The organism is Dyella sp. C11, assembly GCF_003121485.1.
In the GTDB taxonomy this organism is placed as follows: Bacteria; Pseudomonadota; Gammaproteobacteria; order Xanthomonadales; family Rhodanobacteraceae; genus Dyella.
Genome location: NZ_QAVX01000014.1, coordinates 1 through 55,985 on the forward strand (window position 1 = coordinate 1; position 55,985 = coordinate 55,985).

Annotated in this window: 57 protein-coding genes and 2 tRNA genes (1 of these 59 running past the window's edge); 36 read left to right on the plus strand and 23 right to left on the minus strand. The window is 63.7% G+C overall.

Annotation, left to right across the window (positions count from 1 at the left end; translation table 11 throughout):
- Positions 1-335 precede the first annotated feature (335 nt).
- Positions 336-1,550: a crosslink repair DNA glycosylase YcaQ family protein gene (locus DK366_RS13575; protein ID WP_343125627.1), complete on the plus strand. Its 1,215-nt coding sequence runs from the start codon at positions 336-338 to the stop codon at positions 1,548-1,550.
- 3 nt (positions 1,551-1,553) lie between these two features.
- Here DK366_RS13575 and DK366_RS13580 read toward each other — a convergent pair whose 3' ends face one another.
- Entirely contained in the window at positions 1,554-2,045 is a 492-nt protein-coding gene (locus tag DK366_RS13580) for a hypothetical protein (RefSeq protein WP_109126100.1), read from the minus strand.
- A gap of 338 nt (positions 2,046-2,383) precedes the next feature.
- Here DK366_RS13580 and DK366_RS13590 point away from each other — a divergent pair, with 338 nt between their 5' ends.
- The 6 genes from DK366_RS13590 (at position 2,384) to DK366_RS13615 (ending at position 6,505) form a co-directional block, all read left to right on the plus strand.
- On the plus strand, positions 2,384-2,593 hold the full coding sequence (locus DK366_RS13590) for a cold-shock protein (RefSeq protein WP_019465667.1): 210 nt from the start codon (positions 2,384-2,386) through the stop codon (positions 2,591-2,593).
- 287 nt (positions 2,594-2,880) lie between these two features.
- The gene (locus DK366_RS13595) at positions 2,881-3,090 is read left to right on the plus strand and encodes a cold-shock protein (RefSeq protein ID WP_019465668.1); all 210 of its coding nucleotides are present in this window, start codon (positions 2,881-2,883) and stop codon (positions 3,088-3,090) included.
- 128 nt (positions 3,091-3,218) lie between these two features.
- Complete coding sequence (locus DK366_RS13600; RefSeq protein WP_109126102.1) at positions 3,219-4,103, plus strand: alpha/beta fold hydrolase; 885 nt, start codon at positions 3,219-3,221, stop codon at positions 4,101-4,103.
- A gap of 66 nt (positions 4,104-4,169) precedes the next feature.
- Positions 4,170-5,228: an NADH:flavin oxidoreductase/NADH oxidase gene (locus DK366_RS13605; RefSeq protein ID WP_109126206.1), complete on the plus strand. Its 1,059-nt coding sequence runs from the start codon at positions 4,170-4,172 to the stop codon at positions 5,226-5,228.
- A 23-nt stretch (positions 5,229-5,251) separates the two neighbouring features.
- Complete coding sequence (locus DK366_RS13610; RefSeq protein WP_109126103.1) at positions 5,252-6,124, plus strand: pirin family protein; 873 nt, start codon at positions 5,252-5,254, stop codon at positions 6,122-6,124.
- A 78-nt stretch (positions 6,125-6,202) separates the two neighbouring features.
- A complete protein-coding gene (locus DK366_RS13615) occupies positions 6,203-6,505 on the plus strand; it encodes a DUF962 domain-containing protein (RefSeq protein ID WP_109126104.1) in 303 nt (100 codons plus the stop codon).
- Positions 6,506-6,612: 107 nt separating this feature from the next.
- On the opposite strand, the gene DK366_RS13620 is transcribed toward DK366_RS13615, so the two are convergent.
- Entirely contained in the window at positions 6,613-7,002 is a 390-nt protein-coding gene (locus DK366_RS13620; protein WP_109126105.1) for a cytochrome c, read from the minus strand.
- 113 nt (positions 7,003-7,115) lie between these two features.
- Between DK366_RS13620 and DK366_RS13625 the strand changes: the two genes are divergently transcribed.
- Positions 7,116-7,961 carry a tRNA threonylcarbamoyladenosine dehydratase gene (locus DK366_RS13625; protein ID WP_232821043.1) on the plus strand — a complete coding sequence of 282 codons (846 nt, stop codon included), beginning with the start codon at positions 7,116-7,118 and terminating at the stop codon, positions 7,959-7,961.
- An 81-nt stretch (positions 7,962-8,042) separates the two neighbouring features.
- Here the strand turns inward: DK366_RS13625 and phbB are convergent, their stop codons facing one another.
- The gene (phbB, locus tag DK366_RS13630) at positions 8,043-8,783 is read right to left on the minus strand and encodes an acetoacetyl-CoA reductase (protein WP_109126106.1); all 741 of its coding nucleotides are present in this window, start codon (positions 8,781-8,783) and stop codon (positions 8,043-8,045) included.
- A 153-nt stretch (positions 8,784-8,936) separates the two neighbouring features.
- The gene (gene gluQRS, locus DK366_RS13635; protein WP_109126107.1) at positions 8,937-9,797 is read right to left on the minus strand and encodes a tRNA glutamyl-Q(34) synthetase GluQRS; all 861 of its coding nucleotides are present in this window, start codon (positions 9,795-9,797) and stop codon (positions 8,937-8,939) included.
- A gap of 190 nt (positions 9,798-9,987) precedes the next feature.
- On the opposite strand from gluQRS, the gene htpX reads away from it, so the two are divergent.
- The 7 genes from htpX (at position 9,988) to DK366_RS13670 (ending at position 16,098) form a co-directional block, all read left to right on the plus strand.
- Entirely contained in the window at positions 9,988-10,887 is a 900-nt protein-coding gene (gene htpX, locus DK366_RS13640) for a protease HtpX (RefSeq protein ID WP_109126108.1), read from the plus strand.
- Positions 10,888-10,989: 102 nt separating this feature from the next.
- Positions 10,990-12,861 carry a molecular chaperone HtpG gene (gene htpG / locus DK366_RS13645; protein ID WP_109126109.1) on the plus strand — a complete coding sequence of 624 codons (1,872 nt, stop codon included), beginning with the start codon at positions 10,990-10,992 and terminating at the stop codon, positions 12,859-12,861.
- A 203-nt stretch (positions 12,862-13,064) separates the two neighbouring features.
- Complete coding sequence (locus DK366_RS13650; protein ID WP_198651559.1) at positions 13,065-13,967, plus strand: AEC family transporter; 903 nt, start codon at positions 13,065-13,067, stop codon at positions 13,965-13,967.
- A gap of 10 nt (positions 13,968-13,977) precedes the next feature.
- Positions 13,978-14,334: a DUF4440 domain-containing protein gene (locus DK366_RS13655; RefSeq protein WP_109126110.1), complete on the plus strand. Its 357-nt coding sequence runs from the start codon at positions 13,978-13,980 to the stop codon at positions 14,332-14,334.
- Between the two features lie 172 nt (positions 14,335-14,506).
- Positions 14,507-14,902, plus strand: coding sequence for an RNA-binding S4 domain-containing protein (locus tag DK366_RS13660; RefSeq protein ID WP_109126111.1), 396 nt, complete (start codon positions 14,507-14,509; stop codon positions 14,900-14,902).
- A 102-nt stretch (positions 14,903-15,004) separates the two neighbouring features.
- A complete protein-coding gene (locus DK366_RS13665; RefSeq protein ID WP_109126209.1) occupies positions 15,005-15,586 on the plus strand; it encodes a response regulator in 582 nt (193 codons plus the stop codon).
- 287 nt (positions 15,587-15,873) lie between these two features.
- Positions 15,874-16,098, plus strand: coding sequence for a hypothetical protein (locus tag DK366_RS13670; RefSeq protein WP_232821054.1), 225 nt, complete (start codon positions 15,874-15,876; stop codon positions 16,096-16,098).
- 97 nt (positions 16,099-16,195) lie between these two features.
- Here the strand turns inward: DK366_RS13670 and mutS are convergent, their stop codons facing one another.
- Positions 16,196-18,775, minus strand: a complete 2,580-nt coding sequence (gene mutS, locus DK366_RS13675; RefSeq protein WP_232821044.1) for a DNA mismatch repair protein MutS — start codon at positions 18,773-18,775, stop codon at positions 16,196-16,198.
- A gap of 218 nt (positions 18,776-18,993) precedes the next feature.
- On the opposite strand from mutS, the gene DK366_RS13680 reads away from it, so the two are divergent.
- The 8 genes from DK366_RS13680 (at position 18,994) to DK366_RS13720 (ending at position 27,412) form a co-directional block, all read left to right on the plus strand.
- Positions 18,994-20,385: an amidohydrolase family protein gene (locus tag DK366_RS13680; RefSeq protein WP_109126113.1), complete on the plus strand. Its 1,392-nt coding sequence runs from the start codon at positions 18,994-18,996 to the stop codon at positions 20,383-20,385.
- A complete protein-coding gene (locus DK366_RS13685; RefSeq protein ID WP_232821045.1) occupies positions 20,369-21,514 on the plus strand; it encodes a membrane dipeptidase in 1,146 nt (381 codons plus the stop codon). The genes DK366_RS13680 and DK366_RS13685 overlap by 17 nt, the downstream gene beginning before the upstream one ends.
- 286 nt (positions 21,515-21,800) lie before the next feature.
- Positions 21,801-22,307, plus strand: coding sequence for a CinA family protein (locus tag DK366_RS13695; RefSeq protein ID WP_109126114.1), 507 nt, complete (start codon positions 21,801-21,803; stop codon positions 22,305-22,307).
- A 130-nt stretch (positions 22,308-22,437) separates the two neighbouring features.
- A complete protein-coding gene (recA, locus tag DK366_RS13700; protein ID WP_109126115.1) occupies positions 22,438-23,469 on the plus strand; it encodes a recombinase RecA in 1,032 nt (343 codons plus the stop codon).
- 102 nt (positions 23,470-23,571) lie between these two features.
- Positions 23,572-24,060, plus strand: a complete 489-nt coding sequence (locus DK366_RS13705; RefSeq protein ID WP_109126116.1) for a regulatory protein RecX — start codon at positions 23,572-23,574, stop codon at positions 24,058-24,060.
- 80 nt (positions 24,061-24,140) lie between these two features.
- Positions 24,141-26,777 carry an alanine--tRNA ligase gene (gene alaS, locus DK366_RS13710; protein ID WP_109126117.1) on the plus strand — a complete coding sequence of 879 codons (2,637 nt, stop codon included), beginning with the start codon at positions 24,141-24,143 and terminating at the stop codon, positions 26,775-26,777.
- 261 nt (positions 26,778-27,038) lie between these two features.
- On the plus strand, positions 27,039-27,245 hold the full coding sequence (gene csrA / locus DK366_RS13715; protein WP_046971859.1) for a carbon storage regulator CsrA: 207 nt from the start codon (positions 27,039-27,041) through the stop codon (positions 27,243-27,245).
- A 74-nt stretch (positions 27,246-27,319) separates the two neighbouring features.
- A tRNA-Ser gene (locus DK366_RS13720) sits at positions 27,320-27,412 on the plus strand.
- Positions 27,413-27,932: 520 nt separating this feature from the next.
- On the opposite strand, the gene DK366_RS21690 is transcribed toward DK366_RS13720, so the two are convergent.
- Positions 27,933-28,058 carry a hypothetical protein gene (locus tag DK366_RS21690; RefSeq protein ID WP_255412601.1) on the minus strand — a complete coding sequence of 42 codons (126 nt, stop codon included), beginning with the start codon at positions 28,056-28,058 and terminating at the stop codon, positions 27,933-27,935.
- A gap of 40 nt (positions 28,059-28,098) precedes the next feature.
- Here DK366_RS21690 and DK366_RS13725 point away from each other — a divergent pair, with 40 nt between their 5' ends.
- Together DK366_RS13725 and DK366_RS13730 are read left to right on the plus strand one after the other, a co-directional pair.
- Positions 28,099-29,232 carry a YXWGXW repeat-containing protein gene (locus DK366_RS13725; protein WP_198651560.1) on the plus strand — a complete coding sequence of 378 codons (1,134 nt, stop codon included), beginning with the start codon at positions 28,099-28,101 and terminating at the stop codon, positions 29,230-29,232.
- Between the two features lie 155 nt (positions 29,233-29,387).
- A complete protein-coding gene (locus DK366_RS13730; protein ID WP_109126118.1) occupies positions 29,388-29,975 on the plus strand; it encodes a DUF4136 domain-containing protein in 588 nt (195 codons plus the stop codon).
- Between the two features lie 42 nt (positions 29,976-30,017).
- Here DK366_RS13730 and lpxH read toward each other — a convergent pair whose 3' ends face one another.
- The 7 genes from lpxH to DK366_RS13765 form a co-directional block, all read right to left on the minus strand.
- Positions 30,018-30,746, minus strand: a complete 729-nt coding sequence (gene lpxH / locus DK366_RS13735; RefSeq protein ID WP_109126119.1) for a UDP-2,3-diacylglucosamine diphosphatase — start codon at positions 30,744-30,746, stop codon at positions 30,018-30,020.
- A gap of 6 nt (positions 30,747-30,752) precedes the next feature.
- Positions 30,753-31,442: a peptidylprolyl isomerase gene (locus DK366_RS13740; RefSeq protein ID WP_109126120.1), complete on the minus strand. Its 690-nt coding sequence runs from the start codon at positions 31,440-31,442 to the stop codon at positions 30,753-30,755.
- Between the two features lie 88 nt (positions 31,443-31,530).
- Positions 31,531-33,048, minus strand: a complete 1,518-nt coding sequence (locus DK366_RS13745) for a Ppx/GppA phosphatase family protein (RefSeq protein ID WP_109126121.1) — start codon at positions 33,046-33,048, stop codon at positions 31,531-31,533.
- A 77-nt stretch (positions 33,049-33,125) separates the two neighbouring features.
- On the minus strand, positions 33,126-35,228 hold the full coding sequence (gene ppk1, locus DK366_RS13750; RefSeq protein ID WP_109126122.1) for a polyphosphate kinase 1: 2,103 nt from the start codon (positions 35,226-35,228) through the stop codon (positions 33,126-33,128).
- A gap of 105 nt (positions 35,229-35,333) precedes the next feature.
- Complete coding sequence (gene phoR, locus DK366_RS13755) at positions 35,334-36,602, minus strand: phosphate regulon sensor histidine kinase PhoR (protein ID WP_109126214.1); 1,269 nt, start codon at positions 36,600-36,602, stop codon at positions 35,334-35,336.
- A 74-nt stretch (positions 36,603-36,676) separates the two neighbouring features.
- On the minus strand, positions 36,677-37,366 hold the full coding sequence (phoB, locus tag DK366_RS13760) for a phosphate regulon transcriptional regulator PhoB (protein ID WP_019465465.1): 690 nt from the start codon (positions 37,364-37,366) through the stop codon (positions 36,677-36,679).
- A gap of 119 nt (positions 37,367-37,485) precedes the next feature.
- Positions 37,486-39,165 (minus strand): M48 family metalloprotease, encoded by a 1,680-nt coding sequence (locus DK366_RS13765; protein ID WP_109126123.1) that lies wholly within the window; start codon positions 39,163-39,165, stop codon positions 37,486-37,488.
- Positions 39,166-39,420: 255 nt separating this feature from the next.
- On the opposite strand from DK366_RS13765, the gene grxC reads away from it, so the two are divergent.
- The 3 genes from grxC (at position 39,421) to DK366_RS13780 (ending at position 41,299) form a co-directional block, all read left to right on the plus strand.
- A complete protein-coding gene (gene grxC / locus DK366_RS13770; RefSeq protein ID WP_109126124.1) occupies positions 39,421-39,684 on the plus strand; it encodes a glutaredoxin 3 in 264 nt (87 codons plus the stop codon).
- Positions 39,681-40,085, plus strand: coding sequence for a carboxymuconolactone decarboxylase family protein (locus DK366_RS13775; RefSeq protein ID WP_109126125.1), 405 nt, complete (start codon positions 39,681-39,683; stop codon positions 40,083-40,085). Before grxC ends, DK366_RS13775 begins: the two co-directional genes overlap by 4 nt.
- A 200-nt stretch (positions 40,086-40,285) precedes the next feature.
- Complete coding sequence (locus DK366_RS13780; RefSeq protein ID WP_109126126.1) at positions 40,286-41,299, plus strand: isocitrate dehydrogenase; 1,014 nt, start codon at positions 40,286-40,288, stop codon at positions 41,297-41,299.
- 58 nt (positions 41,300-41,357) lie between these two features.
- Here the strand turns inward: DK366_RS13780 and DK366_RS13785 are convergent, their stop codons facing one another.
- From DK366_RS13785 to DK366_RS13820, 8 genes are all read right to left on the minus strand, one after another.
- Positions 41,358-41,822 carry a carboxymuconolactone decarboxylase family protein gene (locus tag DK366_RS13785; protein ID WP_109126127.1) on the minus strand — a complete coding sequence of 155 codons (465 nt, stop codon included), beginning with the start codon at positions 41,820-41,822 and terminating at the stop codon, positions 41,358-41,360.
- Between the two features lie 34 nt (positions 41,823-41,856).
- A complete protein-coding gene (gene sigJ / locus DK366_RS13790; protein WP_109126128.1) occupies positions 41,857-42,756 on the minus strand; it encodes an RNA polymerase sigma factor SigJ in 900 nt (299 codons plus the stop codon).
- A gap of 58 nt (positions 42,757-42,814) precedes the next feature.
- Positions 42,815-43,759 (minus strand): aspartyl/asparaginyl beta-hydroxylase domain-containing protein, encoded by a 945-nt coding sequence (locus tag DK366_RS13795; RefSeq protein WP_109126129.1) that lies wholly within the window; start codon positions 43,757-43,759, stop codon positions 42,815-42,817.
- Between the two features lie 93 nt (positions 43,760-43,852).
- Positions 43,853-44,638 carry a bifunctional hydroxymethylpyrimidine kinase/phosphomethylpyrimidine kinase gene (gene thiD / locus DK366_RS13800; protein WP_109126130.1) on the minus strand — a complete coding sequence of 262 codons (786 nt, stop codon included), beginning with the start codon at positions 44,636-44,638 and terminating at the stop codon, positions 43,853-43,855.
- A gap of 138 nt (positions 44,639-44,776) precedes the next feature.
- Entirely contained in the window at positions 44,777-45,070 is a 294-nt protein-coding gene (locus DK366_RS13805; protein WP_109126131.1) for a GIY-YIG nuclease family protein, read from the minus strand.
- A 48-nt stretch (positions 45,071-45,118) separates the two neighbouring features.
- Positions 45,119-46,498, minus strand: coding sequence for a PhoH family protein (locus DK366_RS13810; protein WP_109126132.1), 1,380 nt, complete (start codon positions 46,496-46,498; stop codon positions 45,119-45,121).
- A 151-nt stretch (positions 46,499-46,649) separates the two neighbouring features.
- Complete coding sequence (locus DK366_RS13815) at positions 46,650-47,111, minus strand: peroxiredoxin (protein ID WP_109126133.1); 462 nt, start codon at positions 47,109-47,111, stop codon at positions 46,650-46,652.
- A gap of 278 nt (positions 47,112-47,389) precedes the next feature.
- Entirely contained in the window at positions 47,390-47,908 is a 519-nt protein-coding gene (locus DK366_RS13820) for a glycine cleavage system protein R (protein ID WP_232821055.1), read from the minus strand.
- A 383-nt stretch (positions 47,909-48,291) separates the two neighbouring features.
- Between DK366_RS13820 and dapA the strand changes: the two genes are divergently transcribed.
- A complete protein-coding gene (gene dapA, locus DK366_RS13825) occupies positions 48,292-49,185 on the plus strand; it encodes a 4-hydroxy-tetrahydrodipicolinate synthase (RefSeq protein ID WP_109126135.1) in 894 nt (297 codons plus the stop codon).
- A gap of 39 nt (positions 49,186-49,224) precedes the next feature.
- Entirely contained in the window at positions 49,225-49,818 is a 594-nt protein-coding gene (locus DK366_RS13830; protein WP_109126136.1) for a hypothetical protein, read from the plus strand.
- Positions 49,819-49,918: 100 nt separating this feature from the next.
- Here DK366_RS13830 and fdxA read toward each other — a convergent pair whose 3' ends face one another.
- Positions 49,919-50,242, minus strand: a complete 324-nt coding sequence (fdxA, locus tag DK366_RS13835) for a ferredoxin FdxA (RefSeq protein ID WP_109126137.1) — start codon at positions 50,240-50,242, stop codon at positions 49,919-49,921.
- 50 nt (positions 50,243-50,292) lie between these two features.
- Positions 50,293-50,368, minus strand: a tRNA-Glu gene (locus DK366_RS13840).
- A gap of 179 nt (positions 50,369-50,547) precedes the next feature.
- On the opposite strand from DK366_RS13840, the gene pcnB reads away from it, so the two are divergent.
- From pcnB to pgi, 6 genes are all read left to right on the plus strand, one after another.
- Entirely contained in the window at positions 50,548-51,906 is a 1,359-nt protein-coding gene (gene pcnB / locus DK366_RS13845) for a polynucleotide adenylyltransferase PcnB (RefSeq protein ID WP_109126215.1), read from the plus strand.
- Entirely contained in the window at positions 51,903-52,385 is a 483-nt protein-coding gene (gene folK / locus DK366_RS13850) for a 2-amino-4-hydroxy-6-hydroxymethyldihydropteridine diphosphokinase (RefSeq protein ID WP_109126138.1), read from the plus strand. Before pcnB ends, folK begins: the two co-directional genes overlap by 4 nt.
- 56 nt (positions 52,386-52,441) lie before the next feature.
- Complete coding sequence (gene panB, locus DK366_RS13855; RefSeq protein ID WP_109126139.1) at positions 52,442-53,272, plus strand: 3-methyl-2-oxobutanoate hydroxymethyltransferase; 831 nt, start codon at positions 52,442-52,444, stop codon at positions 53,270-53,272.
- A gap of 19 nt (positions 53,273-53,291) precedes the next feature.
- Positions 53,292-54,137, plus strand: coding sequence for a pantoate--beta-alanine ligase (panC, locus tag DK366_RS13860; RefSeq protein ID WP_109126140.1), 846 nt, complete (start codon positions 53,292-53,294; stop codon positions 54,135-54,137).
- A gap of 101 nt (positions 54,138-54,238) precedes the next feature.
- Positions 54,239-54,625, plus strand: a complete 387-nt coding sequence (gene panD / locus DK366_RS13865) for an aspartate 1-decarboxylase (RefSeq protein WP_109126141.1) — start codon at positions 54,239-54,241, stop codon at positions 54,623-54,625.
- Between the two features lie 111 nt (positions 54,626-54,736).
- Positions 54,737-55,985, plus strand: the 5' portion of a protein-coding gene (gene pgi / locus DK366_RS13870) for a glucose-6-phosphate isomerase (RefSeq protein WP_109126142.1). The gene runs 395 nt beyond the window's last position; 1,249 of the gene's 1,644 nt are visible here — the first part of the coding sequence; the start codon lies at positions 54,737-54,739; its stop codon lies beyond the right edge, outside the window.

A 55,985-nucleotide genomic window follows, 5' to 3' on the forward strand; every position in this document is an offset into this window, starting at 1 on the left:
GGGTTGGGACGTGGGCGGCGGCGGAGGGGGCGGCGTTGGCATGGGTTGATCCTGCGCGAACACCGAAGCCGCCAGCATCATGGAGCTGGCAGTGACAAAAGCGAGTAGGGGAGTGCGGGATTTCATCGTCGTTACTCCATGCCAGAATGCGTGGCTCGTGGACGGATGTGCGCGATGGTGCAGTGAGAGATACAACGTCGCTGCTTTCCTTCGCGCTGTTTCGCAAGTTAACAAAAGACGGCTAAATGCCGCCTCAATAAAGGCATCGTGATCACGTGAAGTCATCGTTACCGTTGTCGGTTTCTTCATCTGGCTCCGACACTGCGTTGAGCTTGGTGCAGGCACAGCGCATCCATCTTGCAGCCCAGGGCTTGCTCAACAAGCCAGCGGCACGCGCGAAGGCAGCGGATGTCGTGGGCGCGATTGAACGCATGCGGCTGCTGCAAATCGACAGCATTCACGTGGTCGCGCGAAGTCCGTACCTGGTGTTGCATTCGCGCCTGGGCAACTACGATCCGCAATGGCTTGACGATGCGCTGGAAAAGGGCCGCATTGCCGAAAGCTGGGCGCACGAGGCGTGTTTCGTTCCGGCAGCGGATTTCGTGCTGCATCACGCCTGGCGCATGCAGCGATCCATGCATTGGGCGTACAAGCATGCCGATCGCATGCATCGCGAACATCGCGAAGGCATGGACATGCTGCTGTCGCGCATCCGCGACAACGGCGCCGCACGTGCCGCGGATTTCGAAAGCGAAACGCGAAGTGCGGGAGGCTGGTGGTCATGGAAACCGGAGAAGCGCTGGCTGGAAGCCTGGTTCGCGCTGGGCGAACTGATGGTGACGCGGCGCGAGCGTTTTCAGCGCGTCTACGATCTGGCCGAGCGAGTGCTCCAGAAACTCGATCCGCCGATGGATCGAGCACTGCTCGCGCTGGACCACGAATCGCTGCGTCGCCGCTTCATCCTGGATAGCGTGCGCGCTTTGGGCATAACGCAGGCCAGGTGGATCGCGGACTATTACCGGCTCAAGCCCTCGGTGACGGACAAGGAGCTTGCGCCGCTGGTGGCCACGGGCGAATTGATTTCGGTACAGGTCGCCGACTGGAGCGTGCCGGCATACGTGCATCGCGATCACGCAGCGTTGCTGGCACAGGCAACGGCAGGCAAGTTGCGCGCAACGCATACGACGTTGCTGTCGCCATTCGATCCGGTGGTGTGGGATCGCGCGCGTGCGCAGGCGCTGTTCGATTTCGAATACACCATCGAGTGCTATGTGCCCGCGCCGAAACGTCGTTACGGCTATTACGTGCTACCCATTCTTCATCGCGGGCGACTGGTGGGGCGGCTGGATGCCAAGGCACATCGACGCGAGGGCGTGTTCGAGATCAAGGCACTGTTTCTCGAACCCGGGCTGGAAGCCACGCCAAGCATGCTGGAAGACATTGCCAAGGCCATTCGCGCGTCAGCGCAATGGCATGGCAGGCCCACGGTGAAGCTGGCACGCAGCCGGCCGGCGCAGATTGCCGCCGGGCTGCGTGCGCTGCTGCGCTGAAACTCAGTGCGAACCGCTGCCGGCCGGGCTGACCGGCGCGCAGGACTTGCCTTGCAGCGTTTCACGCAGCTGCTTGGCGAGCGCCGTGCAGCGCGCGCCCAATTGAGGGCGAACATTGGGGTCCACCGAGTCCTGCAGCAGGCTGGTGCGCATGTCCTGGTAGCGTGACTGGATTTGATCGGGCGTGTACACCCCGGCAGCGGCGTGGCAGGACACATAGCTGGCCAGATAGTCATCGCAGGCCGGAATGCCGGTGCTGTTGGGCAGGGGTTTGCCACCGGACGTGGTCACCGTGCCGGTGCGGGCCTTGGTGGCGCCTGTCGCAGCAGTTCCTGAGCCGCCAGCGGTGGTGCGCGTTCCTTGCGCCGTGGCGGCGGTGCTGTGGGTGGTCGTGGTGGGTCGGGTGGTTTCCGGCTTGCTGGAGCAGCCGGCAAGCACAGTGGCGCCAACGATCAGGGAAAGGAGAACCAGGCGGGACTGACGACGACATTTCATGGGGATTCTCCGTGGGGCGGACGAGGTAGTCGGCCGAGTGAAAGGCATGGCCTCAAGAGTCGGGATGAAATGCGAAGATGGCGTGAAAATCAAACCCTGTTTGGTAAGGACTGACGGTTATTCATTCAGGTTTAAGCGCGATTTGTCATTCGCCTTGCGGTCGGAGAGCGGTTATCATCTCGGGACTGTGTTTGCTGGGGTCACCAGAGTTTTGTGACCCGATGCCGCTGATCTCGATCTAGCCTCATCGCCTCACCCCTAGGGTTTCCTTGCACACCAGTAAGCCGCCTGCGCATGTGGCGCGGGCTGAGTCTGTTCAATCCTATAAGGTGATTTACATGTCTGATCGTCAGATCGGTACCGTCAAGTGGTTCAACGATGCCAAGGGTTTCGGCTTCATCAGCCGTGACAACGGCCCGGACGTCTTCGTGCATTTCCGCGCGATCCAGGGCAACGGCTTCAAGAGCCTGGTCGAAGGCCAGAAGGTTTCCTTCAAGGTCGTGCAGGGCCAGAAGGGCCTGCAGGCTGACGAAGTGATCCCGCAGTAATTAGCGGTTTCAAACGCTGAAGAAAAAAGCCAGGCAGCAATGCCTGGCTTTTTTGTTTTATTCGCAAATGTCGTTGAAACGTGAAAATCAATTCACCGATTTAAAGCCATTCACTTGCATTAAGAAAATCCGTTATGCTGGATTCACTGTGGTTGCTCGGTCACGTGCGTGCCCGGTGCGCGATCCGCGAGGGTCCACATCGCTTCACCCCGATCCTGCATGCCCAGTAAGCCGTCGGCCAAAGGGGAGGCTGACTTGTCTCAGCATCGAGTTGATCGGAGTGAGTCATGTCGGATCGTGAAGTTGGCACTGTCAAATGGTTCAACGACGCCAAAGGCTTTGGCTTTATCAGTCGTGAGAGCGGCCCGGATGTTTTCGTGCATTTCCGCGCCATCAGCGGATCGGGATTCCGCAGCCTGAAGGAAGGCCAGAAAGTGAGCTTCAAGGTGGTGCAGGGGCAGAAGGGCCTGCAAGCCGACGAAGTGGCGCCTGCCTGAGTTCATTGGGGAAGAGATTCACTGCATGAAGAAAGGGCCGGCACACGCCGGCCTTTTCTTTGCGCGACTTTCTAGCCGCGCGCTAATTCGTTAGCCTCACCGACTTTCCTTCTCATGGCGCGACGAGAATGCCTGCTTCCGCTTCCATTCCCGCCACGCTGCCGCCGTGCGACGCATGGCCCGTGCTCGCCGCTGACGGCGCACGTGCAGAGGTGTTGCTGCAGCGGCCCGTGGGACAACCCCTGCAATTGATCTACTGGCTGCCGGCGCTAGGCGTAGCAGCCAGGCACTATCTGCCGTTGGCGCAGGCTATGGCCGCTCAGGGCGTGGCGGTGGCGATCCATGAGTGGCGGGGCATCGGTTCCAGCGACAGGCGTGCGAGTCGCCACGAAGACTGGGGTTATCGCGAATTGCTGGAAGGCGATCTGCCCGCCGGTATCGCCGTGGCGCGTGCACATGTACCCCGTGTCCCCATGTACTTTGGCGGCCACAGTTTGGGTGGCCAAATCGCGGCGTTGTACGCAAGCCTGCATCCGCGCGACGCAGCGGGTCTTTTGCTGGTGGCAAGCGGCGCGCCGTTCTGGAAGCAGTTTCCGCAGCGTGGCCTGTTGTGGCTGGCGTATGCCGCGGCACCCTGGCTGGCGCGGATGGTGGGCTATCTGCCCGGGCGAAAGATTGGCTTTGGTGGCAATGAAGCGCGGCAGTTGATCGATGACTGGGCGTGCACAGGTCGCACGGGTCGCTATGCCGCGGTGGGCATGGATGTCGATTTCGAAGCCACGCTGCATCAGCTGACGTTGCCTGCAATTGGTTTTCGCATGGAAAGCGACTGGCTTGTTCCGCCCGGTTCACTGTCATGGTTGCTGCAAAAAATGCCGCAAGCACCGCACGTGCAACAGGTGGTCACTGCCGCAGAACTGGGCATCGAAAAGGCCGATCATTTCAGCTGGATGAAAGCGCCTGACGCCGTTGCCATGCACATCGCGCAGTGGCTGAAGACGCAAGCTACCTGATCAGGTACTTGAACGTGGCGACTGGTGACGGCATGTGTGGCAGACACTTTTTCCGAAGGTGATTCCTTGAAACTCTTCACCCCCTTCGCGCAGCGCAGTGTGTCGCTCCGCAATCGCCTTGTTGTCGCGCCCATGTGCGAGTACTCCGCCACCGACGGCCTGCCCAACGACTGGCACTTAGTGCATCTGGGCAGTCGCGCCGTGGGCGGCGCCGGGCTTGTGATTACCGAAGCGACAGCGGTTTCGCCGGAAGGCCGCATTTCCCTCGGTGACGTTGGCCTGTGGAACGAGGCGCAGCAGATAGCGTGGCAACCCATCACGCATTTCATGAAGGCGCATGGTGCTGTCGTTGGCGTGCAGCTGGCGCATGCCGGTCGCAAGGCTAGCGTCATGGTGCCCTGGGAAGGCGGCGGTCCGTTGGCCGCTGACGCGGGCGCCTGGCAGACGGTGGCGCCCTCGGCGATTCCGTTCGACACGCATTGGCATGTACCCCAAGCGCTGGACAAGCAGGGCATTGCGAAGGTCGTGGCCGATTTCCGCGCCGCAGCCGAACGCGCGTTGGCAGCGGGTTTCCAGCTGATCGAACTGCATGGCGCACATGGTTATCTGCTGCACCAGTTCCTGTCGCCACTCAGCAACCATCGCACCGACGAATACGGTGGCAGCTTCGAAAACCGCACGCGCATCGTGCGCGAAGTGATCACCGCCGTGCGCGAGGTGTGGCCGGAACACTTGCCACTGTGGTTGCGTGTTTCCGCCACCGACTGGAGCGAAGGTGGCTGGGACGTGGAGCAGAGCGTGCAACTCGCCGGGATGGTGAAGTCGATGGGCGTCGACCTGGTGGATGTCTCCAGCGGCGGTCTGGTGCCGCATGTGAAAATTCCGCTTTCGCCGGGTTACCAAGTGCCGTTTGCGGCTCGACTGCGCCATGACGCTGGCGTTGCCACGGGCGCGGTGGGCCTCATCACCGAATCCACACACGCCGCGCGCATCATCGAAGAAGGTTCGGCCGACGTGGTGCTGATTGCCCGCGAAAGCCTGCGCGATCCGTATTTTCCGCGCCGCGCCGCGCAGGAACTGGGAATCACGATCACCGCGCCCGAGCAGTACCAGCGCGCCTGGTAAGGCAACGGCTCAAAGGAGAAACGATGGAACAGCAACCGATGGTGATCGATGGTCGCGTGCACGACCTCGGCGATGGCTTCAACGTACGCCGCCTGCTGCCTGTGCTGCAGGCACGGCACGTGGGGCCGTTCGTGTTCTTCGACTACATGGGGCCGGTGACGTTCCTCGATGACAAGGGCATGGACGTGCGCCCGCATCCGCACATCGGCCTTGCCACGGTCACCTGGCTGTTCGAGGGCGTGATTCGCCATCGCGACAGCCTGGGCAGCATCGCGGATATCCGTCCGGGCGAAGTGAACTGGATGACGTCCGGCAAGGGCATCGTGCATTCCGAGCGCACGCCGCCGGAAGCACGGGGCGGCGGTTTTCGCACGCATGGCATCCAGGTGTGGGTGGCGCTGCCCGAGAAGGACGCCGAGGTGGAACCGGAGTTTCATCATCACGGTGCCGACGAGCTGCCGAAGATCTCGTTGCCGGGCGTCGAGCTCGTGCTGATTGCGGGCACCGGTTACGGCAAGGAATCGCCGGTGAAAGTGTTCGCGCCGATGTTCTTCATCGAGGCCACGCTGGAAGAGGGCGCCGAGTTGCCGTGGCCGGAGCAGCATGTGGAGCGTGGCGTCTGCGTGGTCGACGGTGAAGTGGAATGGGATGGCGCCACCATCGTGCCGATGCACGCCGCTGTGCAGACAGGCGAGACGTCGCCGCCGCTGCGTGCAAAAACCAGGAGTCGCGTGATGTTGTTCGGCGGTGCGCCGCTGGATGGCGAACGCCACCTGTGGTGGAACTTCGTGGCCAGCACGCGTGAGCGTATCGAGCAGGCCAAGGCGGATTGGGCCGCGCAGCGCATGGGCAAGGTGGTCGGCGACGAGAAGGAGTTCATCCCGCTGCCTGTTTGAAACGCCCCATGTTGCATGCGCGCATGCATCGGCGAACGGTGCGGATTACCCTCAGCTTTAACGCTCAGGGTGATCCGCATGTCCCAGTACACCAGCTTTCATGACTTCTACCCGTTCTATTTGAACGAGCACAGCGATGTGAAATGTCGCCGTATGCACTTTGCGGGCAGCACGCTGGTGCTGGCGGTCGTCGTGCTGGCCATCGTGACGGGCAACGCCTGGTGGTTGCTGCTGGTGCCCGTCGCTGGTTATGGCTTTGCCTGGATCGGGCATTTCGTGTTCGAGAAGAACCGTCCGGCCACCTTCACCCATCCGCTCTACAGCCTGATGGGTGATTGGGTGATGTACTGGGACATTCTGCGGGGCAAGGTGAAGCTGTAACCGGCGTTGCAGGCCTTTCCTTGTAGGAGCGCACTTGTGCGCGACCGAGGTGCGGCAATGTTCTGCGGTCGCGCACAAGTGCGCTCCTACAGGGATCATCCGATCGCTCAGCGATACTGCTGGTGACAGGACTGGCAGGTCTCGCCGATGGGCTTCATGACCGCCGCCAGGGCCGCACAATCCGCTGGCGCCGCTGCCAGCGCTGCCTGGGTCTTCTCCCGCAGCCTGGTTTCCTCGTCCTTGAACGGTTGATCCACGCCCGGGAAGGCCTCACTTAGGTCGCTCTGCGTCTCCAGCAGGCGGGTCAGGTGCTGCTGCGATTGCGTGGCATCGCATTTTTGCGCCTTCACGGCTGCGCTCAATGCACCGGCATGGTGTGCCATGGTGGTCATCACGGTATGCGAGTACGGCTCGCGGTCGTGCAGGGCGTTCATGGCGAACACGGTGCCGATGATGCCGATGACCAGGCCAAGCACGATCAGAAGGGCAGAACGCATGCGTTGAAACTCCCTGTGGGCGCGGAAGAACCGCAAGCATAGCGGGGCGCCTGCAGCGAAGGGCAGTTCTCGATAAAATGCAGAATGTTCAAGGTGTTGTCATGGTTCCAGTGATGCATAGCGAAAAAGCCGCCACTGTGGTGGAAGAAGAAGTCGCGCAAGCCGGCGTCGCGTTTCCGCGCGAACGGTTTGCCGGTGTGGAGCGCTTGTATGGCGTGGGTAGTCTCGATCGTCTGATGCAGGCGCATGTGTGCGTCATCGGCATCGGCGGCGTGGGCTCATGGGCAGCGGAAGCGCTCGCACGCAGCGGCGTGGGGCACCTCACGCTGATCGATGCCGACGAGATCTGCGTGTCCAACACCAACCGCCAGCTGCACGCGCTGGATGGGCACTTCGGCAAGTCCAAGGTCAAGGTGATCGAAGAGCGCCTGCGCGCGATCAACCCGGCCATCAAGGTAGATGCCATCGAACGCTTTCTCACCACCTCGACGCTGGACGAGTTGCTCGACCGTGGCTATGACGTGGTGCTCGATGCGTGCGATGCGTTCCGCGTGAAGCTGGAAGCCATCGCGTGGTGTCGTCGCCGCAAGCTGCCGATGGTGACGGTGGGCTCGGCCGGCGGTCGTACCGACCCCACGCAGATTCGCATACGCGATCTTTCGCGTACCGAGCACGATGCGATGTTCAGCCTGATCCGCAAGAAGCTCAGGCAGGATTTCAACTTCCCGAAGAACCCGGATCGCTATTTCGGTGTGTCGGCGGTGTATTCGCTGCAGAACGTGCAGTACCCGCAGCCGGACGGCAGCGTGTGCGGCACGCGTCCGCCGGTGGCCAACGGTACGGAAGCACTCAACCTTGCATGCGGCGGTGGCCTGGGTGCCGCCACGCACGTCACGGGCGCGTTTGCCTTTGCGGCGGTGGGCCGGGTGATGGAACGCCTGCTTGAAAGCAAGAAGTGAGTGATGGCAAGTGAGAAGTGAGGGAAGGGCGATGGCTCGCCTTCCCTCAACTCACGTTTCTTTCCCATCACAAGGGTCTTGTTACCAGCCCATGTAGTGGCCGCCGTTGATCGACAGGTTCGCACCCGTGATCCAGCCGGCTTCTTCACCCGTGAGGAACGCCACGGCGTGGGCGATTTCTTCCGGCTTGCCCAGGCGACCCACCGGAATCTGCGCCACGATTTTCTCGCGCACGTCTTCGGGCACGGCCATCACCATGTCGGTGCCCACATAGCCCGGCGACACCGTGTTCACCGTGATGCCGAACTTGGCGTTTTCCTGTGCCAGCGAAATGGTGAAACCGTGCATGCCGGCCTTGGCGGCGGCGTAGTTGGCCTGGCCGTACTGGCCCTTCTGGCCGTTGATGGAGCTGATCTGCACGATGCGGCCCCACTTGTGGTGACGCATGCCTTCGATCACCGGGCGGGTGACGTTGAAGCAGGCGTTGAGGTTCGTGTTCACCACTTCCATCCACTGCGGATAGGTCATCTTGTGGAAGGTGGTGTCGCGCGTGATGCCGGCATTGTTGACCAGGATTTCCACCGGCCCCATCGCGCCTTCGATGATGCGCACCATCGCTTCGCAGGAATCGGGATCTTTCACGTCGCCTGGCACCAGCATCACTTCGATGCCTTCCTTCGCCATGGCTTCCTTCATGGCTTCGGCCTTCGACTGGTCGCGGTAGTTGGTGGCGACCCGATGCCCCTGGCGCGCGAGGTAGCGAATGATCGCGGTACCGATACCGCCTGTGCCGCCAGTGACCAATGCCGTGCGTTGCGTCATGCCTGTTCTCCAGAAAGTGCCAGTGTCCAATCTACCCGGATCGTGGAGCCGGGACTGCGCCATGTCTACCACGTCGAACATGGCAAAACGTCTACGGAGAGTACGCCGACTTGACGACCTGTTGGTGGCCGTCACATGAAGGGGTGTAGCCGTTTAAGCCGCCGCCCGTTCGCTGCAGTGCGGCAGACGCTCCGGTCTGAAGTAGGACAACGCATGGGCAAGCAGGTTCGCCGGATCACGCGCCAAAGGTGAGGCGGGAAGGTCGAGGAACTCCAGCGCCCGCCGCAATGAGGGCAGCGGATCGGTGGGATCTACCGGATGGGCCCGCTCGGACTTGGACAGCTTGCGGCCCTCGCCATCCAGCGCAAGGGGCAGGTGCAGGTAACCCGGTGTGGGCAGTCCGAGGCAGCGCTGCAGGAAGATCTGCCGTGCCGTGGAGTCCAGCAGGTCGTTGCCGCGCACCACCTGCGTAATGCCCTGAAAGGCGTCGTCGACCACGCAAGCCAGCTGGTAGGCGTAATAGCCTTCCACGCGGCGTATGACGAAGTCCCCGGCCGCCAGACGCAGGTTCTGCGTCTGCGGGCCCTGCAGCACGTCGTCGAAGGTGAGTTCGATGTCCGGCACGCGCAGGCGCCAGGCCGGCGCACGTCCCTCGGCGGGAGGCGCCAGGCATTGGCCATCCAGATGCAGGCCGCCGGCCAGGTCGTTGCGGCTGCACCAGCAGGGAAACACCAGGTCCGCGGCCTTGAGCTGCTCGAACGCCACGTCGTAGGCCGCGATACGCCGGGATTGGAATAGCGGTGGCGCATCGACGACCAGGCCGAAGGCGGGCAGTGCCGCCAGGATGCTTTCCGCGGAGCCGGGCATTTCCCGCGGCGGATCGATGTCCTCCACGCGCAACAGCCACTCGCCCCCGGCGTGTCGGGCGCACAGCCAGCTGCCGACCGCGGCCACGAGGGAACCGAAATGCAGATGGCCGGTCGGAGATGGGGCGAAACGTCCGCGGTAATTCATCGGGCCATTTTAAGGGCGGTGTGCGCCTTGTCAGGAAGGGCCATCGAGGTGTTCCCTGACGCGCGGATGAAACGTCGGTCGGCCAAACACCGATTCCCGACTCATGGCCCTTGAAACCGCAAGAATTCGCCACGATCCTTTCACAGCGGCCAAAGCCGCATCCCCTTTCATGACTGCCCGAGAGACAGCCATGCGTCGCATCGCATTGTTCCTGCTTACCAATATCGCCGTCCTGTTCCTGCTGAGCATCGTGTGCCATTTGCTGCACATCGATCAGTGGTCCGCCGCCCGTGGTTACGGCGGCATGGGCAACCTGCTGGCCTACGCTGCCGTGATCGGCATGGGTGGCGCCTTCATTTCGCTGGCCATGTCCAAGTGGACGGCCAAGATGTCCACCGGCGCCCGCGTCATCGATCAGCCGCAGAACGAAGCCGAGCGCTGGCTGGTGGAAACCGTGCGTCGCCATGCACAGAACGCCGGCATCGGCATGCCCGAGGTGGCCATCTACGACGCGCCCGAAATGAACGCGTTCGCCACCGGCATGACCAGGAACAGCTCGCTGGTGGCGGTAAGCACCGGTCTGCTGCAGCAGATGGATCGCGAGCAGGTCTCCGCCGTGCTGGGCCACGAGATCGGCCACGTCGCCAATGGCGACATGGTGACGCTCACCCTGATCCAGGGCGTGCTCAACACGCTGGTGATCGTGGCGGCCCGCGTCGTGGGCCGACTGGTCGACAGCTGGCTGTCCGGCGGCCGCGACCGCGAGGGCGGTGGCGGCATCGGCTACTTCATCTCGGTGATGGTGCTGCAGCTGGTGTTCGGCCTGTTCGCCTCGATGATCGTGATGGCCTTCTCGCGCTGGCGCGAATTCCGCGCCGATGCGGCCGGTGCCAAGCTGGCGGGCCGTGGCTCGATGATTTCCGCCCTGCAGCGCCTGCAGGTGCAGCACGGCGAAAGCACGCTGCCGCAGACCATCGCCGCCTTCGGCATCTCCGGCCACCTCGCCACGGGTTTCAAGCGCCTGTTCATGAGCCATCCGCCGCTGGAAGAGCGCATCGCCGCCCTGCAGAGTGCCTCGAACAACGCCTGATCTTCACCCGCTCCCCGCGTGGGGGCGGTTAACCTCAGGGGCCGACTTGTCGGCCCCTTTGTTTGCTCCCTTTCCGCCTGACCTTTGCATGAGTCTTTCCGCATGACGAACGCCGCGCCTGAAACCCGCAAATTCGAAGCTGAAGTCGCCCAGGTGCTGCACCTGGTTACGCACTCGCTGTATTCGCACAAGGAAATCTTCCTGCGCGAATTGATCTCCAACGCCTCCGACGCCTGCGACAAGCTGCGTTTCGAATCCATTGCCAACCCCGAGCTGCTCTCCGGCGACGGCGAGTTGCAGATCCATGTGAGCTGGGAACCGGAGGCACGCACGCTGACGGTGCGCGACAACGGCATCGGCATGAGCCGCGATGAAGTGGTGGCCAACATCGGCACCATCGCCAGCTCCGGTACACGCCGTTTCCTGGAAGCCATGAGCGCGGAACAGAAAACCGACGCGCGCCTCATCGGGCAGTTCGGTGTGGGTTTTTATTCCGCCTTCGTGGTGGCGGATCGCGTCACGGTGCTCAGTCGTCGCGCCGATCTGCCGGCCAGCGACGGCGTGAAGTGGGACAGCGACGGCAAGGGCGAGTACAGCCTCGCGCAGGTCGATCTGCCCGAACGTGGCACGGCGGTGATCCTGCATCTGAAGGCGGACGAGGATGAGTTCCTGAAGGGCTGGGAGCTGCGCTCGCTGATCCGCAAATACTCCGATCACGTGGCATTCCCCATCCGCATGCCGAAGGAAGTCGACGGCAAGCCGGGCGACGAATGGGAAACGGTGAACGACGCCTCCGCGCTGTGGACCAAACCACGCAACGAGATTTCCGACGAGGACTACCAGAGCTTCTACAAGTCGCTGGGCCACGACTTCAACGATGCGCTGGCCTGGACGCACAACCGCGTCGAAGGCAGCCAGAGCTTCACCACGCTGCTCTACATTCCCGAACAACCGCCGTTCGACCTGATGATGGGCGGGCGCGACGAGCGCAAGGGCCTGAAGCTCTACATCAAGCGCGTCTTCATCATGGATGCGGCGGAAGAACTGTTGCCGAACTACCTGCGTTTCGTGCGCGGCGTGGTGGATGCCGACGATCTGCCGCTCAACGTGAGCCGCGAGATCCTCCAGCACAATCGCCAGCTCGAGCGCATCCGCGCGGCCTGCGTGAAGCGCGTGCTGGATTTGCTGGAAAGGCTCGCGCGCGACGAACCCGAGAAGTTCGCCACGTTCTACAAGGCGTTCGGCAACACGCTGAAGGAAGGCATCGCCGAAGACGCCGCCAATCGCGAACGCATCGCCAAGCTGCTGCGTTTTGCGTCCACCAAGGGCGATGGTGCCGCGCAGACGGTGTCGCTCGACGACTACATCGGCCGCATGGCGATTGGCCAGGAAAACATCTGGTACATCACCGCCGACAGCTTCACCGCGGCCATGGGCAGCCCGCAGCTGGAAGCGTTCAAGGCCAAGGGCATCGAAGTGCTGTTGATGTTCGACCGCATCGACGAGTGGATGCTCAACAGCTTGAACGAATACGCCGGCAAGAAGCTCCGCAACGTGGCGAAGGGCGAGCTGCCGCTGGATGACGCAGGCAAGAAGCACCAGGAAGAGGCCAGCAAGGCTGCCGAGCCGTTGATCCACAAGCTCAAGGAGCTGCTGGGCGATCGCGTGGGCGATGTACGCGTATCCGCACGACTCACCGATTCGCCGTCATGCCTGGCGTTGTCCGATTACGAGATGGCCCCGCATCTGGCGCGTCTGCTGCGCGAAGCAGGCCACGACGTTCCCGAGGCGAAGCCCACGCTGGAAGTGAACCCGCAGCATCCGTTGCTCAAGCGCGTGGAAGGCGAGAGCGATACGGTGAAGGCTGGTGATCTGGCGAACCTGTTGCTGGATCAGGCGGAGATTGCGGCGGGCGCGCAGTTGCCGGACCCGGCCGCGTTCGTGCAGCGCTTGAATCGCCTGATCGTCGGGTAAAGGTTCCCGGATCTTCTCCCTCTCCCCTTCGGGGAGAGGGCCGGGGCATTGCCACCTTTACGGTGGTGAGGGGGCCAACCTGGTCCCACCGTTTCGACGGTTAGCGTCAAGTAGACAAACGTCCATCGATCACGCCGCGCCTCTAGACCTGGCTACCAACCCACGGCCGCTATACTGCGGCCGTTTCGTTTTCCAGGAAGCCCATGAGCGCGTTGTTGCTGCTATTCACCTGCCTGCTGCTCGGCGCACTCGTCGCGCGTTTCGCCAAACCGCCGGCGGGCATCGTTCATGGCATCAACTGGTGGGTGATCAATATCGCGTTGCCGGCGCTGGTGCTCGCGCTGGTGCCCAAAGTGAAAGTGGACGCGCAGCTGTGGTTTCCCGTGGTGTCCATGTGGGTGGTGTTCTTCGGCGCGTGGGTGGTGTTCGCACTGCTCGGCAAGGCGTTGGGTTGGTCGCGCGAACGCGTGGGTGCGCTGACCTTGGTGTGCGGCCTGGGCAACACCTCGTTCATGGGCTATCCCATGATGCAGGCCCTGCACGGCAAGGAAGGGCTGACGCTCGCCGTGGTATCCGATCAGCTGGGCTGCTTCCCGTTGCTCTCGTCGGCCGGCGTGGCCGTGGCGTCGTTCTATGCCGGCCGTTCGCCGCAACCCGCGGTGATTGCGCGACGCATCCTTACTTTCCCCTCGTTCCTGGCCCTGGTGCTGGCCGCCATCGTGGGCGCCCTGGGTGGCTGGCCGCCCATGCTTGATGGCGTATTCACGCCTATCGGTGCCACGCTGACGCCACTCGCACTGTTCTCCGTGGGTTTGCAGTTCAAGTTTCACCTGGGCGAACGGCAGCTGCCGGCGTTGTTGATGGGTCTGGGCTGGAAGCTGGCGCTCGCGCCGCTCGCGGCATGGACGCTTGGCGTGGCGGCAGGCGTGGGTGGTCTCACCTTGACGGTGGGCGTGTTGCAGGCGGCCATGGCACCGATGATTTCCGCCGCGATTCTGGCGGATGAATACAAGCTCGAACCGACGCTGGCCAACACCATCCTGGGTGCTGGCATCGTGCTGTCGCTGATCACCATTCCGCTCGGGAATCTGTTGCTGGGCGGTTGAGGAGACGACGATGGATCTCGCTGCGCATCTGCTGGACCTGGAAACGCTGCTGCATCAGCAAGAGGTGCGCGCCAACGAGGCGGTACTGCGACGGTTGATCGCGGAAGACTTCTTCGAGTTTGGTGTATCCGGCACGGTGTGGACGCGGGATGCGGTGATCGACGCGCTGCGCGACGAATCGTTTTCACCGCGAAAGATCGAGGATTTCCGTCTCACCCTGCTCGCCGACGACGTGGCGCTGGTGACGTATCGCGGTCATCGCTTCGCCACGCCGCAACGGCCCGCAGCGGATTCGTTGCGCAGCTCCATCTGGACGTTGCGCGAGGGCCAGTGGCAGATGCAGTTTCATCAAGGCACCGTGCTTTGAATTATCCCGGCATCCCTCTGTAGGAGCGCACTTGTGCGCGCCCCGCCCTTGGCGAGCGCTCACCGAATCAGGCGCGGACCGGCTTTTGAATCCACAGGCATGACGAAAACCGCAGCGTGGCGGTCGCGCACAAGTGCGCTCCTGCAGGGGCGGTGTTGCGCGACAATGGGGCATGTCTTTCGAATCTTCCTCGCAGGCACCGGTGCGTGCCGACGTGTGGCTCTGGGCCGCGCGCTTCTTCAAGACCCGCAGCCTGGCCAAGCAGGCCATCGATGGCGGCAAGATCGACCTCAACGACGGCACCTGCAAGCCCGCCAAGTCTGTCCAGGTGGGCGACGTGTTCCGCATCAGCCGGGGCGAGGAACGCCTGGAGGTAGAGGTGATGGCGCTGTCCGAAAAACGCGGCCCCGCCAGCGCGGCACAGGCGCTTTATCGCGAAAGCGAAGCCAGCATGGCGGCCCGTGAAGCCGCGAAGGCCCAGCGTAAGTTATTGGGCGCCATGGCCCCGCCGGGGCGTCCGGACAAGCAGGCACGTCGAGAATTGCGACGCCTTAAGGATTCCATGTGAGTCACCCATCTCAGAACGCGTAGCGGATCTGCGCAAGCATGTCTTCCACGGAAAGCCGCGCGGGCGCTCGGTTTTCCCCAGATCTTGAAGTGGGAGGACGACATGGCGGGTATGGGATTCCTGAAGCGGTTGCTTGGGGGTACGACGCCGGGGCAGGCGGACCAGACGTGGCGCAAGACCACGCAGGGTGCACGGGTACTGGTGGTGGACGATTCGGCGACCATCCGGGCTGTGCTGGGCCGCATGCTGGAAGTGGACGGCTACGAAGTGGCCCGCGCCGCCGATGGCGAAAGCGCACTGGAGATGGCCCGCGCCGAGCCGCCCGACATGATCTTTCTCGATATCGTGTTGCCAGGCATGAACGGCTTCGCCGTGCTGCGCGCCTTGCGCCACGACCCGGCCACCCAGCACGTGCCCATCGTGATGATCAGTGGCAACCAGCAGGCCACCGAACAGTTCTACGTGCAGCGCTTTGGTGCGGATGACTTCATCAGCAAGCCGTTCGGCCAGGCCGAAGTGGCGCGCAGCATCGATCGCCTGGTGGGCTTTGGTCGATTGTCTGCACGCGAAGCGGCCAAGGTCGTTACGTTGCCCGTATCGGTGCCCGTGGAGACCATTCCCGCGATGCTTGCCAATGCCACGGACGAACCCGTGGTGGAGACGGTCCCCGAACTCGCTGCCTGACGCGGCTATTCCTTCCGCAGAAAACAAAGGGCGACGTCTCGTTCGAGACGCCACCCCTCATTTTGCCCAGCGTGGGCAAACCTGAGGCTGGCGATGGCTGGCTTGGTAGTCACTCTACGGTGCTGCCGTCATTGAGTGAATTCGATTGTTTCGATGCAATACATAGTCCGTGCCTATGGATTGGCAGCACGAACCTTCACGCAGGCGCGACCGTGCGCGGCCCACGATGCCCGCCTGTTGACAGGTGCGGAGGCAGCGTCGTGGCAGAGAGCATCCAGGAAGGCGATATGGTTTTCGTGGCCGATGGCGAAGACGGCATCGGTTCGGTGCGCCGGATTCTTTCGGGCGGCAGTTCGCTGGTGGTCTATATCGAGAACGGCGGCGATTTCGACATACCGGCCAGCGCCGTGCGTACGGTGCACTCGGGCAAGGTGATGCTGGATCTCGACCACCTGCCGACACCGGTGCTCGAAGCGATCGGGAACGCGCGAAAGTCCGAGTATCCGCACTGACGTTCCGTCGTTTTGCGGCACCCGCGAATGGCCCGGAACGCTTAAAAACAAACGCCCCGCCAAAAGTGCGGGGCGTTTGCTTCATGGGCTTGTAAGGTCAGGCGAGCGATTTGAGTCGATAGAGCGCTTCCAGTGCGTCGCGCGGCGACATCGTGTCGGGATCGATATCTTCCAGGGCGCGCTCCACCACCGATGGCGCGGCGGCGAACAAGCCCATCTGCGGGGATTCCACGGCCGGCGTCTTGGTGCCGGCTGCCGACGCGTGCTGGTACATGCCGCGCTCCAGCTCCGCGAGCGTGCGACGCGCATCGGCGATGACCGACCTGGGCAGGCCCGCCAGCGCGGCCACCTGCAGACCAAAACTTCGGTTGGCTGGGCCTTCCTTGACGGCGTGCATGAACACGAGCTGCTCGCCGTATTCCACGGCGTCCAGATGCACGTTGGCGATGGTGGCGTATTCGTTGGCCAGCTCGGTGAGTTCGAAATAGTGCGTGGCGAACAACGTGTACGAACGGCTGCTGGCCGCCAGGTGCACGGCAGCGGCGCGTGCCAGCGCAAGACCGTCGTACGTGCTGGTGCCGCGGCCCACTTCGTCCATCAGCACCAGGCTGTGTTCGGTGGCGTTGTGCAGGATGTTCGCCGTCTCACTCATTTCCACCATGAAGGTGGACTGGCCGCGCGACAGGTCGTCACCGGCGCCGATACGCGTGAACACGCGATCGATCGGTCCGATCACCGCGCGCGATGCCGGCACATAGCTGCCGATATGCGCCAGCAGCACGATCAACGCGTTCTGGCGCATGTAAGTGGATTTACCACCCATGTTCGGACCGGTGATCACCAGCATGCGGCGGGCGTCGTCCAGCATCAGGTCGTTCGGTTCGAAGGGTTCGTCGCGCACTTTTTCGACGACGGGATGACGGCCACGCTCGATGGCGATGCCGGGTTCGTCGGTGAGTTCCGGTGCGCTCCAGTCCAGCGTCACGGCGCGCTCGGCGAGCGTGGACATCACGTCCAGCTCGGCCATGGCCATCGCTGCGCTCTTGAGCGGTTCGAGCTGTTCGGTGAGCGTGTCGAGCAGTGCCTCGTACAGTGCGCGCTCGCGCATCAGCGAGCGTTCCTTCGCGGACAGCACCTTGTCTTCGAAGGTTTTCAGTTCTTCGGTGATGTACCGCTCGGCGTTCTTGGTGGTCTGGCGTCGCGTGTAGTGCGTGGGCGCCTTGTCTGCCTGACCCTTGCTGATCTCGATGTAGTAACCGTGCACGCGGTTGTAGCCCACCTTGAGCGTGCTGATGCCGCTCGCGGCCTTTTCGCGTTCTTCCAGCTCAACCAGGTATTGGTCGGCATGCGTGGCGAGCCGGCGCAGTTCGTCCAGTTCGGCGTCGTAGCCGTCGGCAATCACGCCGCCGTCGCGCTGAAGCACCGGCGGTTGTTCCACGACGGCCTGCTGAAGCAGGGCAGCGGTGCCGGCGTGGTCGCCGATGCGTTCCACCAGCGCGTGCAGCAGCGGGCTGTCGAGCGTGGCGATCAGCGCACGCAGCGACGGCGCGGCGGCGAGGCCATCGCGCAGTGTCGACAGATCGCGCGGACGCGCCGAACGCAACGCCACGCGCGCAAGGATGCGTTCCAGGTCGCCGATGCTGCGCAGCTGTTCGCGCAAAGGTTCGTGCTGGCGATGGTCGATCAGCGTGCCAATGGCCTGGTGGCGTCCGCGCAACAGGTCGCGCGAACGCAGCGGGCGATTGAGCCAGCGGCGCATCAGGCGTGCGCCCATGGGCGTCACTGTTTCATCGAGCACGCCAAGCAAGGTGTGTTCGGTGCGGCCGCTCGGGTGCGTGTCCAGTTCCAGGTTGCGGCGCGTGGCGGCATCCAGCGCGATGGTGTCGTTCGCGCTTTCCACGGCCATGCCGGAAATATGTGGCAACGCGCTCTTCTGCGTTTCTTCCACGTATCCGAGCAGGCAGCCTGCGGCAGCGATGGCGAGCGGCATGCGGTCCACGCCGAAGCCATCGAGGCCACGCGTGCCGAAGAAGCGGTTGAGTTCGCGCTTGGCGGCATCGCCATCGAAATGCCACGGTGGACGACGGCGAAGGCCGGGCAGCGTGCTGACGAATTTCGGCCACGCGACGTCGTCGCCAACCAGCGTTTCCGCCGGTTGCAGGCGTGCCAGTTCGGAGGCCAGCGCTTCAGCGCTGGGCACTTCGCTCAACAGGAAGCGGCCGCTTGCCAGGTCGACCCACGCCAGGCCGTAAGCGCCCTGGGCGCCGGCCGAGATCGACACCAGCAGGTTGTCGCGTCGTTCTTCCAGCAGGGCGGCGTCGGTGACCGTGCCCGGCGTGACGATGCGCACCACCTTGCGTTCGACTGGGCCCTTCGATGTGGCCGGGTCGCCGATCTGCTCGCAGATGGCGACCGATTCGCCCAGGCGAACCAGGCGCGCCAGATAGTTCTCGGCTGCGTGATACGGCACACCCGCCATGGGAATGGGCTGGCCGGCCGACTGGCCGCGCTGGGTCAGCGTGATGTCCAGCAACCGGGCCGCCTTGCGCGCGTCGTCGTAGAACAACTCGTAAAAGTCGCCCATGCGGAAAAACAGCAGCACGTCCGGATGCTCTGCCTTGTGAGCCAGGTACTGGCGCATGAAGGGGGTATGGGTTTCGAAATCCTGGGTGGCCATAACGTGCTGTTCTATCGGGCCAAACGAAGACATCCGGCCGTGGCGGGAGGGCAGTGTGCGCCCCTCGAAAAATGGCCGTCACGATAACCGAATTGACCCGGCGTGTACTTCCGTGGCTGCGTTTTGGTCGAATGCTTTTGCGATGGGCGGAGCCGTCGAAGGGGCACGATGCAGTGCCGCTTGTGGCGCCCGGATTCCGATGTGTAGGATCGGCCGCCATGCATATCCTTCATCAACCTGTCTCTCGTCTGGTGGCTGCGCTGCTTCTGGCGCTGCCTGTTTCCGCCGTTTCCGCCGCTGCCGCGAAGGCGCCGCCCGAGCCGGCCACGCTTTACGCAGGCGCTACCGTCATCGACGGCACGGGTGCCGAGCCCCGACCCGACCAGGACATCCTGGTGCGCGGCGAGCGGATCGTGGCCGTGGGACCGCATGGCACGCTCGCGGGCTCGCACGACGCTGGCGTCCACACGGTGGATCTGCACGGCAGCTACGTGATTCCCGGACTGATCGACAGCCACGTGCACCTGGCGACGCCGCCCAACGCCAAGCGCGCGCAGGCCATCCTTCGGCGCAACCTGTACGCCGGCGTGACTGCCGTGCGCGACATGGCCGACGACCTGCGCTCCAGCGGCGAGCTGACGCGCGAGGCGCGTACCGGCGAAATTCCTTCGCCCGACATCTACTACGCCGCCGTCATGGCGGGCCCCGAGTTTTTCGCCGACCCGCGCGTGGCGGCGGCGAGCTATGGCGTCACCCCGGGCCAGAGCCCGTGGATGCAGTCCATCGACGAGAAAACCGACCTGCGTGAAGCCGTGACGCTGGCGCGTGGTACCTCGGCGACAGCCATCAAGGTGTATGCCGACCTGCCGCCGGATCTGGTGAAGAACATCACGGCCGAGGCGCATCGCCAGCACATCATGGTGTGGGCGCACAGCGCGGTGTTTCCCACAAGGCCGACGGACGTGATCAACGCCGGTGTCGACGTGGTCAGCCACGCCTGTTACCTGGCGTATCAGCTTGAACCGGTGATGCTGAAGAACTACGAGGACCACACGCCATTCCACGACGCGCTGCTGGCGCCGACGGGTGACGATCCCACCATTGCCGGCCTTTATCGCGACATGGTGAAGCACGGCACCATCCTCGACGCCACCGGCTGGCTGTTCGTGAAATACGACGCCGAGCGCAAGGCGCATCCGGAACGCAAGCCGTTGCGCTGCACGGGTCCTACGACGATTCGACTGGTGCGTCAGGCCTGGCAGGCCGGTGTGCCCATTTCCACCGGTACCGACAGTGATGGCGGCTACAAGGGCGTATGGCCGTCCGTTTACGACGAGATCGATTTCCTCGCGCACGACGTGGGCATGCCTTCCCTGCAGGTGATTCGCTCGGCGACGCTGGTGGGCGCCCAGGCTGCGGGCCAGGCAAAAGACATGGGCTCCATCGAAGCCGGCAAGCTGGCGAACTTTGCCGTGCTTTCCGCCGATCCGGTGAAGGACATCGACAACCTGCGCAGCATCCGCCTGACGGTGAAGCGCGGACATGAATATCCGCGCAGCCACTACAAGCCGATCACGAAAGAGGAAATGGGAGATGACGACGACGATTGACCGGCGCACGTTCCTCACCGGCATGACATGGGCGGCAGCGGTTTCGATGCTGCCGTGGGAAGCACGCGGCGCATCGCCAAAGGGCGCGGGTATGGCAGACAGCGGCATCATCATCAATGCACTCGGCGGCCTGGATGATCCCAACCGAGGGTCGGACGCGCTGGTGCCCGAGTTCTCGCCACGCGTCCTGGCCGAAGCGCATGCCTCGGGCCTTACGGCGGTGAACATCACGCTGGGTTATGTCTCCGGTCCGGATGACCCGTTCGAAGCCAGCGTGCGCGACATTGCCGCCACCGATGCATTGGTGCGTGAGCACGAACGCGATGTGATGAAAATCCTCACGGCTGCCGACATCCGCCGCGCCAAGGCCGAGAACAAGATCGGCCTGATCTACGGCTTCCAGAATGGCGCGATGATGGGCAACGACGCCAAGCGCGTGGACATCTTCGCGGACCTTGGCGTGCGCGTCTTCCAGCTCACCTACAATCCGGCGAATCAGCTCGGCGACGGTTCCATGGCCAAGGAAAACCGCGGGCTCACGCCGTTCGGTCGCGAAGTGGTGGCGCAGCTCAATGCGCGCCACGTGATGGTGGACCTGTCGCACAGTGGCGAGCAGACCTGCCTGGAAGCTGCACGCGTATCCAAGGCTCCCATCTCGATCAATCACACGGGTTGTCGCGCGGTGACCAATCTGCCGCGCAACAAGACCGATGCCGAACTGCGGCTGGTGGCGGAGAAGGGCGGCTTCATCGGCATCTATTTCATGCCCTTCGTCAACCCGACGGGCCACGCGCGTGCGGAGGATGTGGTTGCCCACATCGATCACGCGGTGAACGTGTGCGGTGAAGATCACGTCGGTATCGGCACCGACGGCACGGTGACGCAGATCGACGATCTGCAGGCGTACCAGGCCATGCTGGCGAAGGAAATCGCACAGCGCCAGGCACAGGGCATCAGCGCGGCAGGCGAGGGGCCGGATACCTATCCGTTCGTGGTCGACCTGCGTGGCCCGCAGCAGTTCCACAAGCTGCAACAGCTGCTGGCGCAGAAGGGCTACAGCAGCGCACGGATCGAGAAGATCCTCGGACTGAATTTCCTTTCCTTCGCGCAGACGGTGTGGGGTGGTTGAAGGGGGGGCGTCGACTGGCGCAGCCGCGTTTCAATCACGCCACACCCTTCGATCCAACCTCACCGTCATTCCCGCGAAGGCGGGAATCCAGCGTCTTTGCTTTGTATGCAACTCCAGAGAAAAGGCACTCGATTCCCGCTTTCGCGGGAATGACGGTGGAGAGGTTCGAGCGGCGGGGGAAATGCGAATGACCAGGGAGTCGTGGCGCATCCAGGTGGCATGCCCCTTGGCGTAACCGCCCTGGCGAGGTAGAACGATCTGCCCATCCCCACCCCCAGGGAAACCCATGACGTCACCTGTCCCCACCGATGCCGAGCTCACGGCGCTTGCCGAGCAGGTGGCCGCTGCCGCACAGCAGCGCAACCTGATGGTGGTTACCGCCGAATCGTGCACTGGCGGCTGGATTGCCAAGGCGCTGACCGATCTGCCGGGTAGTTCCGCGTGGTTCGACGCGGGTGTCGTCACCTACAGCTACGGGGCCAAGGAGGCCTTGCTGGGCGTGAATCACCGGACGCTGGAGCGTACCGGGGCGGTCAGCGAGGAGACCGCGCTGGAAATGGTGTCCGGCGCGCTGGCCCGCTTCGGCGCGGGCATGGCCGTGGCCGTGACGGGTATTGCCGGTCCCAGCGGCGGCACGCCCGACAAACCCGTGGGCACGGTCTGGATCGGCTGGAAGCGCCGCGGCGGCTACGCCCAGGCCACCCTGTTCCATTTCGATGGCGACCGCGAAGCCGTGCGCCGCCAGACCGTGGCGGCGGCGCTCACGGGTGTCATCAAAGCGCTGACGGACTGAGCAGGCATTGCCCACTGGCTGGCTTGACCGGTGTGGGATACTCGTACATCTCAGCTCACAGATCGCAGCCCGTGAGATCAGCCACGGGCATCATGCTTTCCACTTCACTGCCACTCCGGGATTCAAGACGATGGATGACAACAAGCGCAAGGCGCTCACTTCCGCCCTCGGCCAGATCGAAAAGCAGTTCGGCAAGGGTGCCGTCATGCGCCTGGGCGACCGCACCGATGACGCCATCGACACCGTTTCCACTGGCTCGCTGGGCCTGGATATCGCCCTGGGCGTGGGCGGCCTGCCGCGCGGCCGCGTCGTCGAAATCTATGGTCCGGAATCCTCGGGCAAGACCACGCTGACCCTGCAGGTCATCGCCAACTGCCAGAAGAACGGCGGCACGGCAGCCTTCGTGGACGCCGAGCACGCACTCGATCCCACCTACGCGGCCAAGCTGGGCGTGAACGTGGACGACCTGCTGGTCTCCCAGCCCGACACCGGCGAACAGGCGCTGGAAATCGCCGACATGCTGGTGCGCTCGGGCGCCGTGGACGTGGTGGTGGTCGACTCGGTCGCCGCGCTCACGCCCAAGGCCGAAATCGAAGGCGAAATGGGTGATTCTCACGTGGGTCTGCATGCCCGCCTGATGAGCCAGGCGCTGCGCAAGCTCACCGCCAACATCAAGAAGTCCAACTGCCTGGTGATCTTCATCAACCAGATCCGCATGAAGATCGGCGTGATGTTCGGCAGCCCGGAAACCACCACGGGTGGTAACGCGCTGAAGTTCTACGCCTCGGTGCGCCTGGATATCCGTCGCATTGGCGCGGTGAAGAAGGGCGAGGAAGTCATCGGTTCGGAAACCCGCGTCAAGGTGGTCAAGAACAAGGTGGCACCGCCGTTCCGCCAGGCCGAGTTCGAAATCCTCTACGGCGAGGGCTCCTCGCGCGAAGGCGAAATCATCGAGCTGGGCGTGGCGCAGAACCTGATCGACAAGTCCGGCGCGTGGTACAGCTACAAGGGCGACCGCATTGGCCAGGGCAAGGAAAACGTTCGCCAGTTCCTGCGCGACAACCCGGCCATCGCCAACGAAGTCGACGCCGAACTGCGCGCCCGCCTGCTGGTGTCCAACGGCAACTCGCCGCTGCCGTCGGTGGAAACCGAGGAAGCCTGATCGGTGCCGGGCGCCCGCCGACACGGTTCGGTAGGCGTCCCGTTCCATACGAGTGAAGGGTGGCCAAGGCCACCCTGCTGAAGGCAAGGCCCTACTTCACCCATGCCGCGAGAACCCGGTGACAAACCCAAGACCTCGGCCTACGACCGGGCCCTGGGCTTGCTTGCGCGCCGTGAGCATTCCCGCCGCGAGCTGAAGCTCAAGCTGAGGCAGAAGGGTTACGAGGGCGAGGAAGCCGGCGAGGCCATCGATCGCCTGGGCGAGCAGCATTACCAGGACGACGAACGGTTCGCGGGCTCGCTGATCCGCAGCCGCGTGGCCCAGGGCTACGGACCCATGCGGGTCAGGGCTGAATTGAAAAGCCACGGCCTGTCCGATGCGCGCATTCGCGCCTTGCTGGACGAGGCCGGCATCGATTGGCAGGCCAGCGCCCTGGCCCAGGTTCGGCGTCGTTTTGGCGGCGGATCGCCACCGGATCGCGACGAAAAGGCACGCAGGGCGCAATTCCTCTTGCGTCGGGGCTTTCCCGCCGCCACAGTACGGAATGTTACCCACGCCGACGTGGACGACGCAGCCGACGACGAAGCCTGACCTCCCCGCTGTTGGGGTAGATGGTCGTCGCTCAGGCGGCGCTCCGGCGTGACCCTCTCCGCCAGGTCTTCCCCAGCCGCATGAAAACTGCCGACATCCGCTCGACCTTCCTCGACTATTTCCGTTCGAAAGGGCACACCATCGTGCCGTCCAGTTCGCTGGTGCCGTCCAGCGACCCGACGCTGTTGTTCACCAACTCGGGCATGGTGCAGTTCAAGAACGTGTTCCTCGGCAGTGAAAAGCTGTCGTACGTGCGCGCAGCCGACGTGCAGCGCTGCCTGCGTGCCGGCGGCAAGCATAACGATCTGGACGCCGTCGGCTACACCGCGCGCCATCACACCTTCTTCGAAATGTTGGGCAACTGGTCGTTTGGCGACTACTTCAAGCGCGACGCCATCGTGTACGCATGGGAGTTGCTGACGGGCGTGTTCAAGCTGCCGAAGGACAAGTTGTGGGTCACGGTGTATCACACCGACGACGAAGCCTTCGACATCTGGAACAAGGAAGTCGGCGTGCCGGCCGAGCGCATCGTGCGCATCGGCGACAACAAGGGCGCGCCGTACGCGTCGGACAATTTCTGGCAGATGGCCGACACCGGCCCTTGTGGTCCGTGCACGGAAATCTTCTTCGATCACGGCGAGGACATCGCCGGCGGTCCGCCGGGTTCGCCCGATGAAGATGGCGATCGCTACATCGAAATCTGGAACCTGGTGTTCATGCAGTTCGACCGCGCGCCCGACGGTACGCTGTCGCCGCTGCCGGCGCCGTGCGTGGATACCGGCATGGGCCTGGAGCGCCTCGCTGCCGTGCTTCAGCACGTGCATTCCAATTACGAGATCGACCTGTTCGAGCACCTGATCAAGGTCGCCGCTCAGCTCACCAGCACGACGGATCTGGCCAACAAGTCGCTGCGCGTGATCGCCGATCACATCCGCGCGTGCTCGTTCCTGATCGTCGATGGCGTGCTGCCGTCGAATGAAGGTCGCGGCTATGTGCTTCGTCGCATCATTCGTCGCGCGCTGCGCCACGGCTGGATGCTCGGCGTGCGCGGCGACTTCTTCTGGAAGATGGTGCAGCCGCTGGTGGAGGAGATGGGCGAGGCCTATCCGGAACTCGCGCAGAAGCAGGCGTTTGTCGAAGACGCGCTGCGTACCGAAGAGCGTCGCTTTGGCGAAACGCTGGAAAACGGCATGCGCCTGTTCGATGCCGTGGCGGCCAAGTCCAACGGCGTCATTCCCGGCGCGGATGCGTTCCGCCTGTACGACACCTACGGTTTCCCGATCGACCTGACCGCCGACATCGCGCGCGAGCGTGGCCTGACGGTGGACATGGACGGCTTCGAGCAGTCCATGCAGGAACAGCAGAACCGCAGCCGCGAAGGCGGCAAGTTCGAAGCCAAGGGCCAGATGCCCGCCGAGCTGGCCAGCCAGCTGCAGCCGACCCAATTCCTGGGCTATGACGCGCTCACCAGCCAGGGCAGCAAGGTGGTGGGCATCGTGCGTGGCGGCAAGCAGTTCGATGCGCTGGCCGACGGCGAGGAAGGTTTTGTCATCCTCGATCGCACGCCGTTCTATGCCGAGTCCGGCGGCCAGATGGGTGACACGGGCGTGCTCGCGAGCACGGCCGGTTCGTTCCACGTGGCTGACACGCTGAAGATGGGTGGCGTGTTCTTCGGACATGCCGGTCGCTGGCAGGGCAGGCAGGCGTTGCGCGTGGGCGATGTGGTGGAAGCCAACGTCGACGGCTCGCGCCGCCAGGCCATCGTGCTCAATCACTCGGCTACGCACTTGCTGCATGCCGCGCTGCGCAAGGTGCTGGGTGAGCACGTGACGCAGAAGGGCTCGCTGGTGGCGCCGGAGCGCCTGCGTTTCGACTTCTCCCATTTCAAGCCGATGAGCGCGGAAGAACTGCGCGACATCGAGGCCATGGTGAATGCCGAAGTGCGCCGCAACGAGGCCGCCGAAGTGCATCACATGGGCTACAACGACGCGATCGAATTTGGTGCGATGGCGCTGTTCGGCGAAAAGTACGGCGACGAAGTGCGCGTGCTGAAGATGGGTGGTTTCTCCACGGAGCTGTGCGGTGGCACGCATGTGGGCCGCACCGGTGACATCGGCCTGTTCAAGATCGTCAGCGAGGCGGGTGTGGCGTCGGGCGTGCGCCGTATCGAAGCTGTTACAGGTGCGGGTGCCCTGGCGTACGTAGCCGATGAGGAACGCCGCTTGAGCGAGTTCGCGCAGCTGTTGTCGTCCAACGGTGACGAGGCTGTGGAAAAACTGCGCCAGCTCTTCGACAAGCAGAAAAAGCTGGAGCGTGAACTGGAATCGCTGCGCGCCAAGGCCGCGGGTTCCGCCACGGCCGACCTGGCTTCCACGGCGCGGAACGTCGACGGCATCAAGGTCGTCGCCGCGCGCCTGGAAGGCCTGGATGCCAAGGCCCTGCGCGATGCCATGGACCAGCTCAAGCGGCAGCTGGCGGACTGCGTGGTGCTGCTGGCTGGCGCTGCCGATGGCCGCGTGTCGCTGGTGGCGGGCGTCAATGGCAAGGCACTGGGCCGCGTGAAGGCCGGCGACATCGTGGCCCACGTGGCCAGCCAGATCGACGGCAAGGGCGGCGGGCGTCCGGACATGGCCCAGGGTGGCGGTAACGACACCCCGGAATTGCCCGGCATCCTGGACGGTTTGGCCGGCTGGATCGGTGAGCGGTTGGCGTCCTGACAAGGTCAACCGCATGGAGTCCGTTGGCGTTTACGCATTGCGCTGCCATCGGACGCTCGGCTAGTATCCAAGCACTGCCGACACCGATGGTTGCGCCGGTGTCGCTCGACATGGCATCACAGGGGATGCCTCGTCTGTGTAACCGGGGAAGGCGGTAGGGCCTTCGGCGGTAGCATCGTCGAAATGTCCAGGCGGTAAGGCTCAGGGGTGAGGCAAAACCGTCTGTTGGCCTGTGACCAAAGTATTCATGGAGTGGCAAACATGTTGATTCTGACCCGCAGGGTCGGTGAAACCTTGATGATCGGTGACGAGGTGACCGTTACCGTTCTCGGCGTCAAGGGCAACCAGGTGCGCATTGGTATTAACGCGCCCAAGAACGTTGCCGTGCATCGCGAAGAGATCTATCAACGGATCAAGAACGAGCACGAGCCGGATGGCACTGCCTCCGGCGGTACTGGCGAACACTGACAGGCAATAAACGCTTTACCTCGAGCGCGCCGGTTAGTATCCTTGCCGGCTCCGCAGAGATGCGGACAAAAAACGGAGAGATGCCCGAGAGGCCGAAGGGGCTCCCCTGCTAAGGGAGTATAGGGTCAAAAGCCTTATCGAGGGTTCGAATCCCTCTCTCTCCGCCAGATACGCAAAAAGCCCCGCAAGGGGCTTTTTGCGTATCTGGCGGAGAGAGGTGGTGGACGAACGCTCCGGTTCGACAAAATTGTCAGGAACAATTTTGGACAGCCGAAGGCTGGCCCCGAAGCGCATCGCGCGTAGGGGTGAGGCCCATGGATGGGCCGAACAATCCCGACCTCCACGCGAACGCGGCATTCAACAAAGCCCTTCGCCGGGCTTTTTGCGTATCTGGCGGAGAGAGGTGTGGACGAACGCTCCGGTTCGACAACATTGTCAGGAACTAGTTGGACAGCCGCAGGCTGGCCCCGAAGCGCATCGCGCGTAGGGGTCAGGCCCATGGATGGGCCGAACAATCCCGACCTCCACGCCAACGCGCCATTCAACAAAGCCCCATCGCCGGGCTTTTTGCGCATCTGGCAGAGAGAGGGGTGTGGATGAACGCTCCGGTTCGACAAAATTGTCAGGAACTAGTTGGATAGCCGAAGGCTGGGCCAAACAATCCCCGACCTCACGCCAACGCGGCATTCAATAAAGCCCTTCGTCGGCTTTTTTGCGTATCTGGCCGAGAAAGGCGATGCCCAACCCCACATCACCGCCCTGAACCCCAACAAACTTGCGCCCGCATCCGCGTACAACCTTGCGCCAACTCATGCGTTATTTCTCCCGGGAGCCATCAACCGGGAGCTGCGCCATGGAAAACCTCGACCACCGCCGTCATGCGTTATCGCCACGCAACCGCGTGATGCATTCGCTGATCGCTGTCCTTGCGCTCGCCACGGCGACAGCACTTCCGTTGAATGCCAGCGCGGGCGTTTCCGTGGGCATCGGCGTTTCCGTGGGTGTGGCGCCGCCCCCGTTGCCGATCTATGCACAGCCACCCATTCCCGCGCCGGGCTACATCTGGACGCCTGGCTATTGGGCATGGGACGGCGCTGGCTATTACTGGGTGCCGGGCACATGGATCCTGCCGCCCTATGTCGGTGCGTTGTGGACGCCGGGTTATTGGGGCTGGGCCGGTGGCGTGTATGTCTTCCACGGCGGTTACTGGGGCCCGCACGTAGGCTTTTACGGCGGCATCAATTACGGCTACGGATATGGTGGTGTCGGCTACGCCGGCGGCTATTGGCACAACGGCGGGTTCTACTACAACCGCTCGGTCAACCACATCGACAACGTGCACATCACCAATGTGTACAACCGCACGGTGGTGAACAACGGCCCGATGAATCGCGCCAGCTTCAACGGCGGGCAGGGCGGCGTCGCAGCACATCCCACGCCGCAGGAAGCAAGTTTTGCAAACGAACGGCACATGGCACCGGTCGCGGCACAGGAACAACAGCGCACGATGGCCAGCCAGAACCAGGGGATGCGCGCCTCGTTCAATCACGGTGCGCCTGCGGTGGCCGCTACGCCGCGCGCGGGTGAGTTCAATGCCGTATCGCACGGCCCGACCGGGCAACCCACGCCGGCTGCTGTAAGTGCACAGCGAACGAACGCGCCGGCGCAGGCCCCGCATGACGCCATGGCGTTGCATTCGGCAGGCTTTGCGCCGCATAACGCGGGAGGCGCGAATGTGGCCAACGGGGCGCACACCAACGGCTATTCGCCAGCGGCCAGCCATGCCAATTACACGCGCGGCCCGGCATCGGCGGGCGGTGGATATCATGCTGCTACCAGCCACACGCAGCCGACCTATGCCGCGCATGCGCCTGCTTCGGCGTCGGCTTATCACCCACACGCTGCACCGGCTCCGCATCCGGCCGCAGCGCCGCATGCACAGTCGCACGCACAGGCAGCGCCGCATGGCGGGGGCGAGCATCGCTGATTAGCAGCAACGGCGGGCAGCGTCGACTGCCCGCCGCTTTGAGCAAGGGGACAAGGGGAGCAGTCGCTGTCCACTAGAATGCCGTCGTCCCGTCGTGGACGGCGCGCACCGGAGTGCACGCCACACCATCATCGAATCAAGGAGAGGGGGAACCGATGTTGAAGCGAATCGTTCTGCTGGCGATGCTTGCCGTTTCCGGCAATGCCATGGCATCGAAAGACCTGAGCAATATCCCGCTGGAGTGGACGCCTACGCAGAGTTTCGCGGAGTTCGGTGCCATCGACTTGAATGGCATCGGCGATGTGAAAGTGCAATTCAATGCGTTTACCGACGCGCGCAAGAATCCCGCGTTGATTGCCGAAAATCACGAGAAGGAACCGGTGCGCCAGGTAACCACGAAGGACAACGTGGCTGCGTTCGTCACCGATCACGTGAAGGACACTTTCAGCAAGGCGGGCATCAAGGTGGTCGACAACGGCGGCGACGTCATCGTGTCAGGCGAAGTGCGCGACTTCTTCGTCAACGAGACCGATCAGTACGTGGGCAATGTCACCGTCTATATCACCCTGACCAACGCATCGGGCAAGGTGTTGTGGCAGGGCGTGGCCGGTGGTGGGGCGACCAACTTCGGCCGCTCGTACAAGGCGGACAACCACTACGAAACCTTGTCCAATGCCGTGCTGAAGCTGAGCAACAGCATGCTCAACAGCCCCGGTTTCCACGGAGCGCTGCAATCGCATTGATGGTTGTGAAAGGACATCACCCGCTGTGCGCGGCGGGTGATGTCAGTGCAGGGCGAGGCCTTGCAATTCGACGCCTTCGGGCGTGACACGCAACACGGAGCCTTGCTCGTACCAGTCGCCGAGCACGATGCGTTCAGCCGGCTGGCCGTCCAGATCGAAGCGATGGATGGCAGGGCGATGCGTGTGCCCGTGGATCAATCGCGTCACGCCGGCGTTGCGCATGGTGCCCGCCACGGCGTCCGCATTGACGTCCATGATGGTTTCCATGGTGCTGCCAGTGTGTGCCTTGCTGTCCGCGCGGGCCTTAGCGGCGAAGGCACGTCGCGCATCCAGCGGCATGGCCATGATCTGAGCCTTCCACTCCGGTGTGCGTACCTGCTTGCGGATCGCCTGATAGGCAACGTCGTCGGTGCACAGCACATCGCCGTGCATCAGCAGCGTGGGGCGGCCATAAAGTTCATGGACGGTGCCGTCGTCGAGCAGCGTGAATCCCGCGCGGTCGGCAAACGCCTGGCCGAGCAGGAAGTCGCGGTTGCCGACAATGAAATAGACCGGTACGCCGTGATCGCTCAGCGCCTTGGTGGCCTGTGCGATGCGGGTCGGCAGTGCCGCGTCGTCGTCATCCCCGATCCACGCCTCGACCAGGTCGCCAAGGATGTACACCGCGTCGGCGGAGCGAGCCTCGTCGCTGGCGAGATACGTTTCGAACAGCTGCGTGATTTCCGGGCGGCTGTCGTCCAGGTGAAGATCGGCAATGAACAGCGTTGCCATGGTGCCTTAGCCCTTCTTGCCCGCGGGCTTCTTGGCGGGCTCCGGGGCAGGGCTGGCTGGCGTTTGCGCCGGGGCGGGCGTCGCCGGCTCCTCGCCAACGACGTTGGCCGTGTCGATCACCACCAGCGGATTGGGCACGTCGCCAGCGAACGGCCCGAGGCCGCGCGTCGGCAGGGCGGCGCTCTTGTCCACCACGTCCATGCCCTTGATCACCTTGCCGAACACGGCGTAACCCCAGGTGAGGCCGCTCTGGTTGCCCACGAAATCGAGCCGGCGGTTATCGACCAGGTTGAAGAAGAATTGCGCCGTGCCGGAGTTGGGGTCCGCGCCGCGCGCCACGGCTACCGTGCCGCGCAGGTTGGACAGGCCATTGTCGGCTTCGCTGGTGATGGCCGAACGCGTGCGCTTGGCCTGCAGGTCGCGGGTATAGAGGCCACCCTGCACCAGGTAGCCCGGAATGGCGCGATGGAACACCGTGCCGCTGTAGAAGCCGTCACGCACGTACTGGAGGAAGTTGGCCACGCTCTTGGGCGACTTATCCGGATACAGCTCCAGCGTGATGTCGCCCTGCGAGGTGTGCAGCACCACCTCCGGGTGCGCCACCGCGGCAGGTGCTGTCGCGGCGGGCTTGGCGGCCTGGGCGAGAAGCGCGGATGACGGAAGCAACAGGAGCGCAGCGAGAAGGAATCGGGACATGGCAGGTCGGGCGGCGTGTGGCATCAGGACATGATACGCGGCGGAGCCGGCTTGTGGCCGGGCGCGTGGGCGCCCGTACCGTCAAAGGTCAGGATGGAGGGACTTCCAGCAGCAGGCCCAGCTCGTTCATCGGGGACTGTTCCTGCTCCAGGTCGGCCTCGCTGAGCGGGTGCTGGTCCAGCCATGCGGCGGGAAGGGTCAGGCGCAGGCGCTGCGCGGTGGCCGCCAGCTGCATCTGCGGCAGCGATTCGGCGCGGCGCGCACGCCGGAACAGCACGGCCAGGCGCAGCAGGGCGGTGATGTAGCGGGCCAGCTGGCGATAGCGCGCGGGCAGCGCCATGAAGGTGGCCTTGTCCGGCTTGCGGCGATGCGATTCGACAATGGCCGCCAGCAGCTGCTGTTCCTGCCGTGAGAAACCGGCAAGGTCGGCGTGACGAAGAATGTACGCACCGTGGTGGTGGTGCTGGCTGTGCGCAATCGCCAGGCCAATCTCGTGTACGCGGGACACCCACGAAAGCCACTCGCGTGCCTCGCTGTCCAGCTTCCAGATACGTGCGATCTGATCGAACAGCATGAGTGACGTCGATTCGACGCGACGCGCCTGTGCGCGATCGACGCCATAGCGCGTGGCCAGTGCATCGATGCTGGCGGTGCGCGGATCGGTGCCGCCTGCGCGGCCCAGCAAATCCCACAGCAGGCCTTCGCGCATCGAGCTTTCGCAAACGCGCAGGCGTTCGATGCCCAGTGCCTCGAAGGCCGCTTCGAAAATCACCACGCCGCCGGCAATCACCGGCGCACGATCTTCAGCCAGTCCCGGCAGCCTGAGGGCACCGATCTGCCCCTGTTCGATCAACGCATCACGCAGCAACGCCAGCGAGGCGGGCGTGATGCCATCGTCGGAAAACCGCATGGCCTGCACTACCGAACCAATCGCCTTGGCCGTGCCCGAGGAACCAAAGGCCTCGACCCAGCCCGATTCCCGGTAATCCTCCGCAAACTGCTGCAGCAACACGCCGATCTCGTTGTTGGCGCGTTGCCAGCGCTTGCGATTGAGCTTGCCGCCCGGGAAGAAGCGCAGCGTCGATGCAATGCACCCGGCCTGCACGCTTTCCGTGTGCATGGGCGCGAAACCGCGACCGATGATGAACTCCGTGCTGCCGCCGCCCACGTCGATCACGAGGCGGCTTTCGCGGGACGCATGCAGATCGTGCGACGCGCCAAGGAAAATCAGGCGGCCTTCTTCGCGGCCTGAAACGATTTCCACGGGGTGGCCCAGCGCGGCCTCGGCGGCCGTGAGAAACGATTGCGGCGCAGCCAGGCGACGCACGGTGTTGGTGGCCACGGCGCGCACACGGCTCGATGGCACCCCGGCAATACGCTGGCCGAATCGTGCAAGGCAATTGAGCGCGCGGGCGCGGTGTTCGGCGTCCAGCGTGCCGTCAGCGCGCAGGCCCGCAGCCATGCGTACGGTTTCGCGGAGTCGATCGATCACGCGCGGCTCGCCGTGTTCCACGCGCGCCACCACCATGTGATAGCTGTTGGAGCCCATGTCGACGGCAGCGATCAGTTCGCCGTCCTTGATCTGGATCTGATCGCCTTGGCTCATGCGGGGCTCGTTCCGGGCTGCAGAGCGTGAATTCTCTCACGCGGGAACCGGGTCGAGTAGCACGGATTTCACCCGCGCTACAGCGTGCCCGGCGTCAGTTTCGCCAGCAGCCATTGCTGCGCGCTGTGCGGCGGTTGATCGCCGGGTTCTGCCCGGGTATAGCGGCCGTCACCATCCAGCCGCCACGCGTCGGTGTTGTCGGCCAGATAGTTTTGCAGCGTTTCCTCGTACACGCGCTGGGCGAGGGCGGGATCGAGAATGGGGAAGGCCACTTCGATACGCCGCTTGAGGTTGCGCTCCATCCAGTCTGCGCTGGCGCAATAGATTTCCGGCGAGCCGTCGTTGCCGAACCAGTACACACGACTGTGTTCCAGGAAACGACCCACGATGGAGCGCACGCGAATGCGGTCGGAAACGCCAGGCAAACCGGGGCGAAGCGTGCATGCGCCGCGGACGATCAGATCGATTTCCACGCCCGCCTGCGAGGCGCGGTAGAGCGCCTGGATTACCTGTGCTTCGTTCAATGCATTGAGCTTGGCCACGATGCGGGCCGGGCGGCCGGCTTCGGCATGCGCCGTTTCGCGCTCGATTTTTTCCAGCACGCTGCGATAGAGCGTGAAGGGGGAATGCAGCAGGTGTTTCAGCTCGATCACCGGGCCGAGGCCCGAGAGCTGCTGGAACACCTTGTGCAGGTCCTCGCCGATGCCCGGGTTGGACGTCATCAGGCCGATGTCGGTGTAGCTGCGGCTGTTCGACTGGTGGTAGTTGCCGGTGGACAAGTGCACGTAGCGACGCAGCACCTCGTCTTCCCGACGCACGATCAGCAGCATCTTGGCGTGCGTCTTGTAGCCCACCACGCCATAGACCACCTGTACACCGGCTTCCTGCAGGCGCGTGGCCAGCCTTATGTTGGCTTCTTCGTCGAAACGCGCACGCAACTCGATCACCACGGTGACGTCCTTGCCGTTGCGTGCCGCTTCCACCAGCAGGTCGACCAGTGGCGTGTCCACGCCGGCCCGGTAGAGCGTCTGCTTGATGGCCAGCACCGATGGGTCCTGCGATGCCTGGCGCAACAGGTCGACCACGGCGGCGAAGGATTCGTACGGGTGGTGCAGCAGCACGTCGCGCTGGCGAAGTATTTCGAACTTGCAGCGCTTGCCGTTGAAGGCGGCAGGCAGCTGCGGAATGAACCGCGGGAACTTGAGATCCGGGCGGTCCAGGCCATCGTAGATGGTGCCGGCACGGATGATGTTCACCGGGCCATCGCAGCGATAGACGTCCGTTTCTTCCAGCTCGAAGTTGGCGATGAGCATGGCGACGATGGCCTTCGGGCAATCGTTGCCGATCTCCAGCCGGACGGGACGCGCATAACCGCGTCCAATCAGCTCCTCGCTGAGCGCGCGGGCAAGGTTGTCTACCTCGGCTTCCTCCACCATCAGCTCGCTGTTGCGCGTGACCCGGAACTGGTACGAGCCAGCCACCTTGAAGCCGGGGAACATCAGGTCGACGAAGCCCTGCAGCAACTCGGCGAGAAAGATGTAGTGCACACCGCCATCGCAGACTTCGTCCGGCAGGCGAATGATGCGCGGCAGCGAACGCGGTGCACGCACCAGCGCCATGTGGCCTTCGCGACCAAAGGCATCGCGCCCCTTCAACACCACGGCGATGTTGAGCGTCTTGTTGAGGATGCGCGGAAACGGATGTGCGGGATCGAGTCCCAGCGGTGACAGCACCGGCAGCACTTCGTTTTCGAAATAACCCTTCAGCCACAGCTTCTGGCGTGCCGTCCAGTTGTCACGCGTGAGGAAATGGATGTTCTCCGCATCCAGCGCCGGCCGCAGTTCGTGCTGCCAGATGTCGTACTCCTGCGCCACCAGGTCGAGCGCGCGCTTGCGGATGCGCGTGAGCAGGTCGCCCGAGGAAAGGCCGTCCGGCCCCGGCGCAGCCGATCCAAACATGTGGTGATGCTTGAGCATCGCCACGCGCACCTCGAAGAATTCGTCGAGGTTGTTGGCCACGATGCTCAGGAAGCGCAGTCGCTCCAGCAATGGCGTGCGTTCATCGCGCGCCTGCGCCAGCACACGGAAGTTGAATTCGAGCGCCGCCAGTTCGCGGCTGAGGTACAGCTCGGGGGCGGCTCGGTCGAGGACGGGCGAGGGAGTGGCTGGCTTGCGACGCATCCGGACATTCTGGCTGATACCGCGCTTTGTTACATGGCGCAGTGCCGCGTAGTGTGACGGACGTTCAGCTGGACGGAAGGGAGCGCGCAAGGCGTCCCTTCAGGCTTATTCGGGGTCGCAGGTGCCGGGAGCCAGCAGGCGTTCGCTGCTGAAGCCGCAGGAGAACGTGGAGCCCTGGCCGGGTTCGCTCTGGATGTCCAGGCGGGCCTGATGCAGGTTCAGCACGTGCTTGACGATGGACAGGCCCAGGCCCGTGCCGCCGCTTTCGCGCGAACGGCTGGACGAGACGCGATAGAAGCGCTCGGTGAGACGTGCCAGATGCGATGCCGGAATGCCATAACCCGTGTCGCTGACGGAGTAGGTGGCGCCATCGCCCGTGCGACGCCAGCGAATGGTGATGCGGCCGCCCGTGGGCGTGTAACGCACGGCGTTGCTCACAAGGTTGGAGAACGCGCTGTGGAGATCCTTTACGGAGCCAAGCAGGTCGGCTTCGGCGGTGGATTCCACGATGATCTGGTGACGGCCCTGGCTCAGTGCTTCCGCTTCCTTGCGGATGGTGGCGAGCAGCGGCGTCATCTGCACGCGCTCGTCCTGCACGTGCTCCTGCGTTTCAAGGCGCGAAAGCGTGAGCAGGTCTTCCACGATCTGGCCCATGCGCTTGGACTGCGCGCGCATTTCGTTGAGCACGGGCGCAAGTTCCGGCACGTCTTCCGGATCGATCAATTCAAGGTAGCCGTGAATCACGGTCAGCGGCGTGCGCAATTCATGCGACACGTTGGCCACGAAGTCGCGGCGGATCTGTTCCAGTCGCGTGAGGTGGCTGATGTCGCGCGCCAGCAGCAAACGCTGGCGACGACCGAAGGGCAGCAACGTCACGTTGATATGGCGATTCGGATGGCCCGGCGCGGCGACGTCGTTGAGCGGTTCGCGTGCACCTTCGCGCAACCATGTCGCGAGCTCGGTGGTGCTCAGGCGTTCGTCGAGGTGCGCGCCGCGGTCCTGCGGGCGGCGCAGGCCAAGCAGGTCTTCCGCGGCGTGATTGAACCAGCGCACGTGCTGCTCGTTGTCGAGCAACACCACGGCGTCGGGCAGACTGCCGGCGGCGCTGCGCAGGTCGCGGAGACTGGAGGCAATTCGGCGGGAGCGCGTCATGAAACGGTCATGCTTGAGTGATGTCAGCGTCGGATCTTGCGTCATCATGAGTTGCGCTTGATGACGGATTCGGGTCAATAAAAAGACGATTTCGACGATGGCAACCAGCGCAAAACCCGTCGCGACATGACCTCCCGCAAGCCATCCAAGGACGGCGCCCACAAGCAGTCCGGCGATGAGCACGGCCGGCAGCTTCCAGGAGCGGTCGAAGGTGGTTTGCATGGGAAGTTCGTCAGTCGCGCCGGGCTGGCGGAGCGCCAGCATCGGCAAAAGCCTGCGTTCCCGCAATAGGGACGTTAGACGCTGGCGGAGAAGCGGTAGCCCGCACCGCGCACGGTCTGCACCATGTCATCGAGCTTCCATGGTTCGAGCGTTTTGCGCAGGCGACGGATATGGACGTCCACGGTGCGTTCTTCCACGTACACGCTGCCGCCCCACACGTGGTCGAGCAGCTGTGCGCGCGAGTACACACGCTCGGGGTGCGTCATGAAGAAATACAGCAGGCGATATTCGGTGGGTCCGATGGTCACCGGCTCTTCGCCAGCGAACACGCGGTGCGCCGGACCGTCGATGCGCAGGCCGCCCAGCTCCACCATGCCCGAACCATCGTCGCCCTGGCTGCGGCGAAGCACGGCCTTGATGCGGGCCACCAGTTCACGGGTGGAGAAGGGCTTGACCACGTAGTCGTCCACGCCGGCTTCCAGGCCGTTCACCCGATCCATCTCCTCGCCGCGCGCGGTGAGCATGATGATCGGGACTTCCCGGCTCAGCTCTTCCTTGCGCAGGCGACGTGCCAGGTCCAGACCGCTGGTCCCCGGCAGCATCCAGTCGAGCAGGATGAGATCGGGCACCTGCTCGGCGATGGCCAACTGGGCGGCCCGCGCGTCGGCGGCGTGGATGGCGTCCATGCCGGCCTTGCGCAGGGCAAAGGCGACCATGTCGCGGATCGAAGCTTCGTCTTCGACAATCAGGATGCGCTTGTGCACGCGTTAAGTCCGCTGGGGAGGGGTATGACGCAAATATTGCAACGGCACAATGTTACGTCCACATGACATTTCACGTCGCAACAACATGACGACGTGATTTTCCTGGCTTGAAAACGACATCAACGCCCGTTGTTGGTGGCGCTAAAGCACAGTCGGCCCTGGCAATTTTCCCGATTTTGCAGCTGCTGGCTGCGGCCATCCGGATTGTCATCTGTCTGCACGCGGCGCTTGCGCAACTCCATCACCAGCGGGGTGAGGTCGTTGATGCGGGCCTGGATGCGTGCGCGGGCGTAGTAATCGAGGTCGGGCCGCTGCAGCAGTCGCTTGAGCTGCTCCATGGCATCGAACGGGCGGCCGGAAAGGTAGGACGCGTCCGCGTACGCTTCGCCCGACCGTATCGGATCCCCGGCCTTGTCCGCGGCGATGGCGTAGGTGCGGTACAGCTCCGGCTCGTCGTTGTTGTCCAGCATCGGCATCAGCATGACGGCGGCCTGGCGGGCGTCGTCCTGGCTGCCACCCTCGGTCAGCGCCTTGGCGTAGCCCATGGCAATGGCGCGATTGCGCGGGGATTGCTGGTTCAGGGCGGTGTAGATGGCCAGCGCATCCTGGCGTCGCCCGGCCTGCAGCTTGGCGTCCGCCATGGCCAGGCTGATGATCTGGCTGTCCGGATGTGCGGTCAGGATGGGTTGCAGCTCTTCGACGGCCTTGCTGCCGCGGTTGCTGCGGATGAGCGCGAGGGCGTAGCCGTAGCGATTGGAAGCCGTATCGAAGCCGCGCTCGGTCTGCAGGTTGTTGGCGTAATAGGTGGCCAGCTGCCCCGCGTCACCAGACAGGACGCGTACTCGCTCGCGCATGAGCAGGTAGGTATCGAGTCCGCTCTTGGCATCGCGGCTGGCGATGGCCGTCGGGTCCTTCACGAAGGCGATGGGAGCCGTGCTTTTTTCCCACTGGGTCTTGTCCAGCGTGGACGTGTTGGGGCGTTGCTTCTGGGCGTTCACCAGCGCGGTGGCACGGGCCTTCGCGTCGCTGATGCGGTCCATGGTGACCGGGTGGTCCTGCAGCAGCGCCGGGACGTCGCCAATATCGCCGCCCGAACCGACGCGCAGCGTGTCTTCCATGCGCCCGAAGAACGAGGCCATGGCGTTGGGGTCGTAACCGGCATTGGCCAGCGTCTGGATGCCGGCACGGTCGGCTTCGATTTCGTCCTTGCGGGTGAAGTTGATCTGGCGCTGCATCAGCAGGCCCTGGCCGCCCATCAGGATGGCGCCCGCCGCATCGCCGACGCCGGCGCCGCCAGCGGCAATGGCGCCCAGGAGGATCAGCGCCATCAACGGCGTGTCCTTCTTCGACGCCTCGAACGCGCGCTCCAGGTGGTTCTGCGTGATGTGGCCAATTTCGTGGGCAATCACGCCGGCCAGCTCGCTTTCGCTGCTGGTAATGATGATCAGGCCTGAATTCACCGCGATGTAGCCGCCGGGGGCGGCAAACGCATTGATGACGTTGTCCTTGGCGATGAAGAAGGAGAAATGCTCCTTGGGCTTCTCGCTGCCGGCGACCAGGCGATAACCCAGGTCGTTGATGTAGTCGTCCAGCATGGGGTCGTCGACCACCATGTCCAGCGCGCGCATCTGGCGAAGCATGGCCGCGCCGTAGTCCTGTGCTTCCTGCGGGGAAATCAGGGCGTTGGCCGAGCTGCCCAGGTCAGGTAGGCGTACGTCCTTGTCCTGCGCGGCCGCGCCGAAGGTCAGCCCGGCGCAGAGCATGGCCGTCAGGAGGCGGGTGGGTGTGAGGCGGCTCATGGGCGTCCTGCCCGCAGGCTTGGCGTGGTCATGGATTGTGTTTTCGTAGGTCCACCCGGAACGGCACCTGTCCAGCCCGTGGCCGGGGAAACAGTCCGTCTCCGGTCGGGGCGTGGTGCCGTGTGCTTAGGTCAGCGACAATAGCATTAGTGACACCGGCTTACGGTGTCAGTTCACCTGCTTTTACGGTTGTTTACAGTGCCTGCGACCCCATGTAGGGCTGGCGTAGGGTTCCTGAGTTTTCCGGAGTGTGTCGTGCCCAAGATTGAGGTTTATTCCACCGCGGTATGTCCGTACTGCGTATCTGCCAAGAACCTGCTCAAGTCCAAGGGACTGGAGTGGAGCGAGGTGCGTATCGACCTCGATCCGTCGCAGCGCGAGCTGATGCTGGCGCGCAGCGGCGGCCGTCGCACGGTGCCGCAGATTTTCATCAACGATCATCACGTGGGCGGATTCGACGACCTGGTCGCCGCCGACCGCAGCGGCAAGCTGGCCGAACTGCTGGAGACCAATGCATGAGCAACCCCACGGACCAGGCCGGCAAGGACCGCGTCGCTGAATTCACCGCGTTCCGCCATCGCATGAACGAGCGCATCCTTTCGGAGGACAACCAGGTTGTCCGTCGGTTTTTTGCGCTCGATACGCAGACCTACAAGGCCGGCGCGCTGGATGTGAAGACCAAGGAACTGCTGGGCCTGGTGGCATCCATGGTGCTGCGCTGCGACGACTGCATCAGCTACCACGTGGCGCAGTGCAAGGAAGCGGGCGTGACCCGCGAAGAATTTTTCGAAACCTTCAGCGTCGGCCTGGTGGTGGGCGGTTCCATCGTGATCCCGCACCTGCGTCGTGCCGTGGATTTCCTGGACACGCTCGAATCGGGCGAGGGCGCTACGGCGGCGGATTGCGCCAGCCACGCCTGAGTTTGACCGTCGGGGCGGCCTGCTCTTGCCGCCCCGTTGACGCATGCGAGTTTATTCAATTGTGCATGCGAGGATTTGCAACGGGCGCCATGCCCTGCGGTATGGCCGCGTGACGCCGCATCGGGGATAATTGACGGGATTTATAGCCCTGTCGTACCCCGCTTCAGGGTTGCTCGATTCATATCCCAAGGAGTGTCCCCATGAGCAAGACCATTGCCGTGATTCCGGGCGACGGTATCGGCCCCGAGATCATGAACGCCACGCTGCGCGTGCTCGACGCCCTGGACTGTGGCCTGTCCTACGAGTTCGTCGATGCCGGCATGGTCGCGCTGGAGAAGAGTGGCGACCTGCTGCCGCAGCCGACGCTCGACGCCATCGCCAAGCACAAGGTGGCCCTGAAGGGCCCGCTGACCACCCCGGTGGGCGGCGGCTTCACCTCGATCAACGTCACCCTGCGTCGTCACTTCGACCTGTACGCCAACGTGCGTCCGGCGATCAGCTTCCCGGGCACCAAGGCGCGCTTCGAGAACATCGACATCATCACGGTGCGCGAGAACACCGAAGGTGCGTACCTCTCCGAAGGCCAGACCCTGTCCGAAGACGGTGAAACCGCCATCTCGATGGTGCGCAACACGCGCAAGGGTTCCAGCCGCATCGTGCGTTACGCCTTCGAACTGGCCGTGAAGAAGGGTCGCAAGAAGGTCACGGCCGTGCACAAGGCCAACATCATCAAGACCGCGTCGGGCCTGTTCCTGAACGTGGCGCGTGAAATCGCCAAGGAATACCCGCAGATCGAATTCAACGAGATGATCGTTGACAACGCCTGCATGCAGCTGGTGATGAAGCCGGAACAGTTCGACGTCATCGTCACCACCAACCTGTTCGGCGACATCCTGTCCGACCTGTGCGCCGGCCTCGTCGGCGGTCTGGGCCTGGCCCCGGGGGACAACATTGGTACCGAAGCGGCCATTTTCGAAGCCGTGCACGGCTCGGCGCCGGACATCGCCGGCAAGGGCGTTGCCAACCCGTGCGCGCTGCTGCTCGCCGCGGCCGACATGCTCGATCATCTCGGCATGGTGGAGAAGGGCGACAAGGTGCGTAACGCCATTCGCGACACCATGACCAACGACCGCGACAGCGTCACGCCGGACATCGGCGGCAAGGGCACCACGTCCAGCTTCGGCGACGCCATCGTCAAGCGCGTGAAGGCCTGATAGCCACCCGGCTTGAGAGCAAAAAAAGCCCCTCGAAAGAGGGGCTTTTTTTTATGGTTCAGGCTGCCTTTTGCGCCGCTGGCTTGTAGCTGCCGGCCGGTGTCTGGAAGGCGATATTGATGCGATTCCACGCGTTGATCATCCCGACCAGCATGGTGAGGTTGAGCAATTCTTCTTCGCTGAAGACGCCGCTTGCACGCGCATAGGTGTCATCGGATACACCGTGCTCGCCCAGGCGTGTCAGTGCCTCGGCCCATTCGAACGCCGCACGTTCGCGTTCGCTGTAGAACGATGCTTCGCGCCAGCCTGGCAGCACGTAGAGGCGTTGCTCTGTTTCACCTGCGACACGTGCATCCTTGCTGTGCATATCCATGCAATACGCGCAGCCGTTGATCTGCGAGACGCGCATCAGCACAAGGTGCACCAGTGGATGTTCCAGGCCGCATTCGTGCAGCGCGGCGCTGTAGTCGAGCAGCGGCTTGAGGCCCTGGAAATGCTTCATGATCGAAAGACGCTTGGACATGACGAACTCCTTGGAAGTCGGCCACCGTGGCCGTTCATGACAAGGACGTGCCAGGGCGAGGATTCGTGACAGCTTCCAGCCGTGCAAGTTTTTCCGGGTTGCGCAGGGCGTGAATGCTGGTGATGCGCTCGCCGTCCGTCTCAATCCAGGCAACGGTGGCGAGCCTGGTGTTCACCCATGTCAGCAGTGCGGGCGCGCCATTGATCCACTGCAGCCGGTGTGCGATGTCGTACCCGCGATAACGGCGGGCAATGATGGCGTACAGCCGCACCAGGCGTTCGCCGCCTTGCAGCGGACGCAATGTCGCCGTGGCCTTGCCACCGCCATCGGCAAGATGCACGGCATCTTCGGCGAACAACGCGCGCAGCGAATCCACGTTGGCGCTTTCCAGTGCGTCCCGGAATTTTTCGAGCAGGCGGCGTTGTGTATCGGGGGAGTGGGTGAAGCGCGGGCGCCCCTCGCGCAATCGTTGCCGTGCACGGTGCACGCGCTGGCGGCAGGCATCTTCACCTATCTGCAGCATGGCGGCGGTTTCCGCGTGGCTATAGTCGAACACTTGGACCAGCAGGAACGCGGCGCGCTCTTCCGGGCTCAGCCGTTCCAGCAGCGCAAGGAAGGAAAGATTGAGGCTTTCGACACGCTCCAGCTCTGCCTCGGGCTGTTCCGTTTCCGCGATCAGTGGCTCGGGCAGCCAGGGGCCGGTGTAGTGCTGGCGCTCGGTTTTCGCGCGGCGCAGGCGATCCAGCGAGAGGCGCGTGGTGACCGTGACCAGCCACGCCTCGGCGTCGTCCAGGGCGGTTGTGTCCTGCTGGTGCCAGCGCAGCCATGCATCGTGGAGCACGTCTTCCGCATCGGCCTGGGTGCCGAGCATCCGGTACGCCAGCCCTAGCAGGCGTGGGCGGTGCTTCTGGAAGGTTTCAGTGGCGGCGTCCATGGCGTTCTCCAAAGGGAAGACACTTCATGGACGTGCAGGCCCGGCAATTCGTGACAGCTCAGCGGAAGAACGGCCAGGGCGCCAGGAAGATGATCCAGATAAGCACCAGCATGCCGATGTACTTCACGGTGCGAAACAGCTTGGGGTACTTCTTCTTGAAGGCGCGGTTGCGATCGCGGCTGCGCTGGTTGAGCGCGAACACGCGGTTGACGAAGCCGGTCTTTTCTTCCGGCGATTCGGTGTTCGGCGAGGCCGTGATCTTGCCCATGAAGGCGCCGACGCGATGGTTGATCGCGTTCATGAAGCGCGTGCGCAGTGGGCGCTCCACGTCGGCGAACAGGATCACGCGGGTCTGGTCGGTGCGGTTCTCCGCCCAGTGCACGTAGGTTTCGTCGAACACCACGTCCTTGCCATCGCCCCAGCTGTGGATCTCGCCATCGACAAAGATGCGGCACTCTTCCGAGTTCGGCGTGATCAGGCCAAGGTGGTAACGCAGCGAACCGGCGAACGGATCGCGGTGCGGATTGAGCTTGCTGCCCGGCGGAAGCAGGGCAAACATCGCGGCCTTCACGCTGGGAATGGAGTTGAGCAGCTCCACTGTTTTCGGGCACAGCGTTTCGGCCGACGCCAGGGGTTCGCCGTACCACTTCAGGTAGAAGCGCTTCCAACCCTGCTTGAAGAAGCTGTTGAAGCTCGCGTCGTTGTTCTTCTCCGCGGCGCGAATGTAGCCCTCGTCGAACAGGTGCAGGGCTTCTTCGCGAATGGCCTGCCAGTTCGCCTGCAACAGATCGAGCTGCGGAAAACCGCGGCGGTCCAGGATCGGTTTTGCCGGCACGGCCGAGAAGGCGTACATCAGCAAGTTGTACGGTGCGAATACCGCCGAGTGATCCACCAGCTGGCGGTCAAAACGCAACCTGGCCCGCCCGCGCAAATGCACCAGCAGCACGCACAGTGCGAACAGTGCGAACAGGATCAACAGCACGAGGCGCGGGGCGAGGATCATGGGCGAGGCGCGGTCAGAACGGAAACCACCATTCTACTCCCTGACGCGACGCCCGCCCGGGCGCCGATTCAGCGTGTGTGCGGATTTGCCCCATCAATGGCCGAGGACGTGAACCTCGCCGCCGCCCGGGCGATAGCTGCGTTCCAGTGATCGCTGCACGTAGGCGACAGCGCGTCGCACGGCGGAACGGGGCGCCTGTCCCTTGGCCAGTTCGGCGGCAATGGCGGAAGCCAGCGTGCAGCCGGTGCCGTGCCCTTCGATGGGGAGGCGGCGGTGACGCAGCTCCATCACGCCGCGTTCGTCGTAAAAACGATCGATCACGTGGCGTTCGTCCGAATGTCCACCCTTAAGCAATACCGCACGCGCGCCCAGGGCAAGCAGGGCTTCGCCGGCCTTGTCGAAATCCTTGGGCTTGCGCAGCTTGCGGCCCAGCAGGGCTTCCGCTTCAGGCAGGTTGGGCGTGAGCACGTCGGCGAGTGGAATCAGTTCGTCCACCATCGCCTGCACGGCATCTTCGTCGAGCAGGCGGGCGCCGCTGGTGGAAATCATCACCGGATCGACCACCAGCCAAGCGGGCTTTCGTGCCTGCATGTCCTTGGCCACCAGCTTCGTTACCGAGGCACTGCCGAGCATGCCGGTTTTCACGGCGCCGATCGGGAAATCGTCGAAGACGGCATCAAGCTGGCTGCGGATGTGCTTCAGCGGAACCGTGTGCACAGCGGTGACGCCACGCGTGTTCTGCGATGTGATCGCGGCAATCACCGACAACCCGTGCACGCCGCGGGCATGAAAGGTCTTCAGGTCAGCCTGGATGCCCGCACCGCCGCCGGAATCGGAGCCGGCGATGGTGAGGGCGATGGGTGGAGATGTGTGGGGCATGATTCCGGCAGTTCAATCAGGTGGTGGCTTATCGTAATGACGCGGGCGCGTCGCTACTGGATTCCGGCCTGCGCCGGAATGACGATCAGGAGCGAACGTTTCAAATGTGCCGTCATCCCGGCGTAGGCCGGGATCCAGTCACAGCAACGTTGGGTAGAGATCACGCCATTCCGGGTTTTCGCCTTCAATGAGACGAAGCTTCCAAGCACGTTTCCATTCTTTGAGGCGCTTTTCGCGAAGAATCGCCGACTCCATCGTTTCGTGAAGCTCATACCACACGAGTGCGTGAATACAGTGGCGAGACGTAAAGCCAGCGACAGCATCAGAGCGATGCTGCCAGACACGTTTGATCAAATCACTCGTGACGCCAACGTAAAGCGTGCCGTTTCGCTGACTTGCAAGAATGTAGACAGCGGGTTGTCGCCCATCCATGGCACACTCCAGAGCTCCTGGCCGGATGGCCAGGAGCTCATGGTGGCTTTACAACGCTTCCGACGCAAAATCCGCCAGTCGCGAACGCTCGCCACGACGCAGGGTGATGTGCGCCGAATGTTCCCAGTGCTTGAAGCGATCCACCGCGTAGGTAAGGCCCGAGGTGGTCTCGGTGAGGTAGGGCGTGTCGATCTGCTCCACGTTGCCGAGGCAGACAATCTTGGTGCCCGGGCCAGCGCGCGTGATCAGCGTCTTCATCTGCTTGGGCGTGAGGTTCTGCGCCTCGTCGATGATCAGGTAGCGCGACAGGAACGTGCGACCACGCATGAAGTTCAACGAACGGATCTTGATGCGCGACGCGAGCAGGTCGTTGGTGGCCTGACGTCCCCAGCTGCCACCTTCTTCCGGGTTGGCGAGCACTTCAAGGTTGTCGGTGAGTGCGCCCATCCACGGCGTCATCTTTTCCTCTTCCGTGCCCGGGAGGAAGCCGATGTCTTCGCCAACCGATACCGTGGCACGCGTCATGATGATTTCGCGGTAACGCTGCTGGTCCATGACCTGGGCGAGGCCCGCGGCCAGTGCAAGCAAGGTTTTGCCCGTGCCCGCAGTGCCAAGCAGGGTGACGAAATCCACATCGGGGTCCATCAGCACGTTGAGCGCGAAGTTCTGTTCGCGGTTGCGTGCCGCAATGCCCCAGACGGCGTGGTTGGAGTGACTGTGGTCGTCCAGCAGCACCAGGGTGGCCTTGACGTCGTCCACGTGGAGCACGCGAAGCTCGACGCTGTTCTCTCCGGGAAGAAACAGGCATTGATTGGCGTACCAGTCTTCGTCGTCGCGGCGATCGAGCTTGTAGAACGTGCGACCGCGCTCGTTCCACGATTGCACTTCCGGATGCTTCTCCCAGAAATCTTCCGACAGTTCGGTCGATCCGGTGTAGAGCAGGGTGAAATCATCCAGCGCGCGATCGTTCTCGTAATCCTCCGCGTGGATGCCGTAGATCTTCGCCTTGATGCGAAGGTTGATGTCCTTGGTAACCAGCACGACCGAACGTTCGGGGTTCTGGTCGCGCAGTTCGATCACCGCGGACAGGATGAGGTTGTCCGCCTTGCCGTGACCGTTGGTGGTTCGCTGCTGGAAATACAGGCGGCCGACGCCAGAGCCGCGTTTCAGATTGACACCTTCCGGATTGGCCAATTCCAGTCCGTTGCTGATGCCGTGCCCGTTGCCGCGTTCGATCAGTTCATTGAGGAAGCGGCTGACCTGGCGGCCGTTGCGCGAGACTTCCGAGGCGCCTTTCTTCTTCTCGTCGAGTTCCTCCAGCACCGTCATGGGAATGAAGACATCGTGCTCTTCAAAGCGGAACAACGAGGTCGGATCGTGCAGCAACACATTGGTGTCGAGAGCGTAGATGCGCTTGCTTCCGGTCATACGGAAGAAACCTCTTGGGCGTGCGAGGTGGATGAACCACGGCATGCGGCATGCCGCGGGGACTCGGCCAATCTGGCCGGTTTGCCATGCACGCCGGCGGATGCCCATCCCGAAGGACGGGCAGCGGCATGGCGAAAGGTGCGATGACGGGTCACTTGGCGGGGATGGCGTCGAGCACGGCCTGGGCGTGTCCGGTGACTTTCACGTTGCGCCATTCCTGGGCCAGCCTTCCTTCGGGATCGATCAGGAAGGTACTTCGTACGACACCCATGTGACGTTTTCCATACAGCACCTTCTCGTGGATCACGTCGAAGGCGGTGCACCAGGTCTCATCAGGGTCCGAAACGAGCGGAAATGGCAGCTCCTGCTTGGTGGCGAAGTTCGCGTGGGACTTCACCGAATCGCGCGACACGCCGATGACCTGCGCGTTGCGCTTGTGGAACTTGGGGTAGAGGTCGCGGAAATCCTTGGCCTCATTGGTGCAACCGGGCGTGCTGTCCTTCGGATAGAAGTACACCACCACCCACTGGCCTTTCAGGCTGTCGAGCTTCAGTTCGCTGCCGTCGCCTGTGGTGCCTTTGAGTTTGGGGACTTTCTTGCCAACTTCGGGCATGGGTTCTCCTGCGAAGCCGTCGCCGGCTTCGGCTGAATGCGGTGGAGCAAGGGGAACGGGGCAGCGGAGACGGGCGGAAGGGCGATGGCAATGCGCCCTGTGATCGGTGCGCCTCGCCCCGCTTGCTGCATGCATGCCTCTCCGGTGCTGCCCTCGGGGACAGAGACTAGCGCGTGCGGCGAGGAATGACAGCCCTTGCAGGAGGCTGCCTCAGAGAGCATGCTCAAAAGCCCGGCAGACTCGCCGGAAAATCCGGTTTTTGCGCCGTGGCGCGGTGCTTAGAACTTCACCGGATCCATGATGGCATCGAGGTTCAGGCCATCGCAGAATTCCAGGAAATCATCACGCAACGCAGCGATGTGCGTGGCTGCGGGAATGCCGATGGTGATCTGCGCCTGGAACATGTCCGCGCCGGTTTGCATGGCCTGGTAGCGCAGCGAGCTGAGCTGCTCGATGACGATGTCGCGACGGTCGAAGAAGTCGATGATCTTCACCAGGATGCCGGGGCGATCCGCCGAGATCACCTCGATGAGGTAGGGCAGCAGGTGCGAGTGATGCTCGCGCGGTCCCGTGCGGTAGAACGACAGTCGCAGGTCTTCGTCGCGGCCCAGCTTCGCGAGCGCCGTTTCCAGCTTGGCCACGGCATCCCACGAACCCGTGGCGAGCAAGGTGAGCGACGTATCGGCACCGAGCGCCGACACCCGGGCATCCGCCAGGTTGCAACCTGCTTCCGCAATGCGCTTGGCCAGCGTGAGCAGCGGGGCGCGGGTGGAAGGGGTGAGCGTCTGGATGAGCAGCTGATTGTCGCTGCCGGAGCGCGCGGGAGAACGATTCAAGGAGTTTCACCGGTGGCGGCCCCGCATGGACGCGAGGCAAGGCGTGTTCGTGCGAGCTTACTTGCCGCCGCCGGAGGGTCGCAAGTAAGCCCGCGGGCAGGCTTTGCCATGCAGGCGTCTGGCTTGCCGAGAGGCCAGGTCGTGACATTTTGCGATCGTTCGCCGCTGTTTTTCAGGACATGAATCGGCCAGTGGATTTTCAGGTGGAAACGGGCCTCCCTTTCCCCGCGGGGCGGCCGGTGAGCTGAATGCCGCGGGGTGGGCCTTCCGCCGGACGGCCCAAGTATTGGCGGCAGGGCCTTTTCCAGTAACATGCGGGGTTTGGTTTTCAGCCGGAGCTGGTCTTGGATATTCGCGGAAGCATCTGCGCGCTGGTGACGCCGTTTACGGCGGATGGCGCGGTGGATCTCGCGGCTTTCGGAAAGCTGCTGGATTACCAGGTCGATGGCGGCACCGAAGGTGTCGTCGTGGCCGGCTCCACGGGCGAAGCCCACATGCTGGAACACGACGAATACGAGCGCCTGCTGGCCTTCGCGGTGGAGCGCGTGGCTGGCCGTATTCCCGTTATCGCGGGTACCGGTGAAGCCGGCACGGCCAAGACCGTGACTCTCACCCGTCGTGCGAAAGACCTGGGGGCCAATGCGGCCCTGGTCGTTGCCCCTTATTACGTGCGTCCCACCCAGGAAGGCCTGCGTCGTCATTTCCTGGAAGTGGCCGATCACGGCGGCCTTCCGGTCGTGCTTTACAACGTGCCCGCCCGTACCGGTTGCGACCTTCTGCCCGCCACCGTGGCAGAACTGCGCGACCACCCGGGCATCGTGGGGCTGAAAGAAGCCCTGGGCACTGACGAGCGGATCCGCGCCATTGCGGAACTTGCGCGTCCGGATTTCGTCTATCTGTCCGGTGACGACGGCACGGCCTGCAAGGCCATGCTTGCGGGCGGTGCGGGGACGATCTCGGTGGTAGCCAATCTGGTGCCTCGCGCGTTTCGCATGTTGTGCGACGCCGCCACGGCGGGCGATCGCACGGAAGCCCTGCGTTGCGACGCGGCCCTGGCTCCGCTGGTTTCGGCGCTCAATTGCGCGCCGAATCCCATTGCGGTGAAGGCAGGGCTGCCGTCATTGGGGCTGGGGTTGGCGACACCACGCCTGCCCCTGGTTGAATTGGAGGATGGTCCTGACCGCGCGCAACTTCGCGAAGCGCTGGCAGGTCTGGCATCCTTGGCGAATGCGGCCTGATGTTTTCGGGCAACTGATACTCCTACGGAATCTGCTTACATGAAGAAATCCCCGCTTGTCGTGGCCCTGCCGGTACTGGCCCTGTCTGCCTTGCTGCTCTCCGGCTGCGGCATGTTCCGTTCGCAGAAGGCCTGGGAAACCGCCAAACAGGAAACGCCGCTGGAAATCCCGCCGGGCCTGGATACCCCGTCCACCAGCGCTGCGCTGGTCATTCCGGAACAGGGCGCCAACAACCCGACCTCCAACGGTGCCACGGCACGCGTGGGTGGCAGCGCCGCGCAGATCGCCGACGGCTTTGTGCTGAACGACAACGTCGACAGCACTTATCGTCGCGTGGGCCAGGCGCTGGAAAACGGCGACATCGGCCAGGTCGTGGCGCATGACGATGCCGCCCACACCTACACGCTGAGCGTGGTGGCTTCCGATCAGCCGACCGAGAAGAAGGGCTTCTTCAGCAGCATGTTCAATGGCAAGTCCAAGCAGACGGCCGATGCGCCGGGCGCGGCTCCGCACCAGGTGCTGCTGACCGTGGGCACCAGTGGCGAGAAGGCCAGCGAAGTGCGCGCGCAGGGCGATGCCGCGGCGGTGGCCAAGGTGGTCGACACCCTCAAGGGTCGCATGGGCGGCGGTTGATTCCGCGCCTCATGGCCAAACAAAAACGCCGCCCGAGGGCGGCGTTTTTTTGTGCACGAATCGCTTGGCCAGCAACCGCCTGGTGTGGGTGGTTGCCGCGTCAGCGCTGCAGCAGATCGAGCTTGTTGGGTTTGTTTTCCCATTCCTTGGCGTCAGCCAGGGCATCCTTGCGCTCGGTGATCACCGGCCAGCTCTTGGCCAGCTCCGCGTTCAGCGCCGTGAAGTTTTCCTGCCCGGCGGGCACGTCGTCTTCGGGGTAGATGGCGTTGATCGGACACTCGGGTTCGCAGAGGGTGCAGTCGATGCACTCATCCGGATCGATCACGAGGAAGTTGGGGCCTTCGTGGAAGGCGTCGACAGGGCAAACCTCGACGCAGTCGGTGTATTTGCACTTGATGCAGTTGTCGGTAACGACAAAAGTCATACGCTCTCGTGCCTGTCTTGAATGAGCCGGGGCCCGTGCCAGGCCGGAAGTGGCGCTCCCTACGAGGTTCGAACTCGTGTTCCCGCCTTGAGAGGGCGGTGTCCTAGACCACTAGACGAAGGGAGCGAAATGCACCGGAGCGCGCTAGTATAGCGAAATTGTCTCGCCCGGCAATGCCCTCGGGGCTTACGGACCGGCCGGGTGGACGCCATCGGACCCATGGGCTGATGGATGTGGAGGCGGCGGAATAACGCTGCGAATGATCGCTTTGAATGGCGCCATGCGCCTGCAAGGATCCAAACCGCTTGAATCACGACGCAAGGACCAACGCCACGCCTGCATTGCGCATCATTCCGCGCGAGCAGCATGTGATTTCGCGCAAGAACATCAGCAAGGCAGCGCTGCGCGTGCTTTACCGCCTTAATGAGGCCGGCTACCAGGCTTACCTCGTGGGTGGTGCCGTGCGCGACCTGTTGCTGGGCGGGCACCCGAAGGACTTCGACGTGGCCACCAACGCCACGCCCGACGAAGTGAAAAAGCTCTTCCGCAATTCGCGCCTGATCGGCCGCCGCTTCCGGCTGGCTCATGTGGTGTACGGGCCGGAAATCATCGAAGTGGCCACGTTCCGCGGCACGGGCGAGGAAGAAGGCGAGGGTGACCGCCACATCGTCGACGGCCGCATCGTGCGCGACAACGTGTGGGGCACCATCGAGGAAGATGCGATCCGGCGCGACTTCCGCGTCAATGCGCTGTACTACGACATCAGTGATTTCTCGGTGCGCGACTACGTCGGCGGCATGCAGGACGTGGAAAACCGCGTGCTGCACCTGATTGGCGACCCTGCCACGCGCTATCGCGAAGATCCGGTGCGCATGCTTCGCGCCGTGCGCCTCGCCGCCAAGCTGAATTTCCGTATCGACGCGAAGGCTGCTGCGCCGTTCGACGAACTTGGCCCGTTGCTGGCTGATGCCGCGCCGGCGCGCCTGTTCGATGAATCGCTCAAGTTGTTCCTTGCCGGCCACGGCCTGAAGAGCTTCCACATGCTCGAACAGACGGGCCTGCTGAAGTTCATGTTCCCGGCCACGGCGCGTGCACTCAAGCGAGGCGACAAGGCGCTGCGCTCGCTGGTCGAGCAAGGCCTGGCCAACACGGATGCACGCGTCGCCGAAGGCAAGTCGGTCACGCCAGCGTTCCTGTTTGCCGTGCTGCTGTGGGGCGAAGTGCGTGACCTGGCGCATACCTGGATGACCAAGGGCGTTGAGCCCGTGGCCGCCTGGGAGCGCGCCGCCACGCACGTCATTGCCGAGCAGTGCCAGCGCGTGGCCATCCCGCGTCGCTTCACTCTCACCATGGAAGAAATCTGGGCATTGCAGCCGCGGTTTGAGCAGGTACAGCGCAAACGCGTGTTCCGCTTGATGGCGCATCCGCGCTTCCGCGCCGCCTTCGACTTCCTGGTATTGCGTGCCGCGGAATCGCCCGCCGTTCGCGAACTCGGCGAGTGGTGGGCACATGCCCAGCAGTTGCCACATGAAACCCTGGCCGCTGCCTTGGCGGGTACGTCGTCGGGTGGCGGTAGCGAGGCTGGCGGTGTGCCGGCATCCAAGCCGCGCAAGCGTCGCCGTCGCAAGCCGACGTCGAAGGCTGGCAAATCGGACCCGGCGTGACCACAGCGTTCGTTGCGCTGGGAAGCAACCTGGGAGATGCGCGCGGCTATGTGCTGGGCGCATTCGACGCACTGGATCGCTTGCCGCAAACGCATCTGGTGGAGCGTTCGCCGCTCTACCTTACGCCGCCCTGGGGCGTGCTCGACCAGCCAGCCTTCGTGAATGCCGTGGCCCGCATCGACACCGCGTTGTCGCCGCACGATCTGCTCGACGCGCTGCTGCGTATCGAGCGCGAGGCGGGACGCGTGCGCGATGGCGAGCGCTGGGGGCCGCGCACGCTTGATCTCGATGTGCTGCATATGGAGGGCGTGACGATGTCGGACGATCGCCTGACCTTGCCGCATCCCCGTATCGCCCAGCGTGCCTTCGTATTGCAGCCGCTGAATGACCTGGCGCCTGATCTGCTCCTGCCCGGACAGGGTCGGGTAAACGACATGCTGGCGGCCATTGATGCCGCCGGTTGTGAGCGTTTGCCTTGAGCCTTTCACGTCCTGCGCGGGATAATCCCCGTCTGCTTCCGTTCTAGGAAACCCTCGTGTACGCGCAAAAAGCGAACGCTCCCACGCGCAAGCCGGTGACTGTGCCGGCGTTGCGGGCGATGAAGGCGGAAGGCCGCCGCATCGTCATGCTTACCTGCTACGACGCGAGTTTTGCCGCGCAGCTGGAAATGGCCGGCATCGACGTGGCGCTGGTCGGCGATTCGCTGGGCATGGTGATCCAGGGACACAAGAGCACGTTGCCGGTGACACTGGACCACATGGTCTATCACACCAGCATCGTGGCCCGCGGGCTCGACGCGACGCTGCTCGTTGCCGACCTGCCGTTCATGGCCGATCGCGACGTGGCACATGCGCTTGAAGCCGGTGCGCAGCTGGTGGGCGAGGGCGGCGCCGCGATGGTGAAAATCGAGGGCGCGTCGGCGCATATCCTCGAGATCATCACGGCATTGGCCGAGCGTGCCATTCCCGTGTGCGCACACCTGGGCCTGACGCCCCAGTCCGTGCACAAGTTCGGTGGATTCCGCATCCAGGGGCGTGCTCAGGAAGCGGCCGACCGCCTGGTGGAAGAAGCCAAGGCCGTGGAAGCGGCGGGTGCCGACCTCCTGGTTCTCGAAGGCATTCCCACCGCCCTGGGCGAACGCATCACGCGCGCCGTTTCCCTTCCGACCATCGGCATTGGCGCCGGCCCGCATTGCGATGGGCAGGTGCTGGTGATCCACGACATGCTCGGCGTCACGCCGGGCAAGCGACCGAAGTTCAGCAAGGATTTCCTCGCAGGACGCGACTCTGTGGCTGCGGCGATCGCGGCCTATGCCGAGGATGTGCGCTCAGGCGCGTTCCCGGCGCCGGAACATTGCTTCGAATAAGCAGCAGAGCAAAGCAGACATGCAAACAGTGCAAGACGCAGCGGCGCTGCGCGCCGTTATCCGCGGTTGGCGCGGCCAGGGCCTCACCGTGGGCTTCGTGCCCACCATGGGCAACTTGCACGCGGGACACCACTCGCTGATCAAGCTGGCGCGCGCCCGCGCCGATCGCGTGGTGGCCAGCGTATTCGTCAATCCCACGCAGTTCGGTCCGAACGAAGATTTCGAACGCTATCCGCGCACCCTGGTGCAGGACCAGGTGGGCCTGGCCGAGCAGGATTGCGATCTGCTGTTCTCGCCTGAAGTGGCCACCATGTATCCGTTTGGCCACGAGCACAGCGTAAGCATTCACGTGCCGCAGCTTACCGAGACGCTGGAAGGTGCCCATCGGCCGGGCCATTTCGATGGCGTCGCCACGGTGGTGTGCAAGCTGTTCAACCTGGTCCAGCCGGATCTGGCCGTGTTCGGCCAGAAGGATTTCCAGCAGCTCAAGGTGATCGAGCGCATGGTTCGGGACCTGTCGCTGCCCGTGAAGATCATGGCGGCGCCCACGCTGCGCGCCGACGATGGCCTGGCGCTGAGCTCCCGCAACCAGTACCTGTCGCCTGACCAGCGCGCGCTGGCGCCGCAGGTCTACGCCACCCTGCAGCAGATGCGCGACCTCATCGCCAAGGGCCATGCGTGGTCGGTGGTGGAGCAGGCGGCGGCCTCCAAGCTGGCCCGGGCCGGATTCGAGCCCGATTACGCCGCCATCCGCCGGGTCGAGGACCTGGCTGAGCCGGGCGACGGCGAAACCCAGGGGCTGGTGGCCCTGATCGCCGCCAGGCTGGGCTCCACCCGCCTGATCGACAACTTGCCTTTCGACTGACGCCCCCCATTTACGGCTTGCCGGGACTCATGTTGCGACGCGGCGTGTCCCGGCGGGATAATGGTGAGCTACGCGGGCTGTACCTGCCGGAAAATGAAGTCATGAACCTGAACATGCTCAAGTGCAAGATCCACCGTGCCACGGTGACTCACGCCGAGCTTCACTACGAAGGCTCCATCGCCATTGATGGTCTGCTGCTCGATGCCTCCGGCATCCGCGAGTACGAGCAGATCCATGCGTGGAACATCAACAACGGCAAGCGCTTCGTCACGTACGCGCTGCGTGCGGAAGAAGGCTCCGGCATCATCTCGGTGAACGGCAGCGCCGCACATCGTGCGCAGCCGGGCGACCTGATCATCATCGCCGCGTTCTGCCAGCTCTCCGAAGCGGAGCTGGAGCAGTTCCAGCCGACGCTGGTGTACGTGGACGCGAACAACGCGATCTCGCACACCAATCGCGCGATCCCCAAGCAGATGGCAGCTGCCTGATGCGACCGGCCCCGCCTTCGGGCGGGGCATGAGTGCGGTGCAACAATCTGCTGGCGCACGGTGCGAAAAGCTGCGTAAGATCGATCTCTCTCCGCAGAGCATGAGATCCCCATGTCGTCCGAGCGCCGTCCGTCCTTCCTGGCAGAACACGTCGACCGTCTGGCCGGCACGCACCTCCGAGAGTTGCTGAAGGATGCCGCACGCGGTAAACGCCTGCGGCATCGACTTGGGCCGGTCCTGCTGGACCTGAGCCGCCAGAAGCTGGACCTCGCGGCGCTGGATGCGCTGGGCGCGCACGTGGAAGCCACGAAGTGGCAGGCGGCGCGTGATGCCATGTTCTCGGGCGAAGCGATCAATACTTCGGAAGATCGTCCGGTACTGCACACGGCGTTGCGCGCATCGGGTTCAGAGTTGCCGTCGCCTGCGCCTCGCGCAGCGCTGGATGAAATCGCGCAGACCCTCGGCCGCATCGATACGCTGGTCAAGGCGGTAGAACTGGGCGACGCGAGTGCTTTCGGCGTAGCGCCGGGCATCACCGACATCGTCAACATCGGCATCGGCGGTTCGGATCTTGGTCCGCGCCTTGCCGTGCGCGCGCTCACGCCGTATCACGTGCCGGGCTTGCGCAGCCACTTCCTCACCAATGTGGATGGCCAGTCGGCGTACGAGCTGATGCATCAGCTCGATCCCAGGCGTACGCTCGTCATCGTGGTATCCAAGACATTCACCACGCAGGAAACGCTGCTCAACGGCAACGTGATGCGTGACTGGATCAGTCGCGCCTACAACGGCGACAAGAACGCTGTATCGCGCCACTTCCTGGCGGTGAGCGCCAATGTCGCGGAAGCCGAGAAGTGGGGTATTCCTGCCGCGCAGGTTTATCCAATGTGGGATTTCGTCGGCGGCCGTTTCTCGGTGTGGTCAGCCGTGGGACTCTCGCTGGCGTTGTCCATCGGCTCCTACAACTTCCATGAATTCCTGCGCGGCGCGGCGCTGGTCGATGATCATTTCCGCAGCGCGCCGTGGTCGGAAAACCTGCCGGTGCTTTTGAGCCTGGTGGAGTACTGGAATCGCGACGTGCAAGGTCGTGGCAGCCGCGCCGTGATTCCGTATGCGGATTTGCTGACCGACCTTACGTCCTATCTCCAGCAGCTGGAGATGGAAAGCCTCGGCAAGCAGGTGACCAAGCAGGGCAAGCCGGTGGAACAGCCGACGTCGGCCGTGGTGTGGGGCAGCGTGGGCACCAATGCGCAGCACGCGTATTTCCAGTCGCTGCACCAGGGTACGGATACCGTGCCGCTGGAATTCATCGGCATCGTGAAGCCCGCGCACGACCTGGTGGCCAATCACGAGGCACTGT

Coding starts and splice junctions, on each gene's coding strand:
- DK366_RS13580 (WP_109126100.1), bottom strand. CDS start 2,045: ATGAAATGTCGTCGTCAGTCCCGCCTGGTTCTCCTTTCCCTGATCGTT.
- DK366_RS13590 (WP_019465667.1), top strand. CDS start 2,384: ATGTCTGATCGTCAGATCGGTACCGTCAAGTGGTTCAACGATGCCAAG.
- DK366_RS13595 (WP_019465668.1), top strand. CDS start 2,881: ATGTCGGATCGTGAAGTTGGCACTGTCAAATGGTTCAACGACGCCAAA.
- DK366_RS13600 (WP_109126102.1), top strand. CDS start 3,219: ATGCCTGCTTCCGCTTCCATTCCCGCCACGCTGCCGCCGTGCGACGCA.
- DK366_RS13610 (WP_109126103.1), top strand. CDS start 5,252: ATGGAACAGCAACCGATGGTGATCGATGGTCGCGTGCACGACCTCGGC.
- DK366_RS13615 (WP_109126104.1), top strand. CDS start 6,203: ATGTCCCAGTACACCAGCTTTCATGACTTCTACCCGTTCTATTTGAAC.
- DK366_RS13620 (WP_109126105.1), bottom strand. CDS start 7,002: ATGCGTTCTGCCCTTCTGATCGTGCTTGGCCTGGTCATCGGCATCATC.
- DK366_RS13625 (WP_232821043.1), top strand. CDS start 7,116: ATGCATAGCGAAAAAGCCGCCACTGTGGTGGAAGAAGAAGTCGCGCAA.
- phbB (WP_109126106.1), bottom strand. CDS start 8,783: ATGACGCAACGCACGGCATTGGTCACTGGCGGCACAGGCGGTATCGGT.
- gluQRS (WP_109126107.1), bottom strand. CDS start 9,797: ATGAATTACCGCGGACGTTTCGCCCCATCTCCGACCGGCCATCTGCAT.
- htpX (WP_109126108.1), top strand. CDS start 9,988: ATGCGTCGCATCGCATTGTTCCTGCTTACCAATATCGCCGTCCTGTTC.
- htpG (WP_109126109.1), top strand. CDS start 10,990: ATGACGAACGCCGCGCCTGAAACCCGCAAATTCGAAGCTGAAGTCGCC.
- DK366_RS13650 (WP_198651559.1), top strand. CDS start 13,065: ATGAGCGCGTTGTTGCTGCTATTCACCTGCCTGCTGCTCGGCGCACTC.
- DK366_RS13655 (WP_109126110.1), top strand. CDS start 13,978: ATGGATCTCGCTGCGCATCTGCTGGACCTGGAAACGCTGCTGCATCAG.
- DK366_RS13660 (WP_109126111.1), top strand. CDS start 14,507: ATGTCTTTCGAATCTTCCTCGCAGGCACCGGTGCGTGCCGACGTGTGG.
- DK366_RS13665 (WP_109126209.1), top strand. CDS start 15,005: ATGGCGGGTATGGGATTCCTGAAGCGGTTGCTTGGGGGTACGACGCCG.
- DK366_RS13670 (WP_232821054.1), top strand. CDS start 15,874: ATGGTTTTCGTGGCCGATGGCGAAGACGGCATCGGTTCGGTGCGCCGG.
- mutS (WP_232821044.1), bottom strand. CDS start 18,775: ATGGCCACCCAGGATTTCGAAACCCATACCCCCTTCATGCGCCAGTAC.
- DK366_RS13680 (WP_109126113.1), top strand. CDS start 18,994: ATGCATATCCTTCATCAACCTGTCTCTCGTCTGGTGGCTGCGCTGCTT.
- DK366_RS13685 (WP_232821045.1), top strand. CDS start 20,369: ATGACGACGACGATTGACCGGCGCACGTTCCTCACCGGCATGACATGG.
- DK366_RS13695 (WP_109126114.1), top strand. CDS start 21,801: ATGACGTCACCTGTCCCCACCGATGCCGAGCTCACGGCGCTTGCCGAG.
- recA (WP_109126115.1), top strand. CDS start 22,438: ATGGATGACAACAAGCGCAAGGCGCTCACTTCCGCCCTCGGCCAGATC.
- DK366_RS13705 (WP_109126116.1), top strand. CDS start 23,572: ATGCCGCGAGAACCCGGTGACAAACCCAAGACCTCGGCCTACGACCGG.
- alaS (WP_109126117.1), top strand. CDS start 24,141: ATGAAAACTGCCGACATCCGCTCGACCTTCCTCGACTATTTCCGTTCG.
- csrA (WP_046971859.1), top strand. CDS start 27,039: ATGTTGATTCTGACCCGCAGGGTCGGTGAAACCTTGATGATCGGTGAC.
- DK366_RS21690 (WP_255412601.1), bottom strand. CDS start 28,058: ATGAGTTGGCGCAAGGTTGTACGCGGATGCGGGCGCAAGTTTGTTGGG.
- DK366_RS13725 (WP_198651560.1), top strand. CDS start 28,099: ATGGAAAACCTCGACCACCGCCGTCATGCGTTATCGCCACGCAACCGC.
- DK366_RS13730 (WP_109126118.1), top strand. CDS start 29,388: ATGTTGAAGCGAATCGTTCTGCTGGCGATGCTTGCCGTTTCCGGCAAT.
- lpxH (WP_109126119.1), bottom strand. CDS start 30,746: ATGGCAACGCTGTTCATTGCCGATCTTCACCTGGACGACAGCCGCCCG.
- DK366_RS13740 (WP_109126120.1), bottom strand. CDS start 31,442: ATGTCCCGATTCCTTCTCGCTGCGCTCCTGTTGCTTCCGTCATCCGCG.
- DK366_RS13745 (WP_109126121.1), bottom strand. CDS start 33,048: ATGAGCCAAGGCGATCAGATCCAGATCAAGGACGGCGAACTGATCGCT.
- ppk1 (WP_109126122.1), bottom strand. CDS start 35,228: ATGCGTCGCAAGCCAGCCACTCCCTCGCCCGTCCTCGACCGAGCCGCC.
- phoR (WP_109126214.1), bottom strand. CDS start 36,602: ATGCAAACCACCTTCGACCGCTCCTGGAAGCTGCCGGCCGTGCTCATC.
- DK366_RS13765 (WP_109126123.1), bottom strand. CDS start 39,165: ATGAGCCGCCTCACACCCACCCGCCTCCTGACGGCCATGCTCTGCGCC.
- DK366_RS13775 (WP_109126125.1), top strand. CDS start 39,681: ATGAGCAACCCCACGGACCAGGCCGGCAAGGACCGCGTCGCTGAATTC.
- DK366_RS13780 (WP_109126126.1), top strand. CDS start 40,286: ATGAGCAAGACCATTGCCGTGATTCCGGGCGACGGTATCGGCCCCGAG.
- DK366_RS13785 (WP_109126127.1), bottom strand. CDS start 41,822: ATGTCCAAGCGTCTTTCGATCATGAAGCATTTCCAGGGCCTCAAGCCG.
- sigJ (WP_109126128.1), bottom strand. CDS start 42,756: ATGGACGCCGCCACTGAAACCTTCCAGAAGCACCGCCCACGCCTGCTA.
- DK366_RS13795 (WP_109126129.1), bottom strand. CDS start 43,759: ATGATCCTCGCCCCGCGCCTCGTGCTGTTGATCCTGTTCGCACTGTTC.
- thiD (WP_109126130.1), bottom strand. CDS start 44,638: ATGCCCCACACATCTCCACCCATCGCCCTCACCATCGCCGGCTCCGAT.
- DK366_RS13805 (WP_109126131.1), bottom strand. CDS start 45,070: ATGGATGGGCGACAACCCGCTGTCTACATTCTTGCAAGTCAGCGAAAC.
- DK366_RS13810 (WP_109126132.1), bottom strand. CDS start 46,498: ATGACCGGAAGCAAGCGCATCTACGCTCTCGACACCAATGTGTTGCTG.
- DK366_RS13815 (WP_109126133.1), bottom strand. CDS start 47,111: ATGCCCGAAGTTGGCAAGAAAGTCCCCAAACTCAAAGGCACCACAGGC.
- DK366_RS13830 (WP_109126136.1), top strand. CDS start 49,225: ATGAAGAAATCCCCGCTTGTCGTGGCCCTGCCGGTACTGGCCCTGTCT.
- fdxA (WP_109126137.1), bottom strand. CDS start 50,242: ATGACTTTTGTCGTTACCGACAACTGCATCAAGTGCAAATACACCGAC.
- panC (WP_109126140.1), top strand. CDS start 53,292: ATGCAAACAGTGCAAGACGCAGCGGCGCTGCGCGCCGTTATCCGCGGT.
- panD (WP_109126141.1), top strand. CDS start 54,239: ATGAACCTGAACATGCTCAAGTGCAAGATCCACCGTGCCACGGTGACT.